The 53,897-nt window shown below is 57.3% G+C and carries 67 protein-coding genes and 1 pseudogene (1 of these 68 running past the window's edge); 52 read left to right on the top strand and 16 right to left on the bottom strand.

Features of this window, described 5'->3' with window-relative positions; translation table 11 throughout:
* A protein-coding gene (rpoC, locus tag GV827_RS11295) for a DNA-directed RNA polymerase subunit beta' (RefSeq protein WP_164353918.1) crosses the window boundary here: on the top strand, positions 1–2,561 show its 3' portion. The gene continues 1,684 nt to the left of window position 1, outside the view; only the last 2,561 of its 4,245 coding nucleotides appear in the window; the start codon falls outside the window, past its left edge; the stop codon is at positions 2,559–2,561.
* A 169-nt stretch (positions 2,562–2,730) separates the two neighbouring features.
* Here rpoC and GV827_RS11290 read toward each other — a convergent pair whose 3' ends face one another.
* The gene (locus tag GV827_RS11290; protein ID WP_164353917.1) at positions 2,731–3,519 is read right to left on the bottom strand and encodes a CAP domain-containing protein; all 789 of its coding nucleotides are present in this window, start codon (positions 3,517–3,519) and stop codon (positions 2,731–2,733) included.
* A 15-nt stretch (positions 3,520–3,534) separates the two neighbouring features.
* Between GV827_RS11290 and GV827_RS11285 the strand changes: the two genes are divergently transcribed.
* The 3 genes from GV827_RS11285 to GV827_RS11275 are packed head-to-tail and all read left to right on the top strand — an operon-like array spanning position 3,535 to position 5,547.
* The gene (locus tag GV827_RS11285) at positions 3,535–3,822 is read left to right on the top strand and encodes a hypothetical protein (protein ID WP_164353916.1); all 288 of its coding nucleotides are present in this window, start codon (positions 3,535–3,537) and stop codon (positions 3,820–3,822) included.
* A gap of 50 nt (positions 3,823–3,872) precedes the next feature.
* The gene (locus tag GV827_RS11280) at positions 3,873–4,679 is read left to right on the top strand and encodes a glycosyltransferase (protein WP_164353915.1); all 807 of its coding nucleotides are present in this window, start codon (positions 3,873–3,875) and stop codon (positions 4,677–4,679) included.
* Between the two features lies 1 nt (position 4,680).
* Positions 4,681–5,547, top strand: coding sequence for a DMT family transporter (locus GV827_RS11275; protein ID WP_164353914.1), 867 nt, complete (start codon positions 4,681–4,683; stop codon positions 5,545–5,547).
* On the opposite strand, the gene GV827_RS11270 is transcribed toward GV827_RS11275, so the two are convergent.
* Complete coding sequence (locus GV827_RS11270; protein ID WP_164353913.1) at positions 5,536–6,354, bottom strand: putative rhamnosyl transferase; 819 nt, start codon at positions 6,352–6,354, stop codon at positions 5,536–5,538. The genes GV827_RS11275 and GV827_RS11270 overlap by 12 nt on opposite strands.
* Before the next feature lie 329 nt (positions 6,355–6,683).
* Here GV827_RS11270 and rpsL point away from each other — a divergent pair, with 329 nt between their 5' ends.
* The 4 genes from rpsL to tuf all read left to right on the top strand — a co-directional run bounded on the left by rpsL (position 6,684) and on the right by tuf (position 11,098).
* Entirely contained in the window at positions 6,684–7,055 is a 372-nt protein-coding gene (rpsL, locus tag GV827_RS11265) for a 30S ribosomal protein S12 (protein ID WP_107845357.1), read from the top strand.
* Positions 7,056–7,144: 89 nt separating this feature from the next.
* Positions 7,145–7,615 (top strand): 30S ribosomal protein S7, encoded by a 471-nt coding sequence (gene rpsG, locus GV827_RS11260; protein ID WP_164353912.1) that lies wholly within the window; start codon positions 7,145–7,147, stop codon positions 7,613–7,615.
* 96 nt (positions 7,616–7,711) lie between these two features.
* Entirely contained in the window at positions 7,712–9,835 is a 2,124-nt protein-coding gene (gene fusA / locus GV827_RS11255; protein WP_164353911.1) for an elongation factor G, read from the top strand.
* A gap of 87 nt (positions 9,836–9,922) precedes the next feature.
* Positions 9,923–11,098: an elongation factor Tu gene (gene tuf, locus GV827_RS11250; protein WP_164353910.1), complete on the top strand. Its 1,176-nt coding sequence runs from the start codon at positions 9,923–9,925 to the stop codon at positions 11,096–11,098.
* A gap of 99 nt (positions 11,099–11,197) precedes the next feature.
* On the opposite strand, the gene GV827_RS11245 is transcribed toward tuf, so the two are convergent.
* Together GV827_RS11245 and GV827_RS11240 are read right to left on the bottom strand one after the other, a co-directional pair.
* A complete protein-coding gene (locus tag GV827_RS11245; protein WP_164353909.1) occupies positions 11,198–12,820 on the bottom strand; it encodes an SGNH/GDSL hydrolase family protein in 1,623 nt (540 codons plus the stop codon).
* 338 nt (positions 12,821–13,158) lie between these two features.
* Positions 13,159–14,040 (bottom strand): glycosyltransferase, encoded by an 882-nt coding sequence (locus tag GV827_RS11240; RefSeq protein ID WP_164353908.1) that lies wholly within the window; start codon positions 14,038–14,040, stop codon positions 13,159–13,161.
* Between the two features lie 317 nt (positions 14,041–14,357).
* On the opposite strand from GV827_RS11240, the gene rpsJ reads away from it, so the two are divergent.
* The 13 genes from rpsJ to rplP all read left to right on the top strand — a co-directional run bounded on the left by rpsJ (position 14,358) and on the right by rplP (position 21,210).
* A complete protein-coding gene (gene rpsJ, locus GV827_RS11235) occupies positions 14,358–14,675 on the top strand; it encodes a 30S ribosomal protein S10 (RefSeq protein WP_011567658.1) in 318 nt (105 codons plus the stop codon).
* 18 nt (positions 14,676–14,693) lie between these two features.
* Positions 14,694–15,566 (top strand): 50S ribosomal protein L3, encoded by an 873-nt coding sequence (gene rplC, locus GV827_RS11230; protein ID WP_164353907.1) that lies wholly within the window; start codon positions 14,694–14,696, stop codon positions 15,564–15,566.
* A complete protein-coding gene (gene rplD, locus GV827_RS11225) occupies positions 15,563–16,180 on the top strand; it encodes a 50S ribosomal protein L4 (RefSeq protein ID WP_164353906.1) in 618 nt (205 codons plus the stop codon). The genes rplC and rplD overlap by 4 nt, the downstream gene beginning before the upstream one ends.
* A complete protein-coding gene (locus tag GV827_RS11220) occupies positions 16,177–16,473 on the top strand; it encodes a 50S ribosomal protein L23 (protein ID WP_164353905.1) in 297 nt (98 codons plus the stop codon). The genes rplD and GV827_RS11220 overlap by 4 nt, the downstream gene beginning before the upstream one ends.
* Before the next feature lie 346 nt (positions 16,474–16,819).
* Positions 16,820–17,026, top strand: coding sequence for a cold-shock protein (locus GV827_RS11215; RefSeq protein WP_164353904.1), 207 nt, complete (start codon positions 16,820–16,822; stop codon positions 17,024–17,026).
* A gap of 153 nt (positions 17,027–17,179) precedes the next feature.
* Positions 17,180–17,332 carry a hypothetical protein gene (locus tag GV827_RS11210; RefSeq protein WP_164353903.1) on the top strand — a complete coding sequence of 51 codons (153 nt, stop codon included), beginning with the start codon at positions 17,180–17,182 and terminating at the stop codon, positions 17,330–17,332.
* 184 nt (positions 17,333–17,516) lie between these two features.
* Complete coding sequence (locus tag GV827_RS11205; RefSeq protein ID WP_164353902.1) at positions 17,517–17,990, top strand: hypothetical protein; 474 nt, start codon at positions 17,517–17,519, stop codon at positions 17,988–17,990.
* Positions 17,987–18,388, top strand: a complete 402-nt coding sequence (locus GV827_RS11200) for a hypothetical protein (RefSeq protein WP_164353901.1) — start codon at positions 17,987–17,989, stop codon at positions 18,386–18,388. The genes GV827_RS11205 and GV827_RS11200 overlap by 4 nt, the downstream gene beginning before the upstream one ends.
* Before the next feature lie 181 nt (positions 18,389–18,569).
* On the top strand, positions 18,570–19,412 hold the full coding sequence (rplB, locus tag GV827_RS11195; protein ID WP_164353900.1) for a 50S ribosomal protein L2: 843 nt from the start codon (positions 18,570–18,572) through the stop codon (positions 19,410–19,412).
* 3 nt (positions 19,413–19,415) lie between these two features.
* The gene (rpsS, locus tag GV827_RS11190) at positions 19,416–19,694 is read left to right on the top strand and encodes a 30S ribosomal protein S19 (protein ID WP_067296663.1); all 279 of its coding nucleotides are present in this window, start codon (positions 19,416–19,418) and stop codon (positions 19,692–19,694) included.
* Positions 19,695–19,697: 3 nt separating this feature from the next.
* On the top strand, positions 19,698–20,078 hold the full coding sequence (gene rplV, locus GV827_RS11185) for a 50S ribosomal protein L22 (RefSeq protein ID WP_164353899.1): 381 nt from the start codon (positions 19,698–19,700) through the stop codon (positions 20,076–20,078).
* Complete coding sequence (rpsC, locus tag GV827_RS11180; protein ID WP_164353898.1) at positions 20,078–20,785, top strand: 30S ribosomal protein S3; 708 nt, start codon at positions 20,078–20,080, stop codon at positions 20,783–20,785. Before rplV ends, rpsC begins: the two co-directional genes overlap by 1 nt.
* A gap of 11 nt (positions 20,786–20,796) precedes the next feature.
* A complete protein-coding gene (rplP, locus tag GV827_RS11175; RefSeq protein ID WP_164353897.1) occupies positions 20,797–21,210 on the top strand; it encodes a 50S ribosomal protein L16 in 414 nt (137 codons plus the stop codon).
* A gap of 235 nt (positions 21,211–21,445) precedes the next feature.
* On the opposite strand, the gene GV827_RS11170 is transcribed toward rplP, so the two are convergent.
* The 3 genes from GV827_RS11170 to GV827_RS11160 are packed head-to-tail and all read right to left on the bottom strand — an operon-like array spanning position 21,446 to position 23,244.
* Positions 21,446–22,051 carry a TetR/AcrR family transcriptional regulator gene (locus GV827_RS11170; RefSeq protein WP_164353896.1) on the bottom strand — a complete coding sequence of 202 codons (606 nt, stop codon included), beginning with the start codon at positions 22,049–22,051 and terminating at the stop codon, positions 21,446–21,448.
* A gap of 40 nt (positions 22,052–22,091) precedes the next feature.
* Positions 22,092–22,892: a DUF2145 domain-containing protein gene (locus GV827_RS11165; RefSeq protein WP_164353895.1), complete on the bottom strand. Its 801-nt coding sequence runs from the start codon at positions 22,890–22,892 to the stop codon at positions 22,092–22,094.
* A 22-nt stretch (positions 22,893–22,914) separates the two neighbouring features.
* Positions 22,915–23,244: a hypothetical protein gene (locus GV827_RS11160; protein WP_164353894.1), complete on the bottom strand. Its 330-nt coding sequence runs from the start codon at positions 23,242–23,244 to the stop codon at positions 22,915–22,917.
* Positions 23,245–23,551: 307 nt separating this feature from the next.
* Between GV827_RS11160 and GV827_RS23385 the strand changes: the two genes are divergently transcribed.
* Entirely contained in the window at positions 23,552–23,728 is a 177-nt protein-coding gene (locus tag GV827_RS23385; RefSeq protein ID WP_204325844.1) for a hypothetical protein, read from the top strand.
* A gap of 74 nt (positions 23,729–23,802) precedes the next feature.
* Here GV827_RS23385 and GV827_RS11155 read toward each other — a convergent pair whose 3' ends face one another.
* From GV827_RS11155 to GV827_RS11145, 3 genes are read right to left on the bottom strand one after another with little or no spacing between them, the layout of a single operon-like run.
* Positions 23,803–24,498, bottom strand: a complete 696-nt coding sequence (locus tag GV827_RS11155; RefSeq protein ID WP_164353893.1) for a DUF2848 domain-containing protein — start codon at positions 24,496–24,498, stop codon at positions 23,803–23,805.
* A 26-nt stretch (positions 24,499–24,524) separates the two neighbouring features.
* Entirely contained in the window at positions 24,525–25,145 is a 621-nt protein-coding gene (locus GV827_RS11150) for a 2OG-Fe(II) oxygenase family protein (RefSeq protein WP_164353892.1), read from the bottom strand.
* 48 nt (positions 25,146–25,193) lie between these two features.
* A complete protein-coding gene (locus tag GV827_RS11145; protein ID WP_164353891.1) occupies positions 25,194–25,604 on the bottom strand; it encodes a DUF6636 domain-containing protein in 411 nt (136 codons plus the stop codon).
* Positions 25,605–25,812: 208 nt separating this feature from the next.
* Here GV827_RS11145 and rpmC point away from each other — a divergent pair, with 208 nt between their 5' ends.
* The 29 genes from rpmC to GV827_RS11000 all read left to right on the top strand — a co-directional run bounded on the left by rpmC (position 25,813) and on the right by GV827_RS11000 (position 47,262).
* Complete coding sequence (gene rpmC, locus GV827_RS11140; protein WP_164353890.1) at positions 25,813–26,022, top strand: 50S ribosomal protein L29; 210 nt, start codon at positions 25,813–25,815, stop codon at positions 26,020–26,022.
* Between the two features lie 3 nt (positions 26,023–26,025).
* A complete protein-coding gene (gene rpsQ / locus GV827_RS11135) occupies positions 26,026–26,262 on the top strand; it encodes a 30S ribosomal protein S17 (protein WP_164353889.1) in 237 nt (78 codons plus the stop codon).
* 106 nt (positions 26,263–26,368) lie between these two features.
* Entirely contained in the window at positions 26,369–26,737 is a 369-nt protein-coding gene (gene rplN, locus GV827_RS11130) for a 50S ribosomal protein L14 (protein WP_039523372.1), read from the top strand.
* Positions 26,737–27,048 (top strand): 50S ribosomal protein L24, encoded by a 312-nt coding sequence (gene rplX, locus GV827_RS11125; protein ID WP_164353888.1) that lies wholly within the window; start codon positions 26,737–26,739, stop codon positions 27,046–27,048. The genes rplN and rplX overlap by 1 nt, the downstream gene beginning before the upstream one ends.
* A complete protein-coding gene (gene rplE, locus GV827_RS11120; RefSeq protein ID WP_164353887.1) occupies positions 27,041–27,604 on the top strand; it encodes a 50S ribosomal protein L5 in 564 nt (187 codons plus the stop codon). Before rplX ends, rplE begins: the two co-directional genes overlap by 8 nt.
* Positions 27,605–27,620: 16 nt before the next feature.
* Complete coding sequence (gene rpsN / locus GV827_RS11115; RefSeq protein WP_025048084.1) at positions 27,621–27,926, top strand: 30S ribosomal protein S14; 306 nt, start codon at positions 27,621–27,623, stop codon at positions 27,924–27,926.
* A gap of 12 nt (positions 27,927–27,938) precedes the next feature.
* Positions 27,939–28,331: a 30S ribosomal protein S8 gene (gene rpsH / locus GV827_RS11110; RefSeq protein WP_164353886.1), complete on the top strand. Its 393-nt coding sequence runs from the start codon at positions 27,939–27,941 to the stop codon at positions 28,329–28,331.
* A gap of 10 nt (positions 28,332–28,341) precedes the next feature.
* Positions 28,342–28,875 (top strand): 50S ribosomal protein L6, encoded by a 534-nt coding sequence (gene rplF / locus GV827_RS11105; RefSeq protein WP_164353885.1) that lies wholly within the window; start codon positions 28,342–28,344, stop codon positions 28,873–28,875.
* A 12-nt stretch (positions 28,876–28,887) separates the two neighbouring features.
* Entirely contained in the window at positions 28,888–29,247 is a 360-nt protein-coding gene (gene rplR, locus GV827_RS11100) for a 50S ribosomal protein L18 (RefSeq protein WP_164353884.1), read from the top strand.
* Between the two features lie 106 nt (positions 29,248–29,353).
* The gene (gene rpsE, locus GV827_RS11095; protein WP_164353883.1) at positions 29,354–29,923 is read left to right on the top strand and encodes a 30S ribosomal protein S5; all 570 of its coding nucleotides are present in this window, start codon (positions 29,354–29,356) and stop codon (positions 29,921–29,923) included.
* Between the two features lie 3 nt (positions 29,924–29,926).
* Positions 29,927–30,115: a 50S ribosomal protein L30 gene (gene rpmD / locus GV827_RS11090; protein ID WP_164353882.1), complete on the top strand. Its 189-nt coding sequence runs from the start codon at positions 29,927–29,929 to the stop codon at positions 30,113–30,115.
* A gap of 251 nt (positions 30,116–30,366) precedes the next feature.
* Complete coding sequence (locus GV827_RS11085) at positions 30,367–31,389, top strand: acyltransferase family protein (protein ID WP_164353881.1); 1,023 nt, start codon at positions 30,367–30,369, stop codon at positions 31,387–31,389.
* Between the two features lie 166 nt (positions 31,390–31,555).
* The gene (gene rplO / locus GV827_RS11080; protein ID WP_164353880.1) at positions 31,556–32,035 is read left to right on the top strand and encodes a 50S ribosomal protein L15; all 480 of its coding nucleotides are present in this window, start codon (positions 31,556–31,558) and stop codon (positions 32,033–32,035) included.
* Positions 32,036–32,158: 123 nt separating this feature from the next.
* The gene (secY, locus tag GV827_RS11075; RefSeq protein WP_164353879.1) at positions 32,159–33,529 is read left to right on the top strand and encodes a preprotein translocase subunit SecY; all 1,371 of its coding nucleotides are present in this window, start codon (positions 32,159–32,161) and stop codon (positions 33,527–33,529) included.
* Entirely contained in the window at positions 33,526–34,173 is a 648-nt protein-coding gene (locus GV827_RS11070; protein WP_164353878.1) for an adenylate kinase, read from the top strand. The genes secY and GV827_RS11070 overlap by 4 nt, the downstream gene beginning before the upstream one ends.
* A 264-nt stretch (positions 34,174–34,437) precedes the next feature.
* Entirely contained in the window at positions 34,438–34,806 is a 369-nt protein-coding gene (rpsM, locus tag GV827_RS11065; RefSeq protein WP_164353877.1) for a 30S ribosomal protein S13, read from the top strand.
* A 15-nt stretch (positions 34,807–34,821) separates the two neighbouring features.
* The gene (rpsK, locus tag GV827_RS11060; RefSeq protein ID WP_164353876.1) at positions 34,822–35,211 is read left to right on the top strand and encodes a 30S ribosomal protein S11; all 390 of its coding nucleotides are present in this window, start codon (positions 34,822–34,824) and stop codon (positions 35,209–35,211) included.
* A gap of 116 nt (positions 35,212–35,327) precedes the next feature.
* Complete coding sequence (locus tag GV827_RS11055) at positions 35,328–36,344, top strand: DNA-directed RNA polymerase subunit alpha (RefSeq protein WP_164353875.1); 1,017 nt, start codon at positions 35,328–35,330, stop codon at positions 36,342–36,344.
* A 132-nt stretch (positions 36,345–36,476) separates the two neighbouring features.
* Complete coding sequence (gene rplQ, locus GV827_RS11050) at positions 36,477–36,893, top strand: 50S ribosomal protein L17 (RefSeq protein WP_164353874.1); 417 nt, start codon at positions 36,477–36,479, stop codon at positions 36,891–36,893.
* A 135-nt stretch (positions 36,894–37,028) separates the two neighbouring features.
* Positions 37,029–38,405, top strand: a complete 1,377-nt coding sequence (locus GV827_RS11045; RefSeq protein ID WP_164353873.1) for a trypsin-like peptidase domain-containing protein — start codon at positions 37,029–37,031, stop codon at positions 38,403–38,405.
* 3 nt (positions 38,406–38,408) lie between these two features.
* On the top strand, positions 38,409–39,725 hold the full coding sequence (locus tag GV827_RS11040) for a replication-associated recombination protein A (RefSeq protein ID WP_164353872.1): 1,317 nt from the start codon (positions 38,409–38,411) through the stop codon (positions 39,723–39,725).
* Between the two features lie 48 nt (positions 39,726–39,773).
* Positions 39,774–40,154 carry a fluoride efflux transporter CrcB gene (gene crcB / locus GV827_RS11035; RefSeq protein WP_164353871.1) on the top strand — a complete coding sequence of 127 codons (381 nt, stop codon included), beginning with the start codon at positions 39,774–39,776 and terminating at the stop codon, positions 40,152–40,154.
* On the top strand, positions 40,151–41,197 hold the full coding sequence (locus tag GV827_RS11030; protein ID WP_164353870.1) for an RluA family pseudouridine synthase: 1,047 nt from the start codon (positions 40,151–40,153) through the stop codon (positions 41,195–41,197). Before crcB ends, GV827_RS11030 begins: the two co-directional genes overlap by 4 nt.
* Complete coding sequence (locus tag GV827_RS11025) at positions 41,194–41,877, top strand: HAD-IA family hydrolase (RefSeq protein WP_164353869.1); 684 nt, start codon at positions 41,194–41,196, stop codon at positions 41,875–41,877. Before GV827_RS11030 ends, GV827_RS11025 begins: the two co-directional genes overlap by 4 nt.
* Complete coding sequence (locus GV827_RS11020) at positions 41,874–42,590, top strand: ATP12 family chaperone protein (protein WP_164353868.1); 717 nt, start codon at positions 41,874–41,876, stop codon at positions 42,588–42,590. Before GV827_RS11025 ends, GV827_RS11020 begins: the two co-directional genes overlap by 4 nt.
* A gap of 205 nt (positions 42,591–42,795) precedes the next feature.
* On the top strand, positions 42,796–43,812 hold the full coding sequence (locus tag GV827_RS11015) for an amino acid ABC transporter substrate-binding protein (protein WP_164353867.1): 1,017 nt from the start codon (positions 42,796–42,798) through the stop codon (positions 43,810–43,812).
* Between the two features lie 128 nt (positions 43,813–43,940).
* Complete coding sequence (locus GV827_RS11010) at positions 43,941–45,179, top strand: amino acid ABC transporter permease (protein ID WP_164353866.1); 1,239 nt, start codon at positions 43,941–43,943, stop codon at positions 45,177–45,179.
* A gap of 1 nt (position 45,180) precedes the next feature.
* The gene (locus GV827_RS11005) at positions 45,181–46,479 is read left to right on the top strand and encodes an amino acid ABC transporter permease (protein ID WP_164353865.1); all 1,299 of its coding nucleotides are present in this window, start codon (positions 45,181–45,183) and stop codon (positions 46,477–46,479) included.
* A gap of 15 nt (positions 46,480–46,494) precedes the next feature.
* The gene (locus tag GV827_RS11000; protein ID WP_164353864.1) at positions 46,495–47,262 is read left to right on the top strand and encodes an amino acid ABC transporter ATP-binding protein; all 768 of its coding nucleotides are present in this window, start codon (positions 46,495–46,497) and stop codon (positions 47,260–47,262) included.
* A gap of 60 nt (positions 47,263–47,322) precedes the next feature.
* Here GV827_RS11000 and GV827_RS10995 read toward each other — a convergent pair whose 3' ends face one another.
* From GV827_RS10995 to yidC, 6 genes are read right to left on the bottom strand one after another with little or no spacing between them, the layout of a single operon-like run.
* Complete coding sequence (locus GV827_RS10995) at positions 47,323–47,811, bottom strand: SixA phosphatase family protein (RefSeq protein ID WP_164353863.1); 489 nt, start codon at positions 47,809–47,811, stop codon at positions 47,323–47,325.
* A 1-nt stretch (position 47,812) separates the two neighbouring features.
* On the bottom strand, positions 47,813–48,466 hold the full coding sequence (locus GV827_RS10990; protein ID WP_164353862.1) for a ferredoxin: 654 nt from the start codon (positions 48,464–48,466) through the stop codon (positions 47,813–47,815).
* On the bottom strand, positions 48,463–49,326 hold the full coding sequence (gene argB, locus GV827_RS10985; protein ID WP_204325843.1) for an acetylglutamate kinase: 864 nt from the start codon (positions 49,324–49,326) through the stop codon (positions 48,463–48,465). Before argB ends, GV827_RS10990 begins: the two co-directional genes overlap by 4 nt.
* 12 nt (positions 49,327–49,338) lie before the next feature.
* Positions 49,339–49,992: a ribosome biogenesis GTP-binding protein YihA/YsxC gene (gene yihA / locus GV827_RS10980; RefSeq protein ID WP_164353860.1), complete on the bottom strand. Its 654-nt coding sequence runs from the start codon at positions 49,990–49,992 to the stop codon at positions 49,339–49,341.
* Entirely contained in the window at positions 49,989–50,741 is a 753-nt protein-coding gene (locus tag GV827_RS10975; protein ID WP_164353859.1) for an MOSC domain-containing protein, read from the bottom strand. The genes yihA and GV827_RS10975 overlap by 4 nt, the downstream gene beginning before the upstream one ends.
* Positions 50,741–52,597: a membrane protein insertase YidC gene (gene yidC / locus GV827_RS10970; RefSeq protein WP_164353858.1), complete on the bottom strand. Its 1,857-nt coding sequence runs from the start codon at positions 52,595–52,597 to the stop codon at positions 50,741–50,743. The genes GV827_RS10975 and yidC overlap by 1 nt, the downstream gene beginning before the upstream one ends.
* 308 nt (positions 52,598–52,905) lie before the next feature.
* On the opposite strand from yidC, the pseudogene GV827_RS10965 reads away from it, so the two are divergent.
* Positions 52,906–53,897 (top strand): annotated as a pseudogene (locus tag GV827_RS10965) (IS256 family transposase); the annotation flags it as partial.

Below are 53,897 nucleotides of genomic sequence, written 5' to 3'. Positions count from 1 at the left end.
GCAACGAAGTGATGCAGCGCTTTGAAACGACACCCGGTCGGGTGCGTTTGGGTGCGCTGTTGCCATTGAATGCCAAGGCGCCGTTCAGCCTCGTCAACCGTCTGCTGCGCAAGAAAGAAGTGCAGCAGGTGATCGACACGGTCTACCGTTACTGCGGTCAGAAGGAATCTGTGATCTTCTGTGACCAGATCATGACCATGGGTTTCCGCGAGGCGTTCAAGGCCGGTATTTCCTTCGGCAAGGACGACATGCTGATCCCTGACAGCAAGTGGGGCCTCGTTGATGAGACCCGCGAGCAGGTCAAGGATTTCGAACAGCAGTACATGGACGGCCTGATCACCCAAGGTGAGAAGTACAACAAGGTGGTTGATGCTTGGTCGAAGTGTAACGACAAGGTGACAGACGCCATGATGGGCTCCATCTCGGCTGAGCGTCATGATGAGAACGGTGCCGAAATGGAACCGAACTCGGTCTACATGATGGCGCACTCCGGTGCGCGTGGCTCGGTTACGCAGATGAAGCAGCTGGGCGGTATGCGCGGCCTGATGGCCAAGCCGAACGGCGACATCATCGAGACGCCGATCATCTCGAACTTCAAGGAAGGTCTGACCGTTCTTGAATACTTCAACTCCACTCACGGCGCCCGTAAGGGTCTGTCTGATACCGCTCTGAAAACAGCGAACTCCGGTTACCTGACGCGTCGTCTGGTGGACGTGGCACAGGATTGCATCGTGCGCATGCACGATTGCGGTACCGAAGCTGCGATCACCGCAGAAGCGGCAGTCAATGACGGTGAAGTTGTCTCCTCTCTGGCCGAGCGTCTGCTGGGCCGGGTTGCTGCGGACGATATCCTCAAGCCGGGCACTGATGAGGTGCTGGCGGCAGCGGGAACCATCATCGACGAGCGTATGGCGGATGCCATCGACGATTCGGGTGTGCTTTCTGCACGTATCCGTTCGCCTCTGACCTGTGAGGCCGAAGAAGGCGTTTGCGCCATGTGCTACGGTCGTGACCTGGCGCGCGGTACACTGGTGAACCAGGGCGAAGCCGTGGGGATCATCGCGGCTCAGTCCATCGGTGAACCCGGTACACAGCTGACAATGCGGACGTTCCACATCGGCGGCGTTGCCCAGGGTGGCCAGCAGTCGTTCCTCGAAGCATCTCAGGAAGGCACGATCGCCTTCGAGAACGCGCAGACCCTTGAGAATGCCGCAGGGCAGATCATGGTGATGGGCCGGAACATGAAGATGATGATCATGGGCGACGACGGTGTAGAACGCGCCAGCCACAAGATCGGGTATGGTACAACACTGTTTGTTAAAGAGGGCGACAAGGTGGCCCGCGGCGACAAGCTGTTCGAGTGGGATCCCTACACACTGCCGATCATCGCGGAGAAAGCCGGTACAACCAAATTTGTCGATCTGGTCAGCGGCATCGCCGTGCGCGACGAGACCGACGATGCGACCGGCATGACCCAGAAGATCGTGATCGACTGGCGTGCGGCACCCAAGGGGAACGAGCTGAAACCAGAGGTTATCCTTGTGGGTGAAGATGGCGAGCCTGTGCGCAACGATGCGGGCAACCCGATCACCTATGCGATGTCGGTTGATGCGGTTCTGTCCGTCGAGGACGGCACCGAGATCAAGGCCGGCGACGTCATCGCGCGTATCCCGCGCGAAGGTGCCAAGACCAAGGACATCACCGGTGGTCTGCCACGTGTGGCCGAACTCTTTGAGGCGCGTCGCCCCAAGGACCACGCCATCATCGCGGAAATCGACGGTTACGTTCGCTTTGGCAAGGACTACAAGAACAAGCGTCGCATCGCGATCGAGTCCTCTGACGATGCGGATCACAAGGTTGAGTACATGGTGCCCAAGGGCAAGCACATCCCGGTTGCGGAAGGTGATTTTGTCCAGAAGGGTGATTACATCATGGACGGTAATCCGGCACCGCACGACATCCTGTCCATCATGGGTGTTGAGGCGCTGGCCGATTACATGATCGACGAAGTGCAGGACGTCTACCGCTTGCAGGGTGTGAAGATCAACGACAAGCACATCGAAGTGATCGTGCGCCAGATGCTGCAAAAGTGGGAGATCCAGGAATCTGGCGACACCACGCTGCTGAAGGGTGAACACGTCGACAAGCAGGAATTTGATATCGCCAATGAAAAGGCGCTGTCGAAGGGCGGCCGCCCGGCCAAGGGCGAACCGATCCTGCTTGGCATCACCAAGGCTTCCTTGCAGACACGCAGCTTCATCTCTGCCGCGTCCTTCCAGGAGACCACGCGGGTTCTGACCGAGGCGTCTGTCCAAGGTAAGAAGGACAAGCTGGTCGGTCTGAAAGAGAACGTCATCGTGGGCCGTCTGATCCCAGCCGGAACCGGTGGTGCGACCATGCAGATGCGCAAGATCGCTCAGGACCGTGACAACGTCGTGATTGAGGCGCGCCGCGAGGAAGCAGAGGCGGCGGCGGCGCTTGCAGCACCTTCGATGGAAGATGATGTTGTCGGTGGCGATGTGTTCTACACACCAACCTTTGACGAGGAAAGCCGCGACTGAGACGTGCTGAGCCTTGATTGATCGAAGCCCCCGCAGCGGTAACATGCTGCGGGGGCTTTTTTTCGCCAGATGAACTGTCCGAAGTGGGGGCAGATCCCAACATCGTGACGTTGATCTGTTGTGCACCCGATTCTGCCGTCAGCTGTGATGGAACGGGCCGATGTCGCGGTCAGAAGCCCCAGAAATCCCATCCTGCATCCGCAAACAACGACTGGATTGCATCAAGGAGGGGTTGGAACTGATCGCCGGTCTCTTCGAATGCAGACTGAGGAGCGGCTGGCTCCCACTGCAATTCCCATTCGATAAAGGCCGAACACAGGGGCATGTCACCCGATTGATCCACGTTGACGAGCGGCGGCTCTGGCTGTTGCGGCGTGGACTGTTGGTCAACCAGTGATGCTGGATCGGGAACCGGAGCCGGATCGATTGGTGTTTCCGGCTCGGGGATCGATACGATGGATGGGGTGACCGGCGTTTCAACAACAGGCGGTGTGGTCCCCGTATCAGGTGCCAGTTCTCCTTCTGTATAGGCAAAGTTTTGCGTTATCATCACCGCCTCAAACCCTTCGAAATTGCCAACCTCGATACCGATGCCAAGCGCTTCGAAATACGAGCTGAGGATGTTTGCTCGGTGGCCCGGACTGTTCATCAGCCCTTGATGCAGGGCCGTAACATCATCCAAAATGCCTGGCTCTCCGCGTGCACTCTGCCAAGCGATGTTTTCACCCCATCCCGAACTGCCGGAAAAGTCGAAATCAGCGGCGCTCATCCGGTCACCTGCGGATGACCCGCCAGCGCCTTTGTGTGCAAAGGTAGATGTATCGAGCATCCAACTGCTGTGGTCCTCGCTGGAATCGTTCGGACGGGTATCAAGAATAACCGCATCCAACCCGACTGCGGCGCGTTCCGCATTGATCAGATCAAGCATGAATCGCTCTGCTTCATTCGCCTGTGACATTGTCAGTCTCCATTTGTGACAAGAGGCGTATGGTTAAGAACGCGGCTGTTTCTTGGTCAACGCGTGCTTGGCGGGGCGATCCGAACTGGCTATTTCGTGCTGGAAATTGCCTCTGGCTTCGGCGTCGTGCCGCTGCAAAATCCGGGCAGGCATATTGCGGCCTATGCCCCCGTGCCAGCCAAGCCGACAAAGGCTCACGGGATGAAGAAAGTGAACACCGCGGGATGCGTTCTGGTCGTTTCGATGTCGGGCCGGACTGGATTTGGGTCCGGGATGGGGTCACGACATCCAAGGCCTCTTTAGGTACCTCGTAAATTGCCCTACCGTTGCCCCAAAGAGCAGGGCGCGCAGACGTGACACCAAAAGTGCAGATCAAAGGATTGATGCGGTTTTCCTATCTTTCGGAAAACGGGTTTGCCAAATCTGTGGACGATCTGGATGCGCGGCGTGCGGTCCTTTACGACCCTGCGCGGCTTGAGCGTCGGTTCAAGTTGTTCGAGCGGTTGGCATTTCACACGATGGCATTGCAGGACGACACTGATTTTTCCTGTGCGGTGCTGATCGGTGAATGCTTTCCCGACGCGTGGCGCATGCGGTTGGAAGATATCATCAGGGATTTCCCCCCGATGCAGATCGTGGCGTTACCGCCGATGGTGCATATTCAGGCGGTCAAAGCCGCGTATAGCGCTTTACCGGATGTGCCGGAGGCCACCCACATTGCCACTTTTCGCCAAGATGACGATGACGGGATGCACCGCCAGACGACAGCGCGGATCAGGGCGGTTGCGGATAATCTGTTGCAGGTACGGGTCGACAAGAAGCCTTTTGTCATCGCCTTCAACCGCGGCCTCTACCTCGACCCAAAGGCGACCTCGCCGATATCGGAGTGGTACGAACGCGCGCCGCTGGGGATTGGTTTGGCCATGGTGACGCCCAAAGGGGATCACGCCACGGTATTTCGGCGTAACCACCGAAACCTTGTTGAGTATTATGATTGCTATACCGAGGTGGACCGCCCGATGTGGATCCGCTCTGTGCATGAGGATAACGATTCATCCGCTACTCCACAGGGCAGGGCAGGGCCGTTGAGGCCGAAAGGCGTGAGGCGAGTCTTGTGGGACGGCTTTGGGTTAACCCCTGAAATGCTGGAAAACCTGTAGCATGTCGATAAACCTAGCCGGTGCATTGCTGATGATGGCCTCAATGGCCTGTTTCACGCTGAATGATACGATGCTCAAGCTGACAGCGGGGGCGGTTCCGTTGTTCCAGTTGCTGTTCATCCGCAGCACAATAACCTTCGGGTTGATCCTTGCCACACGAGGACGGTTGGGCGCGTTGCATTTCGATATCGCGCGGAAGGACTGGATGATCATCGCAGTACGTGCCGGGACCGAAATTTTACTGGCCTATTTCTTTCTAACAGCGCTTTTCAACATGCCGCTGGCGAACCTGACCGCCATTTTGCAAGTCGTGCCTTTGGCGGTGACGCTCGCCTCTGCCGTGGTTCTGCGCGAAACGGTGGGATGGCGGCGGATGCTGGCGATTGCGGTTGGGTTCTGCGGCGTTTTGCTGATCGTGAAACCCGGTGCAGAGGGGTTTAACGTCTGGTCGCTCTATGGTGTGATCGCCATGCTGCTGGTGACGGTACGCGATCTGGTGACGCGCAAGCTCTCGCCGACGGTGCCATCCATGACGGTAACCCTTGTGACTGCGGGCGCGGTGGCCGTGGCCATGGGGTTGGCGTCGCTTGGGGTGACATGGGTGGCGATTGATCTTCTGACGGCGGCGCTGATCGTTGGATCGGCGGTCTTTATCATGGGCGGATATTTCTTCTCCATCCAGGTGATGCGCTCAGGCGACGTATCGTTCACGGCACCCTTCCGCTATACGGGGCTTATATGGGCCTTGCTGGCGGGATGGTTTGTATTCGGAGAATGGCCCGGAGTGATGACACTGATCGGCGCGGCGATTGTCGTGGCGACGGGGACTTTCAGTTTTTACCGCGAACGGCAGCTGTCAGGAGGCTGACAGCTTTGCAAATGCTGCGGCAACGGCGTCAGCGTCGATGTTGTACGTCGTTTTGAAGTGGGCCTTGCCGGTCGGATCAAGCGGCGTAAGCTTGGGCGTGCGGATACCTGGTTTCTGTCTTGAGTCGTTGTAATCGTTGTGGCCCCGGATCAGCATGTCTTCACCAGCGATGGTCACGGTCGGCATTTTCTGTCCGACCTTCATGTGGGCAAAATTCATAACTGACAGGCGTAGGTCCGGCTTGAACATCAATGCAAGTCCGGCGGTGGTATAGGGCGCATTGGTTGCCGCGACTTCAAGGCCACGCGCCGACGGTCGTGCGATGTAGCCTTGGTTGAAATCGATGGCAATATGGCGGTGCTTGGCGGCCAAGGGCAGGACGTCGATCGCCGTCTCTCTGAGGCGCTTGATATAGGTGGTTGCGACGGCGTCGTCGTCATCCATACGAAATTGCAGGCAGGCTTCTCCGTCATAACGTCGAACTTCGTTGATGGCGTCCTGCATAACTTTACGATGAGGGCCAGGTGGATAGGCCTTGATGACTGCTTGCGGCATGTTCTCCACTGCGGCTTCCAGCCGGTCGCGATAGACAGCAGGCAGGCTGTCCCCGACGACGATCAGCAGGGTGAAATCATCATCTGTCTGTGCCTTGAGGGGCGGCAGCAGCATCGTCTCAAACGTGGCAAAGCGTTCTGCCATGCGGGCAGGGGCGTAAAGGTATGCCATCCGTTCTTGCAGGCTGGCGTGTTCGACTTGAAATCCGCCGTCGCCGGGGTAGGAAAAGCGGCAGATGCCGATAGTTTGCATAGACGTTGCGGCCTTGGGTTACTAGATATCTACCATCGCAGCCCCGGCCGTTCCACGCAACCGGGCTGGCGGTGTTGACACCTTACCGCGACTCCCCTATATGCCCGCTATCTCGACAGCAGGGCTTGCTCTGCCATTCGAAATCATAACTTAAGTGGTCAAGACCCGGTCTAATGCTGACCCGGTCCTCTGTAGCCCCACCGCCATGTTCACCTCGGTACGGGAACGTTGCGGTGTTTTCGCTTTGTCAAAAGACAGGCGCAGAATTTTAAACCGCATGGGGTGACCCTCGTGCACCTGATGTGAGACTTAGAACGGGGTAATCCTGAATGCCAACGATCCAACAGCTGATCCGCAAGCCGCGGCAGCCAAAGCGCAAAACATCGAAATCCATGCACCTGCAGGAATGCCCGCAGAAGCGTGGCGTTTGTACACGCGTGTACACAACAACGCCCAAGAAACCGAACTCCGCGATGCGGAAAGTTGCGAAGGTGCGCCTGACCAACGGTTTCGAGGTGATCTCTTACATTCCCGGTGAAAGCCACAACCTGCAGGAACACTCCGTTGTTCTGATCCGTGGCGGTCGTGTAAAAGACCTTCCCGGTGTGCGTTATCACATCCTGCGCGGTGTTCTGGATACCCAGGGTGTCAAGGACCGTAAGCAGCGCCGTTCCAAGTACGGTGCCAAGCGTCCTAAGTAATCCGCATGGTGGGCGTTACGCCCACCTTACCATCCGCCACGTAAGGTGAGGCTCTGCCTCACCCCCGCACGCAAGAGGAAGACAACGACATGTCACGCCGCCACGCCGCTGAAAAACGCGAAGTTCTGCCAGACGCCAAGTACGGTGATCTGGTTCTGACTAAATTCATGAACAACCTGATGATTGACGGGAAGAAATCCGTCGCCGAGCGTATCGTCTACAACGCGATGACCCGCGTTGAAGAGAAGATCAAACGCGCCCCTATCGAGGTGTTCCACGAAGCACTCGACAACATCAAACCATCGGTCGAGGTTCGCTCGCGCCGTGTGGGTGGTGCTACCTATCAGGTGCCTGTTGAAGTGCGCCCCGAGCGCCGCGAAGCTCTGGCCATCCGCTGGTTGATCAAAGCATCCCGTTCGCGCAACGAGAACACGATGGAAGAGCGCCTTGCAGGTGAGCTTTTGGACGCCGTTCAGTCCCGCGGCACAGCCGTGAAAAAGCGCGAAGACACGCACAAGATGGCCGACGCCAACAAGGCATTCAGCCACTACCGCTGGTAACATTCGGTCGGGGCAACCCCGGCTTTCAAGATCGGGGCTCGGATCCGCCGGGCCCCTGACCCTTTTCAAAGCAAAACCTCTGAGGAAGCTTTACAAATGGCACGCGATTATCCGCTTCAACGCTACCGCAACTTCGGCATCATGGCTCACATCGATGCCGGCAAGACCACATGTTCCGAGCGCATCCTGTACTACACAGGCAAATCCCACAACATCGGTGAGGTGCACGACGGTGCGGCCACCATGGACTGGATGGAGCAGGAACAAGAGCGCGGCATCACCATCACGTCCGCTGCGACCACAACTTTCTGGCAGCGTCAGGAAGAGCCAACAGCAGATGCCACATCCGACACCAAGTACCGGATGAACATCATCGACACCCCCGGCCACGTGGACTTCACCATCGAGGTTGAGCGTTCCTTGGCCGTTCTGGATGGCGCGGTTGCCGTTCTGGACGCTAACGCCGGTGTTGAGCCACAGACCGAAACAGTCTGGCGTCAGGCCGACCGTTACAAGGTTCCGCGCATCGTGTTCGTCAACAAGATGGACAAGATTGGCGCCGACTTCTTTAACTGCGTCAAGATGATCAAGGACCGCACAGGTGCGATTCCTGCGCCGATTCAGATCCCAATCGGTGCCGAGAACGAGCTTGAAGGCATGATCGACCTGGTGACCATGAAAGAATGGGTTTGGGCCGGTGAAGACCTTGGTGCGTCCTGGGAACAGCGCGACATCCGCGACAGCCTGAAGGACCTGGCAGACGAATGGCGTGCCACGCTGATCGAGACTGCAGTCGAGATGGACGATGACGCAATGGAAGCCTACCTTGAAGGCGGAGAGCCTGATGTGGAGACGCTGCGCAAGCTGATCCGCAAGGGCACGCTGGCCATCAAGTTTATCCCGGTTCTCTGCGGATCCGCGTTCAAGAACAAAGGCGTTCAGCCATTGCTCAACGCTGTGATCGACTATCTGCCCAGCCCGCTGGACGTTGTCGACTACATGGGCTTCAAGCCGGGCGACGAGACAGAAACACGTAACATCCCGCGTCGTGCGGACGATGATATGGCGTTCTCTGGCCTTGCGTTCAAAATCATGAACGACCCCTTCGTTGGCTCGCTGACATTCACGCGCGTCTACTCCGGTGTGCTGAACAAGGGTGACACGCTCCTGAACTCCACCAAGGGCAAGAAAGAGCGCGTCGGTCGTATGATGATGATGCACTCCAACGACCGTGAGGAGATCACCGAAGCCTTCGCTGGTGACATCATCGCGCTGGCGGGTCTGAAAGACACCACAACCGGTGACACGCTCTGTGCTGTCAACGATCCAGTGGTTCTCGAAACCATGACCTTCCCCGATCCGGTGATCGAGATCGCGGTAGAGCCCAAGACCAAAGCCGACCAGGAAAAGATGTCCGCAGGTCTGGCCCGTCTGGCCGCCGAAGACCCCTCATTCCGCGTGGAAACTGACCTCGAATCCGGTCAGACCATCATGAAGGGCATGGGCGAACTACACCTCGACATCCTCGTCGATCGCCTGAAGCGCGAGTTCAAGGTCGAGGCGAACATCGGTGCGCCGCAGGTGGCTTACCGTGAGACAATCTCTCGCGAGGCCGAGATCACCTACACCCACAAGAAACAGTCCGGCGGTTCCGGTCAGTTTGCTGAAGTGAAGATGATCCTGATGCCAACCGAGCCAGGTGAAGGGTATTCCTTCGAGAGCCGCATCGTTGGTGGTGCTGTTCCGAAGGAATACATCCCGGGTGTTGAAAAGGGTATCAATTCGGTCATGGACTCCGGTCCGCTGGCTGGCTTCCCTGTCATCGACTTCAAGGTTGCACTGATTGACGGTAAGTTCCACGACGTGGACTCTTCTGTTCTGGCGTTCGAGATTGCGGCCCGTATGGGTATGCGCGAAGGCATGAAGAAGGCCGGTGCGAAACTGCTTGAGCCGATCATGCGCGTCGAGGTTGTGACACCGGAAGAGTATACCGGTGGCATCATCGGTGACCTGACATCCCGTCGCGGTCAGGTGCAGGGTCAGGACACACGCGGTAACGCGATTGCCATCGACGCCTTCGTGCCGCTGGCAAACATGTTCGGCTACATCAACACGTTGCGGTCGATGTCTTCGGGTCGTGCGAACTTCACCATGCAGTTCGACCACTACGAAGGTGTGCCACAGAACATCTCGGACGAGATCCAGGCCAAATTCGCATGATTTAGGGGTGGGCGATGCGCCCACCTTACCACCCCGTAAGGTGGAGCATTGCTTCACCCCACACACTAAACTGAAGGAGCCAACACCATGGCAAAGGAAAAGTTTGAACGTACGAAACCGCACGTCAACATCGGCACGATTGGCCACGTTGACCACGGCAAGACGACACTGACGGCAGCGATCACGAAGTACTTCGGTGACTTCCAGGCGTATGACCAGATTGACGGCGCGCCCGAAGAGAAAGCCCGTGGCATCACGATCTCGACCGCGCACGTGGAATACGAGACCGACGCACGTCACTATGCGCACGTCGACTGCCCCGGCCACGCCGACTACGTCAAGAACATGATCACCGGTGCCGCCCAGATGGACGGCGCGATCCTGGTGGTGAACGCGGCCGACGGCCCGATGCCCCAGACCCGCGAGCACATCCTGTTGGGCCGCCAGGTTGGTATTCCCTACATGGTTGTCTTCATGAACAAGGTTGACCAGGTCGACGACGAAGAGCTGCTGGAGCTGGTGGAAATGGAAATCCGCGAGCTGCTGTCCTCTTACGAGTACCCGGGCGACGACATTCCGATCATCGCGGGCTCCGCGCTGGCGGCGATGGAAGGCCGTGATCCAGAGATCGGCGAGAACAAGATCCGTGAACTGATGGCGGCCGTGGATGAGTACATCCCGACACCTGCACGTGCGGTGGACCAGCCGTTCCTGATGCCGGTGGAAGACGTGTTCTCGATCTCCGGCCGTGGTACGGTTGTGACCGGGCGTGTCGAGCGTGGCGTGATCAACGTCGGCGACGAGATCGAGATCGTGGGCATCCGCGACACCAAGAAGACGACCTGCACAGGTGTGGAAATGTTCCGCAAGCTGCTGGACCGTGGTGAAGCGGGCGACAACATCGGCGCCCTGCTGCGCGGTGTGGACCGTGACGGTGTCGAGCGTGGCCAGGTGCTGTGCAAGCCCGGTTCGGTGAACCCGCACACGAAGTTCGAGGCCGAGGCCTACATCCTGACCAAGGAAGAGGGTGGCCGTCACACGCCGTTCTTTGCGAACTACCGTCCACAGTTCTACTTCCGGACGACAGACGTCACCGGCACTGTTCAGCTGCCCGAGGGCACCGAGATGGTGATGCCTGGCGACAACCTGAAGTTCGACGTTGAGCTGATCGCACCGATCGCGATGGAGCAGGGCCTGCGCTTTGCTATTCGCGAAGGTGGCCGCACCGTTGGCGCGGGCGTGGTTTCCAAGATCACGGACTAAGCCCAGTGAGGCGGGCGATACGCCCGCCGACAGAACAAACACAAAAGGCCGCAGCGCGATGCTGCGGCCTTTTTCGGTTTGCAGTCCTTTGAAGGCAGGTCAGACCAAACCGAAAAGGTCCGCCGTTGCCACGTGAACACCAGCCGCGCCGAAATCGTAGGTTTCCAGCTCATCACTTGTGATGGTAAGGATGGCTTCAAACCCAAAGACCTCGACGTTGTTCACGCTGAGAAAGGCATCAAGATCCGATATCTCGGTATCCGAAACGACAAGCAGCGTATCTGTGCCTGTCCCGCCAAAGAACACGTCGCTGTCGGACCCATCGCTGCCGCCAAGGGTGCTTGGTGCCAGGTAAAGTGCGATGTCATCGCCAGCGCCGCCAAACACCACATCATTGCCCAATCCATCCGTCAGAACATCGTCACCCATGCCACCGTTCACGAAGTCATTGCCGTGGTTGCCAGCGATCACATCATTTCCGTCACCGCCCAGCATGACATCGTTGCCTGAGCCGCCCGACAGAATGTCATCCCCGCTTTCGCCGAACAGCACGTAGTTCCCGGTGCCGCCAAAGGCGACATCGTGCCCGTCGCCCGCAAAGACGACATCATTGTCGGCCCCGGCAAACACCATGTCATCGCCGTCATCGGCGCGCACACGATCCCGACCCTCTTGGGCAAAGATTGTTTCGCCTGCTGCCGTGCCGCCGGTGATCCCACCGTTGTCATCTCCCTCGATTTGCGTGTTGCCGAGGGTCATTGCCTGAAAGGCACCAAAGGTTTCGCGCAGTTCTGCGGTGAAATGGACAGGATTGATAAAGCCGATCTGATCAATTGGGACATCGTCAATCAGCAGTGTGTTTGTGGGGGCGCTGCTGGGCAAAGCGTTTTCGAGCGTCAGGAACCCGAAGGTTTCCTGATCGGCCTGAACCTCTTGGGCGAGGCCAAAGAAATCAATGAATTCGACGTTTGTACCGCTTGCCCGAAGGGTTTCGGCAAGGGCCTTGATGCCCTGGTTCGCCTGCGCGGAAACACCATCGAAGAGATCGGCGGTTGCCGGGCCAAAGAAATCAATCAGCCCGTTGGCATTGGGAAAGAAACTGCCACCCGGCAAGGTATTGAGGATAATCGTACCCATGCCTGTCCGGGCCAAGGCCTGGGTCTGTGTGGACAATTGCTCCACGATAGCGGCGACGCCGGTCGCGATGACATCCTGATCAATCACACCAGTCGCTGTGGAGGCACCGCCAAGAGCGCCAAGGTCATTTAGCCCGATAAAGACCGAAGCGGCAGCGGTAGAGAGGAATGCCAGTTTTTCGGCTTCACTGCCCGGCAGGCCCGCAATGGCGGATTGCAGTGCCGCCAGCTGATCTGCATAGGTGTTTGAGGCAGTGCGGCCAAAGACCGAAAGGTCTGTGGCTGTTGCGCCACCAACGGCCAGATTGGAGCCGCTCAGATCATCATAAAGGGTGCTTGTATCGCTTGGGATGCCAAGCAGCCCTGCCGTGATATCGGCGTAGACATCACCGTTCGTGAAGCGACCGTTGTAAAAGATTCCACGTTCGGTGAAATCAACCGGATTCCCTTCGAGATCGACACCTGTGATTTCGGATGGCGGAATGGCGCCAGCCGTCAAGGCAGAGACGGCACCGTTGTCACTCAGGCTATCGCCAAAAACGAAAAGTGCGCTGTAGGTCGGTTGCGTTGCTGAATTGTTTTCCATGTATCCTCCCGAATTGATGTTCGGCACAGCGGTGTCCCGCCACGCGGGGATCACGTACTGATGGCTTTGGCCATTCTTGTCTGAAACTGCCCCCGGTGTTTGAAAGAGTTGCAGGCCCGAGGTGTAACGAAGGGCGAATTATTCAAAATGAATTTGGTCAAACGCAAAAGATAGCCGAGAAAACATGCTCTGTCTGAACCGTCGAAATCCTGTCGGACGTTTCGTTGTCAGTGCTATATTCGCCATGGATACTCACACCTTCGGGATCCGTGGCGCAGCTTCACCTTGTTTGCCTAACCCCGATCCTGCTGAGGGTTTTGGGACCCGTTGGAGTGACATCAGGTCCCCGTCCGAAGACCCGCTGCGCCATCGCCTGCGAATTTCTCATAGTTTTCCAACCAGATGTTTTGCATTTCGCGGCTATCGAATGCAAAACGACGCTGTAGGAACCGCCGCTTGTTTCTCGGATTGAATCGAAATGTCTTGGTCCGCCGGGCAAAACTGTCGAGGTGACTGTCGTTGTCGTGATGCGCGCCGCGGATGTACATCGGCGTTTCGCGAAAGGTCAGCGTAGGCATGGAATGCCAGATCCTCAGATGGGGAAATTCAAATAGCGATTGCGCTTCTTTGTTGGCCTGAAAAACCACAAGACCCGGCGCCCAGTGCCGGGCGGAAACCGGGCGAAACTCGACCCCTTCCGGCGACGTCTCCATAATGAAACCCCGGGTATAATCCAGACCCGCAATGCCTTCGGTTTCATAGAACGGATGCAGGTTCGAAAAGATGCGGCGGCTTTCTTCGATGAAATCCACAGCGACCGCATCATCGTCGTCGATCCGGTATTGCGCCAGGATGTCATGGCGCTTTTCCTGATGTTCGGGGATCAGTTCCATGAACATCTCGCGCATGTTCTGACCTTCGGGGGCAAATACCGCACTGGCTTGCGGGACCGTGCCGAGAAGTTTTTCAAGACGGCTGCGCCATGGGGCGGGTAGCTGGTCACCCATAACGAAGAGATGCTTGAAAGTCGGGTCGGTTTGTTCCCGAAGACACGGCAGGACCAGATGTTCCAGCAGGAACAGCCGATGTTCCATCCGTTCAGGGGCATAGAGCTTGGCGCGCAGCACATCGAGATCCTCGCTGGACTTGCGATAGCCATCGGGTGTGCCAGGATAGGACCACCGGGTAATGCCCAGAAACTGGACTGTCGGATCTGCCATGATTGCTCGATTTTTTTTGATTTAGTAAGGGTTACATATCCTTGGACTCCATTAAATCAACCTTAACGATAGTAAAAGGCCCAGTATTTCGGCGCACGGGCCAGATTGCGCTCAGGCACTGATTATCGGATTGGTCCGCCCGCGCGCACAAACCTGCAAATCCCCCTTGCCACGCATTCCGACTCCCCCTATACGACCCCTATCTAACCGGGGTGCGCTTTTGCGTGCCCCGTTTGAGTTGACACAAAGGCGCGAAGAGGGTGTGCGATGAGCGTATATCCTCCAATCCGCTGAAGCCCTGACAAGGGATGATACATATGGCACAAAGCCAAAATATCCGCATCCGGCTCAAGGCGTTTGACTACCGTGTGCTGGACACTTCCACACAAGAGATCGTCAACACCGCCAAGCGTACCGGCGCATCCGTTCGCGGCCCGATTCCGCTGCCGAACAAGATTGAAAAATTCACCGTTCTGCGTGGGCCACACGTTGACAAGAAATCCCGTGACCAGTTCGAGATCCGCACGCACAAGCGTCTGCTGGATATCGTTGATCCAACCCCCCAGACCGTGGACGCGCTGATGAAGCTCGACCTGGCCGCTGGTGTGGACGTTGAGATCAAGCTGCAGTCATAAGCGTAGGAGGGTTTCTTTATGTTGCGCTCAGGCGTTATTGCAAAAAAGGTCGGGATGACCCGCCTTTTCATGGAAGACGGAAAGCAGATTCCTGTGACCGTTCTCCAACTCGACAAACTTCAGGTGGTTGCACAGCGTACCGCTGAGAAGGACGGCTACACGGCTGTTCAGCTTGGTGCCGGCTCTGCGAAAGCGAAGCGGACCTCCAAAGCCATGCGCGGCCACTTTGCCGCTGCCAAGGTTGAACCCAAGCGCAAGGTCGCAGAATTCCGCGTTGACGCGGATGCGATGCTGCCCGTGGGTGAAGAGATCATCGCGGATCACTATTTCGCAGGTCAGTACGTTGACGTTGCAGGCACATCCATCGGTAAAGGTTTTGCCGGTGCGATGAAGCGCCACAACTTTGGCGGTCTGCGGGCCTCGCACGGTGTTTCCATCTCTCACCGTTCGCACGGTTCGACAGGTCAGTGTCAGGATCCCGGCAAGGTTTTCAAAGGCAAGAAAATGGCCGGTCACATGGGTGCTGCCCGCGTGACAACGCAGAACCTTGAAGTGGTCAAGACAGACACCGCACGTGGTCTGATCATGGTCAAAGGCGCTGTTCCAGGCTCCAAGGGTGGCTGGGTCACCGTCAAGGACGCGGTGAAAAAGCCGTTCCCTGAGAATGCGATCCTGCCTGCCGCTCTGAAATCCGCCGCTGAAGAAGCCGCCAAAGCCGCTGAAGAAGCAGCAGCCGCCGCAGCAGCCGAGGCCGAGGCCGAATCAGCACGTCTGGCAGAAGAGCAGGCCGCAGCCGAAGCCGAAGCGCTGAAGGCAGCAGAAGCCGAAATCGCAGAAGAGGGTGCAACGCCCGAAGCTGACGATGCAGACAAGAAAGAAGGTGACGCATGAAACTCGATGTCATCAAACTCGACGGCGGCAAGGCCGGTTCGGTAGATCTGGACGAGGCTCTGTTCGGCCTTGAGCCGCGCGCCGACATCCTGCACCGCGTCGTGCGCTGGCAGCGTAACAACGCGCAGGCCGGTACACACAAGGTCAAGACACGGTCCGAAGTCAGCTACTCCACCAAGAAGATCTATCGTCAGAAGGGCACCGGCGGCGCACGCCACGGCGCACGTTCTGCTCCGATCTTCCGTGGGGGTGGTGTGTACAAGGGTCCGGTTGTGCGCTCTCATGGTCACGAGCTGACCAAGAAGTTCCGCAAGCTGGGTCTGCGCCACGCGCTGTCCGCCAAGGCGAAAGCCGGTCAGCTGGTGGTGATTGACGAGGCGACGTCCGAAGGCAAGACCGCCGCACTGGCCAAGCAGATCAATGCGTTGGGCTGGAAGCGCGCGCTTGTGATCGACGGCGCATCGGTGAATGAGAACTTCGCCCAAGCCGCACGCAACATAGAAGGTCTGGATATCCTGCCGACAATGGGTGCAAACGTATATGACATCCTCAAGCGTGACACCCTGGTGATCACGAAGGCGGGCGTCGAAGCATTGGAGGCCCGTTTGAAATGAGCGCCAAGCACACACACTACGACGTGATCCGCAAGCCGATCATCACCGAGAAAGCGACCATGGCATCAGAAGCCAACGCGGTTGTTTTCGAAGTGGCGATGGAGAGCAACAAGCCGATGATCAAGGAGGCCGTCGAGGCGCTCTTTGGGGTCAAGGTGAAGGCCGTGAATACGACCATCACCAAAGGCAAGGTCAAGCGTTTCCGCGGCCAGTTGGGCAAGCGGAAGGACGTGAAGAAGGCCTACGTGACGCTTGAAGAAGGCAACACGATCGACGTCTCAACCGGGCTGTAAGTTCGGTTCGTTATGAGTTTGGAAAGGCCCCCGATGTTCGGGGGCCTTTTCGCGTTTTGACCCATTATTTATTGATCACACGCCCTGTACCGGGCGCAAACTGCGCAGGCATAGGTGCGACCCTTGGCGCGGATGGGGCTGTGACGTCCGAAACGGGGGTATATCATGGCTTATGCTGCGGCGCGGCAGAATAGTGCTTGCTATGGTCTGGGAAAAGGCGCATAGGTAGCACGCGACGTTTTTACACTATCGGCATTTCTGCTCCTTACGGCTCAGTCTTACGATCTTTCACTGACTTAGCCGACTTGCCGCATTCTGCGGGCAGGATTTATCTAGGAGTACGACGATGGCCAATGGCACCGTCAAATGGTTCAACACAACAAAAGGTTTCGGGTTTATCGCCCCTGACGGCGGCAGCAAGGACGTGTTCGTACACATCTCTGCCGTTGAGCAAGCGGGCCTGACCGGCCTGAGCGATGACCAGAAAGTCACGTTCGAGATCGAGCCCGGCCGCGACGGCCGCGAGAGCGCAACGAACCTCGCGCTGGCATAAGCTGGCGATCCCCTTCGGGGGATGAAGAATTGGACGGGCGTGGCCGAGAGGCTGCGCCCGTTTTTTGTTTGGGGGATTGAAGTGTTTTTGCCGTCGAGGGTAGGGCGGGGTTTGACCCCGCCTTTGGTGTGATTGGGTGACGGAGATATCGGAATGGTGGAACGGATTGTAATGACGGTAGAGGAGGCTCAGGCGGGTTTTGAGCGATTGGTGGATGCGGTGTTGCGTGGGGTGGAGGTTGTGATTGTGCGGGAGGATGGGTTTCGGGTGGAGTTGGTTGCCGTTGATCCGGGCGAGATCGGTTGAATGGAACGTGGGGGTAGGGTGCGCAGTGAATGTGCACCCTACGGTTTGCTTCGCACGCAGCGTTTGATACGGTCTGGGGTAAGCAATTTCCGTGAGGCTCGAGCAAATTATATGAAATTAATCTTAACTATACTCGGAGCTTTCCCGATTCTAGTTGCACTAGCTGCATTTTTTGCGGCCCGACTTGCTTTTCGGTGATAATGGAATAGACGCAACTCTTTCCTGGAATGTTGTTGGAGCGCTTTTTGGGTATCTCGGATTCTTATTTTCAGTCTTTGCGGTTATGGAGGTGAGAAGTCTGTCTAATCGCTACTTTGCGAAGCAGAGATTACCAGAGTTCAAGAAACAGCTTGAAAAAATCACGAAAAGCATGACTTCGCTTTCTAGCTCTAAATTGGGCGATCTTCGCACTGAGCGATTCATGAGTGAAACTGCGGTGGTGATAAGACAGATCACCAAGACTAAGGTTTCCGGTTTCTCAGAAGTTACCAAAAAGGCAGAGACCTTTCATTCTGAAGTTCAAGCTAAGCTCCGAGATGAGAGTAGTTCTGATGAAATTGCAAACGATCTGATCCCATATTGGAACCTCTTCAGCGCACTCAACGAATTGGCGGATGAGATTGACGCTTACGATAAAGGAGCGCAAGCAAGTCTATGAGCTATAGTCCAGATGATTGGCGGAAGGCCATCACAAGCTTAATAAAGAAAACATCAAAGAATGAGATTACCTGGGAATTGAGTGATCTCTTTAAGGCAGACGCTTGGACTGAAGTAGACAGGTCTTATCAATGCCCAATCAAAGATAAAAAGTACGTTGTGTCCGAAACACGTGGCAGACACTATGTTGACGACGACGAATTCTATTGGACCAATGGAAATGACTTTAGCATCTTCAGTTCGGAGAATTTCGAAGAAGTGCGGTTGGCTTCTGCGCCGTCTGACATGCACGTTATCGGGAGCTTGTTTTCTGCTGCTGAAGCGAACTACATATTTAACAAGAACGTCCTCGGAGATTTGTTGGAGTGGGATTGGCCAAGTGTTTTTGCAACCCCTTGACCCCATCCCCCACACACCCTAAACGCACCGCTAGGCACAGCCCCGGATTCGTCCGGGGCTTGTCTGTTGTCGCTCCGGTGCGCATGAATGCGCACCCTACGGCACACCACCTGGGGACCTTCGGGGCCCTTCATACCATAGCCACCACAGCGTGGCGTAAGCAAAACGGAAGACAGACAACATGGCACTCAAGTCGTACAAACCGACGACGCCGGGCCAGCGTGGGCTGGTACTGATCGACCGTTCGGAGCTTTGGAAAGGTCGCCCTGTCAAGGCCCTCACTGAGGGACTTACCAAGCACGGCGGACGGAACAACACCGGACGGATCACGATGCGTCGCAAAGGCGGTGGGGCAAAGCGCCTCTACCGTATCGTTGATTTCAAGCGCAACAAGCTGGACATGTCCGCTGTTGTGGCGCGGATCGAATATGACCCGAACCGGACAGCATTCATTGCCCTGATCCAGTACGAAGATGGCGAGCAGGCCTATATCCTGGCCCCTCAGCGTCTTGCAGTTGGCGACAAGGTGATTGCCTCCCAGAAGGCAGACATCAAGCCCGGTAACGCAATGCCTTTCAGCGGCATGCCCATCGGTACAATCATCCACAACATCGAGATGAAGCCCGGCAAGGGTGGTCAGATCGCACGTGCCGCCGGTACATACGCCCAGTTCGTGGGCCGTGACGGTGGCTACGCTCAGATCCGTCTGAGCAGCGGCGAACTGCGTCTGGTGCGTCAGGAATGCATGGCTACCGTTGGTGCCGTGTCCAACCCCGACAACTCAAACCAGAACTACGGTAAAGCGGGCCGCATGCGTCACAAGGGCATCCGCCCGTCTGTGCGTGGTGTCGTGATGAACCCGATCGACCACCCGCACGGTGGTGGTGAAGGCCGTACATCCGGTGGTCGTCACCCGGTGACGCCATGGGGCAAGCCGACAAAGGGTGCAAAAACCCGGAACAAGAAAAAAGCGTCAAGCAGTCTGATCATCAGATCGCGCCACGCCAAGAAGAAGGGGCGTTAATCTATGTCTCGTTCAGTATGGAAAGGTCCTTTTGTTGACTCTTATGTCCTCAAAAAGGCCGAAGCGTCCCGCGAGAGTGGCCGTAACGAAGTGATCAAGATCTGGTCGCGTCGCAGCACGATCCTCCCGCAGTTTGTTGGCCTGACATTCGGTGTCTACAACGGTCACAAGCATATCCCTGTTAACGTCAGCGAAGACATGATCGGTCAGAAGTTTGGTGAATATTCGCCAACGCGGACCTACTACGGTCATGCCGCGGACAAAAAAGCGAAGCGGAAATAAGCCATGAGCAAGGATAAGAATCCCCGCCGCGTGGCAGACAACGAAGCACGTGCCAAGCTGCGCATGCTGAAGACGTCGCCGCAGAAACTGAACCTCGTCGCCGGTCTGATCCGTGGCAAGAAGGTGGATAGCGCACTGACCGCGCTGACCTTCTCCAAGAAGCGGATCGCGCAGGACGTGAAGAAATGCCTTCAGTCGGCGATTGCCAATGCCGAGAACAACCACAACCTTGATGTGGATGAGCTGGTCGTCGCCGAAGCCTATGTCGGTAAGAACCTGACCATGAAGCGTGGTCGTCCACGTGCCCGTGGCCGGTTTGGCAAGATCATGAAGCCATTTGCCGAAGTCACCATCGTCGTGCGTCAAGTTGAGGAGCAAGCATAATGGGTAACAAAGTAAACCCGATCGGCATGCGCCTGCAGGTTAACCGCACTTGGGACAGCCGCTGGTACGCCGACACGAAGGACTATGGTGATCTTCTGCTCGAAGACCTCGCCATCCGCGGCTTCATCAAGGAAGAGTGCAAGCAGGCCGGTGTGGCCCGTGTGATCATCGAACGGCCGCACAAGAAGTGCCGCGTGACGATCCACACAGCCCGCCCCGGTGTCATCATCGGCAAGAAAGGGGCAGACATCGAAGGTCTGCGTCAGAAGATCGCCAAGATGACGTCCTCGGAGCTGCACCTCAACATCGTTGAGGTCCGCAAGCCCGAGCTGGATGCGGCACTGGTTGGTGAGAGCATTGCACAGCAGCTGGAGCGCCGGGTGTCTTTCCGCCGCGCCATGAAGCGTGCGGTTCAGAACGCCATGCGCATGGGTGCCCTGGGCATCCGCGTGAACCTTGCCGGCCGTCTGGGCGGTGCAGAGATCGCGCGTACCGAATGGTATCGTGAGGGCCGCGTGCCACTGCACACCCTGCGTGCTGACATTGATTATGCACACGTTGAAGCGCAGACTGCTTACGGCATAATCGGCATCAAGACGTGGATCTTCAAAGGAGAGATCATGGAACATGATCCCTCTGCCCATGATCGCAAGTTACAGGAACTTCAAGACGGCCCGGCCCCTCGTGGTGCTGGCGGTCGCCGGTAAGGAGTAGATAAATGCTACAGCCAAAACGGACGAAATTCCGCAAGCAGTTCAAAGGCTCGATCAAGGGTCTGGCGAAGGGCGGGTCTGACCTGAACTTCGGCACCTACGGCCTGAAGGCGCTGCAGCCCGAACGTGTAACCGCACGCCAGATCGAAGCCGCACGTCGTGCCATGACGCGTCACATGAAGCGTCAGGGCCGTGTGTGGATCCGCATCTTCCCGGATGTGCCTGTAACCTCCAAGCCTGTCGAAGTTCGGATGGGTAAAGGTAAAGGTTCCGTGGATTTCTGGGCGGCCAAGGTGAAGCCCGGCCGCGTTATGTTCGAGATCGACGGCGTGAACGAGGATATCGCGCGTGAAGCGCTGCGTCTTGCAGCGATGAAGCTGCCGATCAAGACACGCGTCGTGGTCCGCGAGGACTGGTGACGGTCGCGCATTAGCGCGATCAGCCGTAGGCAGGGAATTTGCTTGCAAATGCCCGTTCCGGCCCCGGTGAAATAAAGAGCCCCCGCTGAGTGATCAGCGGGGGTTTTGCGTTTTTGGTTAATGTCTGGTCTGAGCCCAGAGCTGACGGGATCCGCGGCAAAGGGCAATATTTCCACCAGCTTTTGCTGCTCGGCTTTGTTGATTCCGCTGGATAATTTGGCCCGCCGCAGATGGCTTAACCGATTGGGAAACTTTTGAGACCTGTATCTACCAACTCAGCTATGTAGGTCCGCGCGACCTCGGGATTGAGTGCTATGATCGTCGGTCGGCATGCGAGGGTCACAAGGCCATGAACGGATGCCCACAATAACAGGAATATCTGTCGATGCTGGTCTGACTTCGGGTCACCACCGCCAGCCTCGACAAGCATTTCCAGAAGGCCGAGCTGGAATTCCTGCGCCTTGTCATCGGGTGGATTGTTCGAGTTATACTCGAACAGCAGCCACCAACGCTGCGGCTCCGCGATGGCAAAATCGAGATATGCCTCGCCCAATGTAATCAGGCGGGTTCGTTCGTCCAGCGCGGGCTGCTCGATCGCCGCATGCAATGTGCGTGACAGCATCAACGCCGATTTTTCGATGACAGCCCGTAGAACCGCATCGAGATCGCCAAAGGCATTGTACAGCGAGCCGACAGACACGCTGATGTCGCCGGCGAGCCGACGCGCGTTGAGCGCATCGACCCCCTCTTCTAGGACGATGCGCTCTGCAACCGGTACGGCCGTTTCGCGAATGTTGGCGAGGTTGCGGTCCCGTCGGGACAGTGGTTTCTCTTTTGTCATTTTCGGATCAATGAGGTTGTCTTGATGGCGCGCCCAATCTCTAGAAGCTGATAGCCCTTGCAGGGTCAATCCTGTAAATGACCTTTGCAAGTTTGTTTGTCTCCATAAAGCGCGCAATGGCCCCAAATGTCGCGGTTGCGATCTTTTCGTCATGATCCGCAGTTGTCAGCGCTTGCGAGACTGCAGGAGCCAGCAATCGTTTGAAACCACCGATGCGGATAACTTGTGGCTGGAAATGCGCCGCCATGTTCGCCTTGATCTGGTTGACATTTTTCGTGTCGTAAAGGCTTGCAAAGAGAACATCCAGCGTGTGCTCTGTGCAGTTTTGAAACTGGTTCGTGTTTGGGTTGGCAAGCACGGAGTAGCTTGCATTATGCAAGGCCGCATAGGTTGGGCTGGCGATCACTTTCAAAAGCTTTTTCTGTAGCCTGACGTCTGGGATGATGACGCCCGCATCCAGCTTGTGCGCGCCGGAAAAGAAATCCGCCGGGCTGTCCTGCACGAGGTGGCTGCGCGTTTGGTTGTCGTTCTTCTGGTAGAGGTTGTAGACCCGATATCCGCGACCGGTTCTGCCATCAGCGTGCTTGATGTGCGAGTACACCCAAAAGCTGACATGCGTATAGTTGACGCCGGAGGGCAGTTGCCGCGGGTCGCGCCCAACCCGTGAAACGATGGCGACATGTGCACCGCGCGCCGCAAGGTCCTGTTGAACCCGGTTGGCGAATGCTGCGACCTCGGCCGCAGGAAGCTTCGCTTTGCCAGCCTCGCTGCTACCAGCAAACGAAACGGAGGGTAACAGGGTAATCCACACGAACAACACGAAGGAAAATAGACGTTTCATAGCGTTCTCCTTGGAATGCAGATCAATCGAGGGTGGGGACAGGATCTGGCGTTATGCCCTGCTGCAAGACCGGTTGGCCGGTCCCGACGCGGGACAGGTCATTGCCAAGCGCGACGCGGCCAACGCCGACATCTGCAATCGCCGCGCCGGAAATCGCGAGACCGGCTCCAAATACAACAATGGGGACCGCAACGACTGCGGCCGTGCCGGTGGCAAGGGCTGCAGAGCCGTGACTTGCTGCTTGACTGCTATGACCGGCAGCTTTCGCAGAATGCTGTCCGCTTTGGCCTGCAAACGAGAGGACAGCACATACGATGGCAATCAAAGACAGACCAGTGAGGCAAATAGTCATGGTTTATCATCCTTTCGTGAACAATGTTCACAATTCGTAGTGAGTAAACTTCTTTTGCGCAAGTCATTTTGTAAACAATGTTCACAATTTTCCCAAAAGCCTTGGGGATCAAAATTGACGGACCTGAAGTGATTAGTCTTTTCTTGAAGCGTGTCACGTATCGGATAAAAGAAAAACAAGGAGTTCCTCACTCCATTGTCTGCTTCGTCCCGCTATCCGGTCATTCCAGTCCATATCCCTGGCTATATAGCGCATCCTTCCCTACGATAGCTTCACGCCCCGACCCCCAGCCCTGAAGGAAACAACCATGAAGCAGGTTCCCAAGCCGACCACGGATGACGCGTTGATCCAGGAGTTTCTTGATAACGGTGGCAGTATCAGCAAGGGCAAGACCAAGCCGATGCCTGACAGTATGGGGATCAGCAACAATGTCTGGGGCAACAAGCTGACCAAAGAAGAAAAGGCGGCGAAGAAGGCGAAGTAGCTTTTTGACGCTCTGCGTTCGGGCAGCGATCACTCTGATGGAATGACTGCAGTATGCAGGCTTGGGTCAGGCGCTCAGCCCACGTTCTCAAGCACCTCGACATCATACCCATGCGCCAACCGCGCACCTGTCTGCGGATCTGTCAGTGAAAAGCTGAACCGGGCGGCCGCCCGCACCCCGCCAATCGCGGTTAGAGTGCCGCCCATCATCACGTCGCCGGGACCAAAGCTTGTCCCGGTCTCCGCCTCGAATGCCGCGATGAGGTGCAAGGGGGCGAGCATGGCGGCGACGGTGCCTTGTTGGTAGACGACTTCGGCATCGTCGATCACCGCGCGGCTTTCTACCTTCAGCGTGTCCCAGTTGTCCGACAGACTGTCCAGAGGCCAGAGACGCTTGCAAATGGGCTTGTCGCACATCTGTTTGGAGACGGTGATGTTGTAGGCCTCTACGTCCCGGTCGGTGTGATCTGATCCGACGCCGACCCAGATCGCGCCGTCGATGTTGAAAAGCACGAACTCCACCTCGCCCGAAGAGCCGGGGCCGGGGGTTTGGAGGAGGTCAGTAGTCGTCAGGCGAGTGACCGAATTGCGGTAGAAGACCGGGGTGGATGTGGGGCGCTTGATGCCGATGGCTTCAAGCTCGGCCATGTGATGTTCCATCGCCACCTTGTCGCGGCCGGTCCAGCCGGCGACGATGAAGCGTTGCGGGGTGAAGGTGAGGCGGGTCTCCTCCCTGCCATCGTCGAGGATCAGGTCGAGGGTGTGAGGCATCGCGAAAATCCTTGTGAGAGCTGTGGTCAGGTCCAAGCGTAGTTGAAGCTGACAGACAGGCGGTCGTCTTCGGACATGTTCATCGGCACCTCGTGGCGCAGCCAGCTTTCCCATAACAGGACATCGCCCACCTTGGGCGCAACATAGGCGAACTGGCGCAGCTCCTCGGGGGCGTCCTTGGTCCGGCCGGGTGCTGCCATCATCATCGGCAGGCGTGGGTCTTCGAACTTGATCGAGGCGGAGCCGTCGGGCAGAGCCACGTAGGTGGTGCCGGAGATGACCGAGTGGGGATGGATATGTCCGGTGTGGATGCCGCCTTCGGGCAGGATGTTGATCCAGATGTCCTCGAGCTTCAGTTCCTTGCCATCAAGGTCAAAGGCGAGGTCACGGGCGAAGGCGGCGACATGCGCGTCCAGCAGCTTGATCAGGTCCGCGAATATCGGGGAACGCCATCCGAGGTCGGTTAGCGACGCGTATGAGGTGTAGCCGGGATAGCCGTTTTCCTCTGACCATTGCTGGCCAGCCTCGTCGTCTTCGGCGATGGCATAGCAGGAGGCTTCAAGTTCATCTGGATCGATGCTGCCGCCGATGTCTGACAGGGCTGCGTGATAGAGCGGGGTGACGAAGAGTTTTTTGATCTTTGGCATGTTTCCGCTTTAGCGCAGACGCGTGCAGGACGCGAGATGGAAATGTGCTCAAAAGACCCGTTGAACGGCGCGGGAGAGAAAGAAGCCGTGTCCGTCTTCGTTCCGGCACTCGAGCCCGCGGGTTGAGGAATGGCAGGCAAAACCGCCAAAGGTGCCGGTGACGCCGTAATCTGCCACGCTTTGTCCGCCCGATGGCCTGTCTCCTGCCGGGGTGCAGCTCGCCTCGACATATCCCCGGTCCAGCATCTTGACGGTGATGCCGCGATGAAGCGGGCAGGTCTGAAGCTGGGGGACGGCAGCGGGTTTGCTGCGATCGAATATGGTACAGGAGATGTCAGAGCCGTTGAAGTCTTCGCCGACCCAGCATTCGATGTTTCCAGACGGCGTCGCGAAGGACCAGACATCGGCGCTGGCGGTAGAGCTTAGAAAGCACAGTGCGGTGAGAAGGCGCAAGAGCATGGCGGGTTCCGTGGTGATCTGTAAAAAACACATTGTACCCCATATTTTGTGGTACGTCTGCGTGCTGTCAGGGCTTTTGCAGGCTTATCGCCCAAGGGGGTTGCACCACATAGCAAACCCTCCTATACGGCGCACTTCGAACCCACTCCACCAGAATCACGGGTCACCCCTTTGGGGCTCGCTGGTGATGTTGAAAAGGATAGCGTCAATGAACGCCAAAGAACTGCATGACAAGACGCCGGACCAGCTCCGCGACGAACTTGTGACCCTGAAAAAAGAAGCCTTCAACCTGCGTTTCCAGCAGGCCACAGGTCAGCTTGAGAACCCTGCGCGTCTGCGCAGCGTGAAGCGTGACGTGGCCCGTGTGCACACAGTGTTGAACCAAAAAGCTGCCGCAGCAGCATCCGAAGGAGCCTGATCCATGCCAAAGCGTATTCTGACAGGCACCGTCACATCGGACGCCAATGCACAGACCGTTACCGTTTCCGTAGAGCGCCGCTTTACGCATCCGGTTCTCAAGAAGACCATCCGTAAGTCCAAGAAATACCGGGCGCACGATGAGAACAACGCATTCAAGGTTGGGGATTCTGTCCGCATTATCGAATGTGCACCAAAGTCCAAGACCAAGCGTTGGGAAGTGCTGACGGCGGAAGCCTAAAGTACTTCACCCCGTCCGCCGCAAGGCAGGCGGGGCTTCGCATGACTATTAATCGAAACCCTGGGGATCAGGCACGCATCGCCCCCCAAAGGTCGGGAGAAACCAAATGATCCAGATGCAGACCAACCTGGATGTTGCTGACAACAGCGGCGCACGCCGTGTTCAGTGCATCAAGGTACTGGGTGGTTCCAAGCGTAAGTACGCGTCCGTTGGCGACATCATCGTCGTCTCGGTCAAGGAAGCCATCCCGCGCGGTCGTGTGAAAAAGGGCGACGTCCGCAAGGCCGTTGTCGTTCGCACGGCAAAAGAAGTTCGTCGCGAAGATGGCACCGCCATCCGCTTTGATCGAAACGCCGCAGTTATCCTGAACAACAACAATGAGCCCATCGGTACACGTATCTTTGGACCAGTTGTGCGCGAACTGCGCGGCAAGAACTTCATGAAGATTATCTCGCTTGCGCCGGAGGTGCTGTAATGGCTGCTAAACTTCGCAAAGGTGACAAGGTCATCGTTCTGGCCGGCAAGGACAAAGGCAAGACAGGCAGCATCACGTCTGTTGATCCAAAGTCCGGCAAGGCCATCGTGGAAGGCATCAATATTGCCATCCGCGCCACCCGTCAGTCCCAGGAAAGCCAGGGCGGTCGTATCCCCAAGGCGATGCCGATTGACCTGAGCAACCTCGCTATCGTGGATGCCAACGGCAAAGCGACACGCGTGGGTTTCAAGATGGAAGGCGACAAGAAAGTCCGCTTTGCCAAAACCACGGGGGACGTGATCGATGCTTGATACTGCTAAATACACACCCCGCCTTCTGACTGTCTATCGCGACGAAGTACGCGCCAAGATGAAAGAAGAGTTCGGTTACAAGAACGACATGATGATCCCACGTCTTGACAAGATCGTGTTGAACATCGGTTGTGGTGCCGAAGCCGTGCGTGACAGCAAGAAAGCCAAATCCGCTCAGGAAGACCTGACCGCGATTGCAGGCCAGAAAGCAATGACCACCGTGGCCAAGAAATCCATCGCGGGCTTCCGCGTACGTGAAGACATGCCGCTGGGTGCGAAAGTGACCCTGCGCGGTGAGCGTATGTATGAATTCCTCGACCGTCTGATCACGATTGCAATGCCTCGTATCCGCGACTTCCGCGGCATTTCAGGCAAGTCTTTCGATGGCCGTGGCAACTATGCCATGGGCCTGAAAGAGCACATCGTGTTCCCCGAGATCGACTTTGATAAGGTTGATGAGACCTGGGGAATGGACATCGTGATCGCAACCACGGCGAATACCGACGCTGAAGCCAAGGCGCTGTTGAAAGCTTTCAACATGCCTTTCAACAGCTGATCGGGAGGAAAGAGATATGGCTAAGAAATCCATGATCGCACGCGAGAAGAAGCGTGAAGCACTGGTCAAAAAATACGCCGCAAAGCGTGCCGCTCTGAAAGAGATCGTCTCTGATGAGAGCAAGCCGATGGAAGAGCGTTTCCGCGCCTCCCTGAAGCTGGCGAAACTGCCTCGCAACTCCAGCGCTGTGCGTCTGCACAACCGCTGCCAGCTGACAGGCCGTCCGCACGCTTATTATCGTAAACTCAAAATCTCGCGTATCGCGCTGCGTGATCTCGGCTCTGCCGGTCAGATCCCCGGCATGGTCAAGTCGAGCTGGTAAGGAGGGCAAGCAATGAACGATCCTATCGCAGATATGCTGACCCGTATCCGGAACAGCCAGATGCGCGGCAAATCCACCGTCGTAACACCAGCGTCAAAGCTGCGTGCATGGGTGCTGGATGTGCTGGCTGACGAAGGCTACATCCGTGGCTATGAAAAGATGACGGGCGCCGATGGCCACCCCGCCATCGAGATCAGCCTCAAGTACTACGAGGGCGAACCTGTCATTCGCGAGCTGAAGCGGGTCTCAAAGCCCGGTCGTCGCGTTTACATGGGCGCACAGGACATCCCACAGGTTCGTCAGGGCCTTGGTGTGTCGATTGTCTCCACCCCCAAGGGTGTGATGTCGGATGCTGCTGCACGCAACGCCAATGTTGGCGGTGAAGTGCTCTGCACCGTATTCTAAGGAGAATCTGATGTCTCGTATTGGTAAAAAACCGGTCGAACTGCCCAGCGGTGTCACCGCGAGCGTGTCCGGCCAGACCATCGAAGTGAAGGGCCCCAAGGGGATCCGCAGCTTCAAGGCGACAGACGACGTTGATCTCAAAGTTGAGGACAACGTGATTACTGTCACGCCCCGCGGCAAGTCCAAGCGCGCCCGCCAGCAGTGGGGCATGTCCCGCACAATGGTCGGCAACCTTGTCACCGGCGTCACTGAGGGTTTCAAGAAAGAACTTGAAATTCAGGGTGTTGGTTATCGTGCCCAGATGCAGGGCAACACATTGAAGCTGAACCTCGGCCTGTCCCATGACGTGGATTACACCGCACCTGAAGGTGTGACTGTAACGGCGCCAAAGCAGACCGAAGTTGTTGTGGAAGGCATTGACGAACAGCTTGTTGGTCAGGTCGCAGCGAACATCCGTGCATGGCGCAAGCCCGAGCCCTACAAGGGCAAAGGCATCCGCTATAAAGGTGAATTCGTCTTCCGCAAAGAAGGCAAGAAGAAGTAAGGACGCAAGGACATGGCAAACAGCAAAAGACAACTGTTCATCAAACGCCGCCTGCGCGTTCGGAACAAACTTCGCCGCACCAACGCAGGCCGCATGCGCCTGAGCGTGCACCGTTCAAACAAGAACATAAGCGCCCAGCTGATCGACGATGTGAACGGCAAGACAGTGGCCTCCGCCTCCTCGCTTGAGAAGGGTCTGGGTATGGTCGGCAAGAACAACATCGAAGCGGCGACCAAGGTCGGCACAGCGATTGCCGAGCGTGCCAAGAAGGCCGGTGTGGAGACAGCTTACTTTGACCGGGGCGGTTTCCTGTTCCACGGCAAGGTTAAGGCACTTGCAGATGCGGCCCGCGAGGGCGGTCTGAAGATCTAAGACTTGTAGGCGGCTCTTATGGGGCCGCCTCGATGATCCGGGAGCCAGAGCGGCTGACTGGGATCGAGAAAACCGGGCGCTTGCCCACCATATGAAGGAAGTTCTCATGGCAGAACGTGAAAACCGTCGCGGCCCGCGCCGCGATCGTGACGAAACACCGGAATTTGCCGACCGTCTGGTCGCCATCAACCGCGTGTCCAAAACAGTTAAGGGTGGTAAGCGTTTTGGCTTTGCCGCGCTTGTCGTTGTTGGTGACCAGAAAGGTCGCGTCGGCTTTGGCAAGGGTAAAGCGAAAGAAGTGCCCGAGGCGATCCGGAAGGCCACCGAGCAGGCCAAGCGCCAGATGATCCGCGTCCAGCTGCGCGAAGGCCGCACACTGCACCACGACATGGAAGGCCGTCACGGTGCCGGTAAGGTCGTTATGCGCACAGCACCAGAAGGTACCGGTATCATTGCTGGTGGTCCAATGCGTGCCGTGTTCGAAATGCTGGGTGTGAAGGACGTGGTTTCCAAGTCCATCGGCTCGCAGAACCCATATAACATGATCCGCGCCACGATGGACGGGCTGAAGAAAGAATCTTCCCCACGTTCCGTTGCACAGCGTCGTGGCAAGAAGGTTGCGGACATCCTGCCCAAGACAGATGCACCCGCTGCACCTGCGACCGAGGAGGCCTAAACCATGGCTAAGACAATTGTTATCAAGCAGATCGGTTCTCCGATCCGCCGCCCTGCGAAACAGCGTGCAACGCTGATCGGCTTGGGGCTGAACAAAATGCATCGTGTGCGTGAGTTGGAAGATACGCCGTCCGTGCGCGGCATGATTAATTCGATCTCGCACATGGTGGAGATCGTGGAGGAGAAGGGCTGATCAGGCCCTCATTGTCAGAACGCGACAATGTACTTCAAGAATTAGCGCCCTGCCGGTAACGGTGGGGCGTTCTTGCTTTCGCAGAATGGCCTTACTCTGGTTCAGGCTGGTCAACTGCCCAATTCTCGCCTTATTTGGGCCACACCTGTTAATTATGATTAGGTATGTAGATCCCCTGTTATGTTTTCGCGGGAATAATACTTGAAGTGACTTGGTAAGAACGTTTGGTTTTCATTAGTTCACATATTGGCGTGAGTTGCACAGGTAAAAGCATTGCGGGCAGTTCCGGTAGGCTACATGCCATTGATACGGCGAAGGGTGTCGGCATCATCCTTGTTGTCTTCGGTCACGCCTGGCGCGGGGGTTATGATGCAGGGCTCCTGCCTGATGAGGTGCTTTTTCGCACAGTCGACAGCCTGATCTACACGTGGCACATGCCGCTTTTCTTCTTACTATCTGGTCTGCTCTATCTGAATGTTCTTCAAAAAGTGGCGGCAGGACCCTTTTTTGCCAGCCGCTTTCGCCGTCTGCTTTGGCCGCTCGCCATTTGGACCTGGCTGTTTTTCGGAATCAAGCTTCTGGCGGGGAGCGCTGCCAATCACCCCGTGAGCCTTGCTGATTTCCCTCTGATCCCGTTGCCGCCCTATGAGCATCTGTGGTTCCTTTGGGCGCTGTTTTTGGCGCAGGTGATTGTATTGGTCGCTTTCATGGCGGTCAGAGAAGTGTTGAACATAGCGCAGATGCGGTTGTGCCTTGGGATTACGGCCGTGATGCTGACGCTCTTGATCCCTTTTTTCTATGTGCCTTCGCCACTATTCGGGGCGGCGATCGAACATTTTCCCTATTTTATCGCAGGCATGGCCCTTGGGGGCGTCGCGCATAAAAGACCGCCATTGTGGCTTGCCTTGGCGGCCGCGGTGCTATTTGCGCTGCTGATCTACAATACCCCGTACGCATGGGGTTCACTCTTGGTCTCGCTGCTGCTGACTGTTTTGGCGTGCTTCGTCACTTTTCGGCTTGATCCGAACACCGAAGATGCGTCCGTGCCAATTACACTTTTGCGCATTCTGGGATTGTATTCCCTACCAATCTTTCTTGCTCATACGATCTTTTCGGCGGCATTCCGTATCGCGCTACGGTCTTCTGGCGTCGAGATGTTGAGCGTGCATCTGCTGGTGGCGACACTGGTGGGGCTGATCGGCCCTATCCTGTTGGTCTGGGTCAGCCATAGACTGCACATTGGCAAGATTCTGGGGTTCTGTACCCGCGTCTGAGCCCCTTGTTGTGGCAGTGTTGTAGGGTACGGAACGCGGCCCTTGATCCCGGACTTAGCATCCCCTATACGCGCCCAGTGGCCCCGATTCCGGCCGCCCTAACTGTAAACGCCGCGTTTGCGCACTCCCGTCGCTGGGGCGCATTTCCGGCAAAAGGAGAAGCGACATGAAACTGCATGAACTGTCTGACAATCCAGGCGCCACCAAGAAACGCAAGCGCGTTGGTCGTGGTCCCGGTTCCGGCACCGGTAAAATGGGTGGCCGTGGCATCAAAGGTCAGAAATCCCGCTCAGGTGTGGCGATCAACGGCTACGAAGGTGGCCAGATGCCACTTTACCAGCGTCTGCCAAAGCGTGGCTTCAATAAGCCAAACCGCAAGTCTTTCGCTGTTGTGAACCTGGGCCTGATCCAGAAATTCGTCGATGCCAAGAAACTGGACCCGAAAAAGCCGATCGATGGTGCCGCTTTGGTTGCCTCAGGTCTGGTCCGTCGTGAACTGGACGGCATTCGTGTGCTGGCCAAGGGCGACATCTCTGCCAAGGTAGATCTTCACGTCGCAGGCGCTTCCAAATCCGCAATCGAAGCGGTCGAGAAGGCAGGCGGCAGCGTGACCGTTGCAGCGAAAGCTGAGGCGGCGGCAGAGTAAACCTGCCTTAAGGCTTGTGAGCGGGCTGTGACCCGCTTACATAGTCTTTCGAGTTTTCCCAAACGCCGCCCTGCTGGAAAACAGCCCGGGCGGCGTTTGCATAACAACAAAAGAGACCCGAAAATGGTATCAGCCGTCGAAAATATGGCCGCCAACACAAGCTGGTCCGCACTGGGCAAGGCCACGGACCTGCGCAATCGCATCCTGTTCACGCTTGGTCTGTTGATCGTCTACCGCCTTGGTACTTTCATTCCTGTACCCGGCATCGACGGTCAGGCGCTGCGCGACTTTATGGACAGCGCGGGCCAGGGTATCGGCGGCATGGTCTCGATGTTCACCGGTGGTGCGCTGGGGCGGATGGGCATCTTCGCGCTTGGCATCATGCCTTATATCTCGGCCTCGATCATCGTGCAGCTTCTTGGGTCCATGTACGGCCCTTGGGAGCAGCTGAAGAAAGAGGGTGAGCAGGGGCGCAAGAAGCTGAACCAATACACCCGCTACGGCACGGTTGCCCTTGCAACGTTGCAGTCTTATGGCCTTGCGGTATCGCTTGAAGCAGGCGACATCGCGGCTGATCCGGGCATGTATTTCCGCATCGCCTGCATGATCACCTTGGTCGGCGGCACGATGTTCCTGATGTGGCTGGGTGAGCAGATCACCGCACGCGGCATCGGCAATGGTATTTCCCTGATCATCTTCGTGGGCATTATCGCCGAAGTACCCGCCGCGATTGCGCAGTTCTTTGCCTCTGGCCGGTCCGGCGCGATCAGCCCTGCGGTGATCGTGGGTGTGCTGGTGATGGTGGTGGTAACGATCATGTTTGTTGTCTTCATGGAACGGGCACTGCGCAAGATCCACATCCAGTATCCGCGCCGTCAGGTGGGGATGAAGATGTATGACGGGGGGTCAAGCCACCTGCCGGTCAAGGTCAATCCATCGGGCGTTATTCCGGCGATCTTTGCATCGTCGCTGCTGTTGCTGCCGATCACGATCAGCACGTTTTCGGGTAATTCCACCGGTCCGGTTATGTCAGTTCTGCTGGCGAACTTTGGCCCCGGTCAGCCGCTTTATCTGTTGTTCTTCATCGCGATGATCGTTTTCTTCGCGTATTTTTACACCTTCAACGTAAGCTTCAAACCAGAAGAAGTCGCCGACAATCTCAAAAGCCAGAATGGTTTTGTTCCTGGCATCCGTCCGGGAAAGAAGACGGCGGAGTATCTTGAATACGTGGTAAACCGCGTTCTGGTGCTGGGGTCTGGTTATCTGGCGCTGGTCTGTGTGTTCCCGGAAATCCTGCGCGGTCAATTCGCGATTCCGTTCTACTTCGGCGGTACAAGCGTTCTGATCGTTGTATCCGTGACCATGGACACGATCCAACAGGTGCAAAGCCACCTTCTGGCACACCAATACGAAGGCCTGCTTGAAAAGTCCCAGCTGCGCGGCAAGGGCAAAGGCAAAACTACCCGCAAGAAACGGAGCCCCGTACGTCGATGAACATTATTCTTCTTGGGCCTCCGGGCGCTGGCAAAGGCACGCAAGCGCGCCACCTCGTAGAAACCCGGAACATGGTGCAATTGTCCACCGGCGATATGCTGCGTGAGGCGAAAGATTCTGGCACCGAGATGGGCAAGATGGTCGCCGGTGTGATGGCACGTGGTGAATTGGTTACGGATGAGATTGTGATCGGCCTGATCCGCGAGAAGCTGGAAGGTGATAACAAGGGCGGTTTCATTTTTGACGGCTTTCCACGCACACTTGAGCAGGCCGATGCGCTTGGCCAGTTGATGGCGGATGAGGGTCAAACGCTTGATGCCGTGATTGAGATGCGTGTCGATGACGAAGCTTTGGTTGACCGGATCACAGCGCGTTCGACCTGCGGTGCGTGCGGTGAGGTTTACAATGACAACACCCAGCCTGTTCCGGCGGACAAGACGTGCACAAACTGCGGTGCGGAAAATCAGTTCACCCGCCGTGCGGATGACAATGAAGAAAGCCTCAAGACCCGGCTCATGGCCTATTACAAACAAACCTCGCCGCTAATTGGCTATTACTATGCCAAAGAGATGCTTTCGCGGGTCAACGGTCTTGGTGCGATTGATGAAGTGCGTGGCGAAATCGCAGCCATTCTGGATGCCTGATACGGCGCGGTTCGGTCACACAGTCAGCCTTGAATTCATTGGACAACCAGAGCCCTGGCAATCAAGCGATGCGCTTGGGTTGACGCCTCGCTAAAAACCCCATAGTCAGCGCTATCTCGATTGAGAATCAATTCGCAATGCGGGTCGCTCCTGCTGCGCGAGATCACCTGATCAGCCTTAGCCCGGTGGCCATCAACGCCTCGGGCTTGTGTTGTGAAAAAAGGGTCTGGCATCACGGACCCGCAACGAAAAGGAAATGCACACGTGGCACGTATTGCCGGCGTAAACATCCCGACTGCAAAGCGGGTTCCAATCGCCCTCACATATATCACCGGTATCGGCAACTCTTCCGCGCAGTCCATATGCGAGGCTGTTGGCATCGACGCATCCCGTCGTATCAACGAACTGTCCGACGCCGAAGTTCTGAAAATCCGCGAGCATATCGACGAAAACTATACCGTCGAAGGTGACCTGCGTCGTGATACGCAGATGAACATCAAGCGTCTGATGGACCTTGGTTGCTACCGTGGCCTGCGTCACCGCCGCAACCTGCCTGTTCGCGGGCAGCGCACACACACAAACGCACGCACCCGCAAAGGCCCCGCAAAGGCCATTGCCGGTAAGAAGAAATAAGGGAGGGCTGAACAAATGGCACGCGATGCACGCAAGACCAAGCGTAAGGTCTCCAAGAATATCGCCGCAGGTGTGGCGCACGTAAACTCAAGCTTTAACAACACCAAGATCCTGATCTCGGATGTGCAGGGCAACGCGATCGCATGGTCGTCTGCCGGCACCATGGGTTTCAAAGGCTCGCGGAAATCCACACCCTATGCGGCCCAGATGGCTGCAGAGGATGCGGGCCGCAAGGCGCAGGAACACGGTGTGAAGACGCTGGAAGTCGAAGTGCAGGGTCCCGGTTCCGGCCGTGAATCTGCGCTGCGCGCTCTGGCGGCTGCTGGCTTTAACATCACGTCCATCCGCGACGTGACGCCAATGGCTCACAACGGCTGCCGCCCCCCAAAGCGCCGCCGCGTTTAAGCGACATTATTAAGACCGGGGTCTGCGTGTTTTCATGCAGGCCCCATACCGCTTTTTTGAAACCTCGAGCGTAACCGCCGAACGGACATGCGGCTGTTACAAGGATGGAGGGACACATGATCCACAAGAATTGGGCTGAACTGATTAAACCTCAGCAGCTGGACGTAAAGCCGGGCAATGACCCTGCACGTCAGGCGACTGTGATAGCCGAACCGCTTGAGCGCGGTTTTGGTCTGACCATGGGCAACGCGCTGCGCCGTGTGCTGATGTCTTCGCTGCAAGGTGCCGCGATCACATCCGTGCAGATCGACAACGTGCTGCACGAGTTTTCTTCTGTTGCCGGTGTACGCGAAGATGTCACCGACATCATTCTGAACCTCAAGGGCGTGTCGATCCGCATGGAAGTCGAAGGGCCCAAGCGCCTGTCGATTTCCGCAAAAGGTCCGGGCGTTGTGACTGCTGGCGATATCTCCGAGAGCGCGGGCATCGAGATCCTGAACCGCGACCACGTGATCTGCCACCTCGACGATGGGGCGGACGTGTACATGGAACTGACGGTGAATACCGGCAAGGGCTATGTGTCTGCTGACAAGAACAAGCCAGAGGATGCGCCGATCGGCCTGATCCCGATCGACGCGATCTATTCTCCGGTCAAGAAAGTCAGCTATGACGTGCAGCCGACCCGCGAAGGTCAGGTGCTGGACTATGACAAGCTGACCATGAAGGTCGAGACAGACGGATCGATCACGCCGGATGACGCCGTGGCCTTCGCCGCACGTATCCTGCAGGACCAGCTGGGCATCTTCGTGAACTTCGATGAGCCTGAGTCCGCATCGCGCGCCGATGAGGATGACGGTCTGGAATTCAACCCGCTGCTGCTGAAGAAAGTGGACGAGCTGGAGCTTTCTGTGCGTTCGGCAAACTGCCTGAAGAACGACAACATCGTCTACATCGGCGATCTGATCCAGAAGACCGAAGCAGAGATGCTGCGCACGCCGAACTTTGGCCGCAAGTCCCTGAACGAGATCAAGGAAGTGCTGTCGGGTATGGGTCTGCACCTTGGCATGGACGTCGAGGACTGGCCACCGGACAACATCGAAGATCTTGCCAAAAAGTTCGAAGACAACTTTTAAGAACGCGTAAGGCGGGGGTCACCCCGCCCTACATCACGACCGGGCAATCCTGCCCCAAGGAGAGTTTGGTGACACGCATCGCCAGCCAGACAAAGCAAAACAGCCCGTAGAGGGCACATTAGGAGAAGAAATATGCGTCACGCACGTGGATACCGCCGCCTGAACCGCACACATGAGCACCGCAAGGCGCTCTGGGCCAACATGGCGGGCTCGCTCATTGAACATGAGCAGATTAAGACAACATTGCCCAAGGCAAAAGAACTGCGTCCGATCATCGAAAAGATGATCACACTTGCCAAACGCGGCGACCTGCACGCACGCCGTCAGGCGGCAGCAAAGCTGAAGCAGGACGCTTATGTGGCCAAGCTGTTTGACGTGCTGGGCCCACGCTACAAGGACCGCCAGGGCGGATATGTCCGCGTTCTGAAGGCGGGTTTCCGCTATGGCGACATGGCACCTATGGCGATCATCGAATTCGTGGACCGCGACCGCGACGCCAAAGGTGCGGCTGACAAGGCCCGTCTGGAAGCGGAAGAAGCCGCAGAATAAGATTTTTCGCATTTTGCGAGTTGAAAGCCCTGCCATTTGGCGGGGCTTTTTGTTGTGGCGTCTTGTTTGAATTATAATGGAAAGATGAAGCGGGGGAGTTGCGCATCAAAGGGTCGGGGCGCATATGATCGGGTGATGCGACGTCTTTTTTTCCTGCTATGTCTTCTTGCCCTGCCGCTTCATGCCCAGCAGGTACCGACTTCGGTTGCGCAGATGCAGCTCAGCTTTGCGCCGCTGGTGCGTGAGGCTGCGCCCGCGGTGGTGAACATATACGCCAAGATCATGTCAGAGCCGCGGCGCACGCCCCTGCAGCGCGATCCGTTTTTCGAGCGTTTCTTTCGCGATCCGTTCGCGGAGAGGCCCCGGGTTCAGAACTCGCTTGGCTCGGGTGTGATCCTGTCCGAGGATGGGATCGTGGTGTCGAATTACCATGTGGTCGGCATGGCCACGGAAATCCGCGTGGTCCTGAACGACCGGCGGGAGTTCAGCGCACGGGTGCTTCTGGGGGACGAGGAGGCTGATCTGGCGATTTTGAAGATCGAGGCGGATGAGGCGCTGCCGTTCTTGGAATTGCGCGAAAGCGAGACGGTCGAGGTGGGCGAGCTGGCGCTGGCTATCGGGAATCCCTTTGGCGTGGGTCAGACTGTCAGCAGCGGGATCGTTTCGGGGCTGGCGCGGTCCCGGACAGGGGGCAACCATTCCGGTCTCGGCTATTTCATCCAGACCGATGCACCGATCAATCCGGGCAATTCCGGGGGCGCGCTGATTGATATGGCGGGGCGGTTGATTGGCATTAATACGTCGATCCTGACCCGCTCTGGGGGGTCGAACGGGATCGGCTTTGCCATTCCTGCCGATCTTGTCCGTGCTTTCGTGGATCAGGCCCGTGCGGGGCTGACGGTGTTTGGCCGCCCATGGGCCGGGATCAGCGGGCAACCGGTTGATGCGGACATGGCGGGGCCGCTCGGGCTGGATCGACCCGGCGGGATCATCGTGTCGGGTCTGCACACAGCTAGTCCCTTTCGTACAGCGGGGCTGGAGGTGGGCGACGTGATCACGCAAGTGGATGGTCAGCCGGTGAACACCCCGGCCGAGATGGTTTACCGCATGTCGGTCGCGGGGCTCGGCAAGGCAGCGGTGGTCACGTATTTGCGCCGTGGGGAGGTTCGGCAAAATGATGTCGCCCTGATCGCGGCGCCGGATGAACCATCGCGCGATGAAACGGTGCTGGGGAATCGCAGCTTGTTGCCCGGTCTGACCCTTGTGCGCGTCAATCCGGCAGTGATTTCCGAACTGAACCTGCTGCTGGAAACAGAAGGCGTTGCTGTGATCGACACCGGCCGGTTTGCCGCAAGGGTCGGGTTGCGCAACGGCGATGTGATCGTCGCTGTCAACGGGATCGAGATTGCGCATCCCGACGAGGTCGCGACCATTTTGGACGGTCAACTGCGCACAATAGAGATGGTGGTGCAGCGCGGCAGTCAGCGCACCTTCGTGCGGTTCAGGGTTTGACCGGTGGCTGATCTTTTTGACAACGGTGCCGCGCGCGTGTCCGAAACCAGCCATCGCCCGCTCGCGGACCGCTTGCGGCCCAAGGCATTGGTTGACGTGATTGGGCAGCAAAAGGTGCTGGGCCCCGACGCCCCACTGACAACGATGCTTTCGTCTGGCACGCTGTCGTCGCTTATTCTCTGGGGGCCACCCGGGGTCGGCAAGACCACAATCGCGCGATTGCTGGCCGATGAAACGGACCTGCATTTCGTACAGATCAGCGCGATTTTCTCTGGCGTGCCGGAACTGCGCAAGGTGTTCGAGGCGGCCAGGATCAGGCGGCAAAACGGGCAGGGAACGTTGCTGTTCGTCGACGAAATTCATCGGTTCAACAAGGCGCAGCAGGACGGGTTCCTGCCGCACATGGAGGATGGGACCATTCTTCTTGTCGGGGCCACGACTGAAAACCCCAGTTTTGAATTGAATGCTGCGGTCATGAGCCGCGCGCAGGTCATGGTTCTGGAGCGTTTGTCGCTTGCCGAGCTGGAATTGCTGGCGCAACGCGCGGAAAAGGAACTGGGCAAAGCGCTGCCGTTGGATGGGCTGGCGCGCGAGGCACTGCTTGAGATGGCGGATGGCGATGGGCGGGCTCTTTTGAACCTGATCGAGCAGGTTTCAGCATGGAAGGTCGAAGGCAAGCTCGACACCGCCGCGCTTGGTTCGCGCCTGACGCGGCGCGCAGCCCAATACGACAAGAGTGGTGATGCGCATTACAACCTGATCTCGGCATTGCACAAATCGGTGCGTGGATCGGACCCGGATGCGGCACTCTACTGGTTTGCCCGGATGCTGGAGGGCGGGGAAGACCCGCGGTATCTGGCGCGGCGGATCACGCGGATGGCGGTCGAGGACATCGGTCTGGCCGATCCGCAGGCGCAGGCCGTCTGTCTGCAATCATGGGAAACCTACGAGAGGCTTGGATCGCCCGAGGGCGAACTGGCGCTGGCGCAGGCGGTGACCTATCTGGCCCTGGCGCCGAAATCGAATGCGGCCTACGTCGCGTACAAAGGGGCCCGGAAGGCGGCCAAGGAAACCGGATCAGAGCCACCACCCAAGCATATTCTGAACGCCCCAACAAAAATGATGAAAGAGCAAGGCTATGGCGAAGGCTACGCCTATGACCATGATGCCGAAGACGGGTTTTCGGGGCAGAACTACTTTCCTGAAACGATGAAGCGACCGGTGCTCTACGCACCGGTTGAGCGCGGCTTTGAACGTGAATTGAAGAAGCGTCTCGATTATTTCAGCAAACTCCGGACACGGCGCGATGATCAGGGCTGATCTGCTGGTCAACTTGACAATCCGGCTCCAAACCGTGACAGAACGGCAATGTTTTCAACCGTCCTTCTTGTTGCCTTAGGTGGTGCCATAGGTGCCGCGCTCCGCTTCCTTTCCGGGGTTGCGATGCTGCGTCTGACTGGTCCGCAGGACTTCCCATTGGCAATCATCACGGTCAACGTCTTGGGTTCGTTCCTGATGGGCGTGTTCGTTGTTGCTGCGGCGCATAAGGGGCTCACGCATCTCAGTCCCTTCGTGATGACGGGTATTCTTGGTGGGTTTACGACCTTTTCAGCCTTTTCTCTTGAGACCATCACGCTGATGGAGCGGGGCGATTACGGTGCCGCAGGGCTTTATGTGGCCGTGTCGGTTATTTTGTCGATTGGTGCGCTGATGCTGGGCCTGCTGATGGCACGGAGTGTGTTCGCATGAGTAAAGTACAGACGCTTACAGTAGCGGAAGGTGACGGGGATCAGCGGCTGGATCGCTGGTTCAAGCGCATGTTCCCCCAAATCCCGCAGGGGCGCATTGAGAAGATGTGTCGCAAGGGTGAAATCCGGGTGGATGGCGGACGGGTCAAAGGATCAACCCGGCTGGAAGTGGGGCAGCAGGTGCGCATTCCGCCGCTGCCGGATACCGCTCCACCGCCGCCGCCCAAGCGCACGCATATCTCTGATGCTGATGCCAAGATGATCCGTTCCTGTGTCATTTACAAAGATGATCACGTGATCGCACTGAACAAGCCGCCCGGTCTGGCCGTACAGGGTGGATCAGGGCAGTCGGACCGTCATGTGGACGCCTTGTCTGAGGCACTGATGTTCGACCTTGAGGAGAAGCCGCGCCTTGTGCATCGGTTGGACAAGGACACGTCAGGTGTTCTGTTGCTGGCGCGGACACGCGCGGCTGCCAAGGCGCTGACGGCGGCAATGCGGCACCGGGAAACGCGCAAAATTTACTGGGCACTCGTCGCAGGCGTGCCGACCCCGTATCTGGGAGAGATCAAATACGGTCTAGTCAAGGCTGGCGGTCACGGCAAAGGCGGCGAGGGCGAGAAGATGATCGCCGTCCATCCGCGCGATATTGATGACACGCCCGGAGCCAAGCGCGCGCATACGCTTTATGCGACGCTTTACCGTGTGGCATCACGCGCCGCATGGGTCGCGATGGAGCCTGTGACGGGCCGCACGCACCAGTTGCGCGCGCATATGGCCGAGATCGGGCATCCGATCATCGGGGACGGCAAATATGGTGGGTCCGGTCAAGAAAACCTTGGCGATGGATGGGGCGCGCAACTGGGTGGGATCATCTCTAAAAAACTCCACTTGCACGCACGTATGATGCGGTTTGAGCATCCTGAGACGCGCAAGATCATCACCGTGACTGCGGAACTGCCTGAGCATATGGCACTGAGCTGGGAAACCTTTGGCTGGACCGAAGATCTGGCGGAGGAAGACCCCTTCGAGGCGCTGCAATGAGCGCACCGCTGAAGTTGGTGATCTTCGACGTCGACGGCACCTTGGTGGACAGTCAGGGGGATATCGTGGCTGCTATGGCCGCCGCGTTTGCTTCAGTGGACAGGCCAATGCTTCCGCGCAAGGACGTGCTGAGCGTCGTCGGCCTGTCTTTGGACGTGATTTTCCCAATCCTTCAGCCCAACTTGCCTGCCTCAGCGCATCGTCAAATGGTTGAAGCTTACAAGAACGCGTACATGGAATTGCGGGCCAAAGCAGGTGTGGCGCAATCCTCGCCGTTATATCCCGGTGCCCTTGAGACATTGCAGGCGCTGCATGCCGTACCGGAGGTTTTGCTTGGTGTGGCGACTGGCAAGTCGCGCCGTGGCCTCGACAAATTGATTGAAGGACATGGATTGGAAGGCATGTTCCTGACCCAGCAGGTGGCTGACCATCACCCGTCCAAACCGCATCCTTCGATGATCCTGCAAGCGATGGCGGACGTTGGGGTCGCGGCGCAGGACACGGTGATGATCGGTGATACCAGCTTTGACATGGAGATGGCTGCAGCCGCGGGTGTGCACGGCATCGGGGTCAGCTGGGGCTATCACGATCGGGACAGACTACATCAAGCCAAGCAGATTGTTGACGATTACAGCGGTTTGCAAAGCACTTTGGATAAGAATTGGAGCGTATCCGCATGAGCGAGTGGAAGGCCAAACGGTTCTGGAAAGAAGCGGCCGTGGAAGATGCCGACGGCGGCTTCACGGTCAAACTTGATGGCCGCCCGGTCAAAACGCCGGCCAAGCGGGCGCTGATCCTGCCAACGCGTCCGATGGCCGAGGTTGTTGCAGCCGAATGGGACGCGCAGGAAGACGAAATCAAACCGCACCTGATGCCCGCGACAAGGACCGCGAATGCAGCCATCGACAAGGTTGCAACCCAGCACGCGGAAGTCGCCGACATGCTCGCGGCATACGGAGATAGCGATCTGTTGTGTTACCGTGCGGACAGGCCCGAAGGATTGGTTGCGCGGCAGGCTGAACAATGGGATCCGATGCTTGAATGGGGTGCTGAAGAATTTGGCGTTCGGTTGGAGCCACGGACCGGCGTGATACATGCCCCACAACATCCGGATGCGTTGAAGAAACTGAGCGCGCAGACACACGCATTGTCAGCCTTTGAACTAGCGGCTTTTCACGACCTTGTGAGCCTTTCCGGATCACTGATCCTCGGCTTTGCTGCAGCCGCAAAGGCACGGCCACTGGACGAGCTCTGGGACATTTCCCGGCTGGATGAAATCTGGCAGGCCGAGCAGTGGGGCAGGGACGAAGAGGCAGAGGCTATGGTCGCAATCAAAAAGACCAGCTTTCTGCATGCAGGACATATGTTCACCCTTTGTTGCGCTGACCACTAGGCCGGATGCTCAACGGGCAGGCTTTCGTGAGGAACTGACCCTGTTAATGCGGGTTTTTTGAGCAAGCTACCCTTGACCTTCAAACAGGAATCCGCCCAAACTATCGGCCACTGACCGAGGACACTCGGAAGGTATCGCCTCCGGTGCTAATTGGTGCCGGTTCAACCGCCCAAAAAATGTGGCGGATTATCAGGAAGAGGTAACAATGAAAAAATCTGTACTTTTCGGCGCACTGACAGTCGCCGGTCTGGCTGCAGGCGCTGCGGCGGCTGGCACGCTGGACGACGTAAAGGCACGTGGCAAGCTGAACTGCGGTGTGACAACCGGTCTGGTTGGCTTTGCTGCACCCGACGCAAATGGTGAGTGGAAAGGCTTTGACGTTTCAGTATGCCGTGCGGTTGCCGCAGCGGTGCTGGGCGACGCAACAGCCGTCGAGTTTGTTCCAACGACCGGTAAGACACGCTTCACAGCGCTCGCTTCCGGCGAGATCGACATGCTGGCGCGTAACACCACATGGACATTCTCCCGCGATGTCGACCTTAAGTTCGACTTTGTTGGCGTGAACTACTACGACGGTCAGGGCTTCATGGTTCCAAAGAACCTTGGCGTCTCCTCCGCGAAAGATCTTGATGGCGCGACCGTCTGCATTCAGACCGGTACAACAACCGAGCTGAACCTTGCGGACTTCTTCCGTTCCAACAACATCAACTACGAGCCTGTGCCAATCGAAACAAACGCCGAAGCGCAGCAGCAGTATCTTGCTGGCGCATGTGACGTTTACACCACGGACGCTTCCGGTCTGGCGGCGACACGTGCAACTTTCGAGAACCCAGGCGACCACGTACTGCTGCCCGAGATCGTGTCCAAAGAGCCTCTGGGCCCGCTGGTCCGTCACGGCGATAACGAGTGGGGCGATGTCGTTCGCTGGACTCTGAACGCGCTGATCACAGCCGAAGAGCTGGGCGTGTCCTCTGCCAACGTGGCCGAGATGGCGTCTTCCACGAATAACCCCGAAGTTGCGCGTTTGCTCGGTACCGAAGGTACCCTTGGTGAGATGCTGGGCCTGGACGCTGATTGGGCCAAGCGCGCAATCGAAACACAGGGCAACTACGGTGAAATCTTTGCCACTAACATCGGCGAAGAGACACCCATCGGTCTGGCCCGCGGCCTGAACGCACAGTGGACAGACGGCGGCCTGCTTTACAGCCCACCGTTCCGCTAAGAACCAAAAGGCCAGGGGGCGCGGATCACTCCGCGCCCCCTGCGCATAAGACGACCAACGAATTCACCTGGCACGGGCGTCACAAGGCGCTGATAAAAATCAACGGCTGGGCAACGGGGAACAATTTGATGTCAACAACCACCGACCCTCAAGGGGGCTCGTTCCGGCTATCCATGCTGTTGAACGATACGCGCTATCGGTCACTGACCTTACAAGCCATCGCTGCAATTCTACTGGCCGTCTCAATCGGATACATCATCTCCAATCTGCTGGCCAACCTGAGGGCGCAAGACCTGAACATTTCGTTCGAGTTTCTGACCTCTCCGGCGGGGTATGATATCAACCAGACATTGATCGACTACAACAGTCAGTCCTCAAATATCAGGGCGGCGGTTGTCGGTATCCTCAACACATTGCTGGTGGCCTTTTTGGCCTGCATCACGGCGACTGTCTTCGGTGTTCTTGCTGGCGTATTACGGCTGTCAAACAACTGGCTTGTGCGCAAGCTGATGGCCTTTTACGTCGAGATCTTCCGTAACATCCCGGTGCTGATCTGGATCATCATTATCTTTACCATCATGACAGCGGTGATGCCCAGCCCGCGCGCATTCAGGGGCGACGATCCAGCCTCGACGATGCTGCTTGATCTGTTCGCCTTCACCAATCGTGGTGTTTATATTCCGGGGCCGTACTTTGCCCGCGGGATCGGTGGCGCAGATGGCAGCGTGATCAATTGGTTGCTGGTGATCGCAACTTTGTTGGGATCGCTGTTCGCCACGCGAATGGTCACCGCACGGGCCAACGCCACGCAGGCTGCTACGGGTGTCCGTCCAAAGACGCTTTGGACAAACCTTGCAATTTGGTTTGTACCGATCTTAGCACTTTTGTTCATTTTGGGCCTTAAGTGGGAGATCCCAGAACTCAAGGGGTTCAACTTTGGCGGTGGTATCAAGGTCGGTGGTCCGCTAATTGCGCTGTGGTTCGCGCTGTCGATTTACACGGGTGCTTTCATTGCCGAGAACGTACGTGCGGGTATTCAGGCGGTGTCCAAGGGACAGACCGAAGCGGCATCCGCCCTTGGCCTGCGTCCCAACCGCGTGATGAGCCTGGTGGTTCTGCCGCAGGCGCTGCGCGTGATCATCCCACCGCTGATTTCGCAGTATCTCAACATCACCAAGAACTCGTCCCTTGCGATTGCAGTCGGCTATGCGGACATCACGGCGACGCTGGGCGGCATCACGTTGAACCAGACAGGTCGCGCGATTGAATGCGTCCTTTTGCTGATGTTGTTCTACCTCGTGATCAGCTTGCTGATCTCTGCGTTCATGAACGTCTACAACAACGCCATGAAGCTGAAGGAGCGCTGATATGTCCGATACACACGCACAAACCGTCTCCTTTGTTCGCGAAACAGCGATCCCGCCATCACCGGCACCGTCTAATGCGGCGGGCCCGGTCAAGTGGATGCGCGACAACCTGTTCGCGACGATCCCCAACGGGATCCTGACACTGGCGGCGATCTTTTTTATCTACCTGATACTGTCCGCAACCGTCCCCTGGATTCTAAATGGCGTCTGGAATGCCAGCAGTCTGTCTGAGTGTCGGGAGATTTTGGATGGAACGAAGGGCGCTTGCTTTGCTGTTCTGACGGAACGCTGGCCCCAGTTGATCTTTGGCTTCAAGTATCCTTCCGAGGAATACTGGCGCCCCACTCTGGCGTTTCTGCTGATGTTCGCGGCACTTGCGCCGGTGCTGTTCTTTGACTTGCCGCGCAAGATGTTGGTGATCACCGGGCTGTTCCCTTTTGTCGCCTACTGGCTGATCTGGGGCGGGACCATCTGGACACCGATCTTTGCGCTTTTGGGGTTTGTTGTTGGTTATCTTGTTTACTCGCGCTTCGTGACCCGCAGCTTTGCCTTCGGTTTCTTTGGCGGCGTGGCGGCAGCGATTGTTGTTTGGGCCATCTCCAGCTCCATCTTGCCTTCGCTTGCACCAGAGGAAACGTTTTTGCCTGCTGTCCCGTCCCGTGATCTGGGCGGGTACATGCTGAACATGATGCTGGGTGTGACCTGTGTGTCGCTCTCTGTACCTTTGGGCATCGCACTGGCGTTGGGGCGGCAGTCTTCGATGCCGCTGATCAAATGGATTTGCGTGATCTTCATCGAATTCATTCGCGGCGTGCCGCTGATCACACTGCTGTTCGTGGCAAGCGTGATGCTGGCGTATTTCTTCCCGCCTGAGGCAACTGTGGACCTGTTCCTGCGCGTGGTTATCATGATCACCATGTTCTCGGCGGCCTATATCGCCGAGGTGATCCGCGGTGGCCTGGCTGCCTTGCCAAAGGGTCAGTACGAGGCGGCGGATTCATTGGGCCTTGATTACGCTCAGGCGATGCGCCTGATCATCCTGCCGCAGGCGCTCAAGATTTCCATTCCGGGGATCGTGAACGTGGCGGTGGGTCTGTTCAAGGATACTACGCTGGTTTCGGTCATCTCGATGTTCGATATCATCGGCATGATCCGCGGGCCGATCCTCGCCTCTACCGAATGGAACGGTCTCTATTGGGAACTCTTCCTCTTTGCTTGCGTCGTGTTCTTCGTCGTTTGCTACAGCATCTCACAATACTCGCAGTGGCTGGAACGCCGCCTTGCGACAGATCATCGTTAAGAAAGGGCTAGAAACATGGCCGATACTGCACAGATGAAAGTATCCGACGAAGTCGCGATCTCTATTCAGAGCATGAACAAGTGGTACGGGTCTTTCCACGTGCTGCGCGACATTGACCTGACGGTCTATCGCGGTGAGCGGATCGTGATCTGCGGGCCTTCGGGGTCCGGTAAATCAACGCTCATTCGCTGCATCAACGCTCTGGAAGAGCATCAGAAAGGCTCAATCGAAGTGGATGGCACGCTGCTGTCCTCGGATCTCAAGAACATCGACAGGATCCGGTCCGAGGTAGGCATGTGCTTTCAGCACTTCAACCTGTTCCCGCATCTGAGCATTCTTGAGAATCTGACGTTGGCTCCGATCTGGGTGCGCAAAACGCCCAAGAAAGAAGCCGAAGAAGTAGCGATGCACTACCTTGAAAAGGTGAAGATTCCGGATCAGGCGCACAAGTATCCTGGTCAGCTGTCCGGTGGCCAGCAACAGCGTGTGGCGATTGCTCGGTCGCTGTGCATGAAGCCGCGCATCATGTTGTTCGACGAGCCGACATCGGCGCTGGACCCCGAGATGATCAAAGAGGTTCTGGATACGATGATCGAGCTCGCCGAAGAAGGCATGACCATGCTTTGTGTGACCCACGAGATGGGCTTTGCCCGGCAGGTGGCAAACCGGGTCATCTTTATGGATGAAGGTCAGATCGTTGAGCAGAACGAGCCTGAAGAGTTCTTTAATAACCCACAGTCGCCTCGGACGCAGTTGTTCCTCAGCCAGATTTTGGGCCACTGAGAATTCGGGTGATCAAGACATTCACCTGACAAAAGGTGCTGACTTACAGCACCTTTCACATCACAAGTCGCGCGGCACTACAAAGTGTCGCGCGATTGCTTTTCCCCAGTCCGCATCTTTCCAGTCGTCGATGTCGAAATCGGCCACCAGCGTCGCACCGGTTGGATACTGTTGGAACTGAGGGTGATCTGGGGGGGACGCCAAGATCTGAGATGCCGCAATACCTGATCCGGGATTGTGCCCAAGCGTCAGGATCGTGTCCCCTGATGCATTGCGCATCGCCTTCAGGATTTCGTCGTGCGTTGCCAAGTACAGGGCGCGAGTGAAGATCACATCGATGTCTTGTGGCAAATCCAGACGCACGAAAGTCTCATGTGTACGCATGGACGATGAACTGAGCACCTGATCCGGCAGCAGGTCGTGAGCCCGCAGCCAGTCACCAAGCGCCGCCGCCGCTTTGCGGCCTCGCGGATTGAGGGGCCGGTTATGGTCATTGCCGCCCCCGGACCAGTCGGATTTCGCATGACGCATAAGGATCAGACGTTTCATATCAGGCTCCTTTGAACTGGCGCATGTGATAGGCGGATTGCGCGGGCATGCGGCCAAAGCACTGTGAAACCGGGCATACGCGGCGCACGTTGCAGCCTAGTGTCATGTTTTCGGTCCCTGCTGGCGTGCCAAGGAAATCCTTGCACATCGGCACGTCATAGCCTTCGACGGTCAAAGCTGATGATAAACACCCGGTGGTGCAAGGTTTGCTGGTGCAGTGGATGCAGGGACTGGATGGTGCATGGGGCAGCACGATCTCTTCCCGGACGGCCAGTGCGCCTCGAAAAGATACGAACAGGCCGGCGGTGTCATGGACCAGCAACTGCACGGGAGAGCTGTGAATGCGCCCGGTGCGCAGTGCCCAGCTGTAGCAGGGTTTGAACGGCGGACCACCGAAGGGATAAAGTGCCTCTGCGCCCAGTTCTCCCGCCCATTCACCGATCACACGGGTCGAGCATCGGTCCATCGGGTCATCATCGCCGTCCAGCCATTCGGGGCTTTGCATGAAGGCAGGCCAAAAATGCGGTTCATCCGGGCCAAGCATCAGCAGGGTGCGGCAGCCTTGCGGCACATCATCCTGTTGAGTCGGGTGAAATCCACCGAGCAGGGTCAGATGGCGTGCCTTCACGGCCATCTCTAACCCTTCGTAGGTCATCCGCGCCGGATGATGCTGCCTGCACCATGTTCGGTGAAAAGCTCAAGCAGACATGCGTTGGGTGCGCGGCCGTCAAGGATGACAGCAGCGCGCACGCCGCCGGATAGCGCATCCAGCGCCGTCTGTACCTTGGGGATCATGCCCCCTGCGATGGTACCATCGGAAATCATGTCATTGATCTGGGTGGCCGTCAGTTCGGTGAGTACGTCACCATCGGCATTCTTGACGCCTGCCACATCGGTCAAAAGCAAAAGACGGTCCGCCTGCAAAGCCGCCGCGATGGCGCCAGCGGCGGTGTCCCCGTTGATATTGAACGTCTCTCCCTGGGTTCCCATGCCAAGCGGTGCGATCACCGGGATGATACCCTTTTCAGCAAAATCGCGCAGCACACGTGGATCGACTTTGACGGGCTTGCCCACCAGACCCAAAGCCGGGTCTTCGGTCTCGCACATGATCAGCTTGCTGTCCTTGCCCGACAGGCCCACGGCGCGTCCGCCCTGTTCGCTGATTGCCTGAACGATGCGTGCGTTGACCAAGCCGCTTAACACCATTTCGACCACTTCCATGGTCGCCGCATCAGTCACTCGCTTGCCGTTCACAAACTCGGATTTGATATCGAGCCGTTTCAACATGTCGTTGATCATCGGTCCGCCGCCATGGACGACCACAGGGTTCACCCCGACCTGCCGCATCAGTGCGACGTCACGGGCGAATTCCTCCATCGCCTCGTCACTGCCCATGGCGTGCCCGCCCAACTTGATAACGACAGTAGCGTCTGCATAGCGTTGCAGGTACGGCAGCGCCTGTGACAGGGTCTGCGCGGTGGCGATCCAATCGCGGTTCATGTCTTGTTTTCTCATGGCTTCGGTTTGTTATTCGAGCGTCGCGATGATGGCACGAAGTGTGGGGATGCCCCAGCCCTTTTCTGAAGAGGTCACGACAATCTCCGGGTAGGCGGCCGGATGTTTGGAAAGGGCGGCACGCACTTGATCCAGGATTCTGGCGCGTTCCTTTTCCTTGACCTTATCGGCCTTGGTCAGGACCACCTGAAAGGTAACCGCTGCGCTGTCGAGCAGACTCAGAATTTCATCGTCCACCTTTTTGACGCCGTGTCGCGCGTCAATCAAAACAAAGGCGCGGCGCAGAGTCTGACGACCACTGAGGTATTTTTTCAGAAGGCGCTGCCACTTTTCAACAACAGCCACGGGCGCATTGGCATAGCCATAGCCGGGGAGGTCCACGAGGTAGTGGCTTTCACCTGCGGTGAAAAAGTTGATCTCTTGTGTCCGGCCGGGTGTGTTTGACGCGCGCGCCAAAGCCTTCATTCCGGTCAGTGCATTGATCAGACTGGATTTGCCAACGTTCGAGCGTCCGGCAAAGCAGACTTCCATACGGTCAGGGTCGGGCAGACCTGACATGGCAACGACGCCTTTTACAAATTCAGTCTCGCCCGCAAAAAGAAGACGTCCCTGTTCGAGGGCTTGCGGATCAGGCTCTTCGGCGATGGGAAATGGAAGGGTCGTCATTGCAGCACTGCCTTGTCGCCTATACGGATTTCCCCACCGTTGACGACTTCGGCATAGATGCCAAAGTCCTGATGGCCAAAGTCGCTTTCAAGCGTACCCAGCGTGTCCGCGTCACGCTGTCCCGTGCGCGGGTTCGCGGATGTATGCGCGCAGCGCTCAATCGGTTCGCGAAGGCGCAGGGTCGCCTCTCCGATCTGGATATCGCGTCCCAGCCAGCCGAATTCTTCCCACTCGGCGGCGCCATCAATCCAGATATTGCCGCGCCAGCGCTCCAGCTCCAATGGGCCTGAAATTGCCTGCTCGATCGCGCGATGCGAAGCGACGTTCATAAGTGACACCGACGGATAGTCCGAGTCAGTCATGCCGCGCGTACCTGCCGTTACGATGCCAGTCGGGCACGCGCGATTTTCCGGACACAGTGGTGCGACCCAGTTGAGGAATTCTGCCACGTCTTCTGGATCATCGGGGCAGAAAGTCAGCTCTTCCAGGTCCTGATGGGTCAATGTCACGCGACGCTCAACCTCATCCAACTTGGCCCAAATACCGGCCAATGCAGGGGTCCGTGTCCCGATCATGAAATTGTGGCATGCGACCCACGCGGTCTCTGCCGCATCTGCTTTGCTGGCCTCATGCGTCACGGCCCACGTTCGGTCCCAGGGAATGGTCTGCCCTGTCACCAGCGTGACAGCGTCAAGACATTCGCGCCCGTGGCTCTTGATCGGATGCCGATAGAGCGCGGTGACCTGCATTACTTCCCGCCCTTTTTCGCAGGTGCTTTGCTGTCTGTCGCGGTCTCTTTCGATTTCCGTTTGAAGCTCGATTTGATGTTGCCCAACAGGTCAGGTTTGTAGCCTTGGCTGCGCATGATCAGATACTGTTGGGTGAAGGTGATTGTGTTGTTTGCAATCCAGTATACCACGAGCCCGGAGGCAAAACCGCCAAGCATGAACATAAACACCCATGGCATCCACGCAAAGATCATCTGCTGCGTGGGGTCGGTGGGTGCCGGGTTCAGCTTTTGCTGCAGCCACATGGAGATACCCAGCAGAAGGGGAAGAATACCGATAAAGATCAGCGCCATGAAGCTGGCGGGCTCCGGTGCGTCCCAGGGCAGGAGACCGTAGAAGTTGAAGATCGAGGTGGGGTCAGGGGCCGAAAGATCCTGAAACACGCCGAACCACGGTGCATGGCGCAGTTCGATGGTGACAAAGATCACCTTGTAGAGCGAGAAGAATATCGGGATCTGCAGAAGGATCGGCAAACAACCTGCGGCGGGGTTCACCTTTTCCTTCTTGTAAAGTTCCATCATGCCCTGCTGCATCTTCTGGCGGTCATCGCCAGCCGCCTCTTTCAGCTTTTCCATCTGCGGCTGAAGCTCTTTCATCTTGGCCATAGAGACGTAGGACTTGTACGCGAGCGGGAAAAGTACGGCCTTGATGATCAGGGTCAGGCCGATGATCGCCCAGCCCATGTTGCCGATCAGCTTGTTCAGTTCGTGCAGCAGCCAGAAAATTGGCTTGGTCAGGAAAAAGAACCAGCCCCAGTCAATGCTGTCGATGAATTTCGCGACACCGGCGGATTCGTACTCGCGCAGGATGGCCCACTCTTTCGCCCCTGCGAAAAGTTGCGTTGTCACCTCCGTTGATGCGCCGGCGGCAACGGTCTGCGTGGGCAGGCGCGTGACGGCGCGGTAGATGTCGGTGCGCGCATCATAAGTCAGGGCTTGATCGAAGGTTTGCCCGGCACTCGGGATCAGGATGGCCTGCCAGAAATGGTCGGTGAAGCCGATCCAGCCTTCGGTTACACCTGTCTGAACAATCGCCTGACGCCCCCAGGCTGCATTCACTTCAGCCTCTGCGATATCGTCCCAATCGGTTTCGGCCAGTTCGCCATCTGCGATGGCAACCGCGCCTTCGTGAAGGATGAAGAAATTTTCAAGATCATCGGGCTGCGTGTGCTGGACGATCATACCGTAAGGCGCAAGCGTCACAGGGGCTTCGCCCTCGTTCGTGACCGTTTGCGTGAGCGAGAACATATAGTCCTTGTCGACCGAGATTGTGCGGCCAAAGACTTGGCCTGTACCATTGTCCCAAGTCAGGGTGATGGGACTGTCCACGCCAAGCGTTTCGCCCGAGGCAAGCGTCCAATTCGTGTCGGGACCGGGTACGGCATCTGCGTCAATGCCGCTGCCTGCTGCCCAGCCTTGCAAAGCGTAGTATGCGTCAACCGTGTCTTGGGGCGACAACATGGTTACGATGGGCGCGCCATCATCCACCGTGGTGCGGTAATCCTTGAGTTTCAGATCATCGATGCGGCCACCAACAAGAGAGATGGACCCGGTAAGGCGAGGTGTTTCAATCTGCACACGAGGGGCATTTTCAAGGCTTGCGGCAGCAGTCTGTGTTTCGGTGCCAATTGCAGCCGGTGCGGCGCCCGTTGCTGGCGCGGCTGGCACTGTTGCATCAGCGGGATCACCGGTACTGGTCTGGAGCGTTCCATCCAATGGGGCTTCTGTTTCTGGAGGGGGAAACAGGACAAACCAAACCAGGATCACAACAAAGCTGAGTGCTGTCGCAAGTATTAGATTTTTGTTCTGTTCGTCCATAGGGACCGCCACCTGAATGTCTGTAGAAAACTAGGGTGGTTCAACAGAGTGCAGCCCTAAAGGTCAAGCGGATTCGGGTGTTTTGCGACGCTTGGCGCAGGTGAAGCCCAGTTTGCGTTTGATTTGTATTGCGGAACGCCGACCGTGCAAGCGTTTGAAGTAAGAACAGGTGGGGTGAGCCTGTGGACGTGCTTTGGGTGAGATCTTGCAGGAGAGACTTTGTTTTGTAGGGGGGTGAGCGAGAGTGTCCGATCTTCTGTGTATGAGTAATTTGGCCGATGCTTCACCAACGAAGGAGCATGACGACAATGACGATTTCCAAGGAACTTTTAGACGAGCTGCTTAACGGCGTTAAGAACGCGGATGATTTGCTGGGCGATCAGGGCTTGATGAAGGAGCTCAAGGTTCGCCTGATGGAGCGGATGTTGGGCGCGGAACTGACCGAACATCTCGGCTATGAGTCGGACACCCAACCCGCGAGCCAGCAGAGTAACCGTCGCAATGGCACGTCGCGCAAGACGCTGAAGGGCAATGATGGGGCGCTGCCGATTGATGTCCCCCGCGACCGTGAGGGCAGTTTTGAGCCTGAGCTGATCAAGAAGGGACAGACCCGCATTGACGGCATGGATGACAAGATCATTGGCCTCTATGCAGCCGGATTATCGACCCGCGACATCCGGGCCCACCTTGAGGAGGTCTACGGCCTGAAGGTGTCAGCCGATCTTATCAGCCGTGTCACGGATGCCGTTCTGGAGGAGGTGTCGGACTGGCAAAACCGCGCCTTGGAACCGATGTATCCGATCGTTTTTCTTGATGCGCTTCGGGTCAAAATCCGCGACGCGAAAGCCGTCAGGTCAAAAACAAGGCCGTTTATGTGGCCCTGGGGGTCACTCCTGAGGGCGAACGTGAGGTTCTGGGGCTATGGGTTGCCAACAACGAAGGGGCCAAATTCTGGCTCTCTGTGATGAACAACCTGCGCAATCGCGGAGTTGAGGACATCCTCATCGCTGTGGTTGACGGCCTCAAGGGCTTGCCTGATGCCATCAATGCAGCCTTCCCTGATACGACCGTCCAGACCTGCATGGTGCACCTTGTGCGCCATTCCCTGAACTTCTGTGGTTGGAAAGACCGCAAGAATGTCGCCAAAGATCTGAAGCGGGTTTATCAGGCCATGGATGATGTCGAGGCCGAGAAGGCACTGGCTGATTTCGAGGCGGAATGGGGCCAGAAATACCCCTCAATCGCCCCAAGCTGGCGGCGCGCATGGCAGGAGGTCATACCGTTCTTCGCCTTCCCGCCA

The sequence above is a fragment of the Sulfitobacter sediminilitoris genome (genome assembly GCF_010667575.1).
Lineage (GTDB): Bacteria > Pseudomonadota > Alphaproteobacteria > Rhodobacterales > Rhodobacteraceae > Sulfitobacter > Sulfitobacter sediminilitoris.
Note: the sequence above shows the minus strand (reverse complement) of the source record. Positions and strands in the feature narration are given on the sequence as shown.

What these genes read in the sequence shown, in the direction of transcription:
- GV827_RS11290 (WP_164353917.1), bottom strand. Translation starts at nt 3,519, where the DNA reads ATGTCACAGGCGAATGAAGCAGAGCGATTCATGCTTGATCTGATCAAT.
- GV827_RS11275 (WP_164353914.1), top strand. Translation starts at nt 4,681, where the DNA reads ATGTCGATAAACCTAGCCGGTGCATTGCTGATGATGGCCTCAATGGCC.
- GV827_RS11270 (WP_164353913.1), bottom strand. Translation starts at nt 6,354, where the DNA reads ATGCAAACTATCGGCATCTGCCGCTTTTCCTACCCCGGCGACGGCGGA.
- rpsL (WP_107845357.1), top strand. Translation starts at nt 6,684, where the DNA reads ATGCCAACGATCCAACAGCTGATCCGCAAGCCGCGGCAGCCAAAGCGC.
- rpsG (WP_164353912.1), top strand. Translation starts at nt 7,145, where the DNA reads ATGTCACGCCGCCACGCCGCTGAAAAACGCGAAGTTCTGCCAGACGCC.
- fusA (WP_164353911.1), top strand. Translation starts at nt 7,712, where the DNA reads ATGGCACGCGATTATCCGCTTCAACGCTACCGCAACTTCGGCATCATG.
- tuf (WP_164353910.1), top strand. Translation starts at nt 9,923, where the DNA reads ATGGCAAAGGAAAAGTTTGAACGTACGAAACCGCACGTCAACATCGGC.
- GV827_RS11245 (WP_164353909.1), bottom strand. Translation starts at nt 12,820, where the DNA reads ATGGAAAACAATTCAGCAACGCAACCGACCTACAGCGCACTTTTCGTT.
- GV827_RS11240 (WP_164353908.1), bottom strand. Translation starts at nt 14,040, where the DNA reads ATGGCAGATCCGACAGTCCAGTTTCTGGGCATTACCCGGTGGTCCTAT.
- rpsJ (WP_011567658.1), top strand. Translation starts at nt 14,358, where the DNA reads ATGGCACAAAGCCAAAATATCCGCATCCGGCTCAAGGCGTTTGACTAC.
- rplC (WP_164353907.1), top strand. Translation starts at nt 14,694, where the DNA reads ATGTTGCGCTCAGGCGTTATTGCAAAAAAGGTCGGGATGACCCGCCTT.
- rplD (WP_164353906.1), top strand. Translation starts at nt 15,563, where the DNA reads ATGAAACTCGATGTCATCAAACTCGACGGCGGCAAGGCCGGTTCGGTA.
- GV827_RS11220 (WP_164353905.1), top strand. Translation starts at nt 16,177, where the DNA reads ATGAGCGCCAAGCACACACACTACGACGTGATCCGCAAGCCGATCATC.
- GV827_RS11215 (WP_164353904.1), top strand. Translation starts at nt 16,820, where the DNA reads ATGGCCAATGGCACCGTCAAATGGTTCAACACAACAAAAGGTTTCGGG.
- GV827_RS11210 (WP_164353903.1), top strand. Translation starts at nt 17,180, where the DNA reads ATGGTGGAACGGATTGTAATGACGGTAGAGGAGGCTCAGGCGGGTTTT.
- GV827_RS11200 (WP_164353901.1), top strand. Translation starts at nt 17,987, where the DNA reads ATGAGCTATAGTCCAGATGATTGGCGGAAGGCCATCACAAGCTTAATA.
- rplB (WP_164353900.1), top strand. Translation starts at nt 18,570, where the DNA reads ATGGCACTCAAGTCGTACAAACCGACGACGCCGGGCCAGCGTGGGCTG.
- rpsS (WP_067296663.1), top strand. Translation starts at nt 19,416, where the DNA reads ATGTCTCGTTCAGTATGGAAAGGTCCTTTTGTTGACTCTTATGTCCTC.
- rplV (WP_164353899.1), top strand. Translation starts at nt 19,698, where the DNA reads ATGAGCAAGGATAAGAATCCCCGCCGCGTGGCAGACAACGAAGCACGT.
- rpsC (WP_164353898.1), top strand. Translation starts at nt 20,078, where the DNA reads ATGGGTAACAAAGTAAACCCGATCGGCATGCGCCTGCAGGTTAACCGC.
- rplP (WP_164353897.1), top strand. Translation starts at nt 20,797, where the DNA reads ATGCTACAGCCAAAACGGACGAAATTCCGCAAGCAGTTCAAAGGCTCG.
- GV827_RS11170 (WP_164353896.1), bottom strand. Translation starts at nt 22,051, where the DNA reads ATGACAAAAGAGAAACCACTGTCCCGACGGGACCGCAACCTCGCCAAC.
- GV827_RS11165 (WP_164353895.1), bottom strand. Translation starts at nt 22,892, where the DNA reads ATGAAACGTCTATTTTCCTTCGTGTTGTTCGTGTGGATTACCCTGTTA.
- GV827_RS11160 (WP_164353894.1), bottom strand. Translation starts at nt 23,244, where the DNA reads ATGACTATTTGCCTCACTGGTCTGTCTTTGATTGCCATCGTATGTGCT.
- GV827_RS23385 (WP_204325844.1), top strand. Translation starts at nt 23,552, where the DNA reads ATGAAGCAGGTTCCCAAGCCGACCACGGATGACGCGTTGATCCAGGAG.
- GV827_RS11155 (WP_164353893.1), bottom strand. Translation starts at nt 24,498, where the DNA reads ATGCCTCACACCCTCGACCTGATCCTCGACGATGGCAGGGAGGAGACC.
- GV827_RS11150 (WP_164353892.1), bottom strand. Translation starts at nt 25,145, where the DNA reads ATGCCAAAGATCAAAAAACTCTTCGTCACCCCGCTCTATCACGCAGCC.
- GV827_RS11145 (WP_164353891.1), bottom strand. Translation starts at nt 25,604, where the DNA reads ATGCTCTTGCGCCTTCTCACCGCACTGTGCTTTCTAAGCTCTACCGCC.
- rpmC (WP_164353890.1), top strand. Translation starts at nt 25,813, where the DNA reads ATGAACGCCAAAGAACTGCATGACAAGACGCCGGACCAGCTCCGCGAC.
- rpsQ (WP_164353889.1), top strand. Translation starts at nt 26,026, where the DNA reads ATGCCAAAGCGTATTCTGACAGGCACCGTCACATCGGACGCCAATGCA.
- rplN (WP_039523372.1), top strand. Translation starts at nt 26,369, where the DNA reads ATGATCCAGATGCAGACCAACCTGGATGTTGCTGACAACAGCGGCGCA.
- rplX (WP_164353888.1), top strand. Translation starts at nt 26,737, where the DNA reads ATGGCTGCTAAACTTCGCAAAGGTGACAAGGTCATCGTTCTGGCCGGC.
- rplE (WP_164353887.1), top strand. Translation starts at nt 27,041, where the DNA reads ATGCTTGATACTGCTAAATACACACCCCGCCTTCTGACTGTCTATCGC.
- rpsN (WP_025048084.1), top strand. Translation starts at nt 27,621, where the DNA reads ATGGCTAAGAAATCCATGATCGCACGCGAGAAGAAGCGTGAAGCACTG.
- rpsH (WP_164353886.1), top strand. Translation starts at nt 27,939, where the DNA reads ATGAACGATCCTATCGCAGATATGCTGACCCGTATCCGGAACAGCCAG.
- rplF (WP_164353885.1), top strand. Translation starts at nt 28,342, where the DNA reads ATGTCTCGTATTGGTAAAAAACCGGTCGAACTGCCCAGCGGTGTCACC.
- rplR (WP_164353884.1), top strand. Translation starts at nt 28,888, where the DNA reads ATGGCAAACAGCAAAAGACAACTGTTCATCAAACGCCGCCTGCGCGTT.
- rpsE (WP_164353883.1), top strand. Translation starts at nt 29,354, where the DNA reads ATGGCAGAACGTGAAAACCGTCGCGGCCCGCGCCGCGATCGTGACGAA.
- rpmD (WP_164353882.1), top strand. Translation starts at nt 29,927, where the DNA reads ATGGCTAAGACAATTGTTATCAAGCAGATCGGTTCTCCGATCCGCCGC.
- rplO (WP_164353880.1), top strand. Translation starts at nt 31,556, where the DNA reads ATGAAACTGCATGAACTGTCTGACAATCCAGGCGCCACCAAGAAACGC.
- secY (WP_164353879.1), top strand. Translation starts at nt 32,159, where the DNA reads ATGGTATCAGCCGTCGAAAATATGGCCGCCAACACAAGCTGGTCCGCA.
- GV827_RS11070 (WP_164353878.1), top strand. Translation starts at nt 33,526, where the DNA reads ATGAACATTATTCTTCTTGGGCCTCCGGGCGCTGGCAAAGGCACGCAA.
- rpsK (WP_164353876.1), top strand. Translation starts at nt 34,822, where the DNA reads ATGGCACGCGATGCACGCAAGACCAAGCGTAAGGTCTCCAAGAATATC.
- GV827_RS11055 (WP_164353875.1), top strand. Translation starts at nt 35,328, where the DNA reads ATGATCCACAAGAATTGGGCTGAACTGATTAAACCTCAGCAGCTGGAC.
- rplQ (WP_164353874.1), top strand. Translation starts at nt 36,477, where the DNA reads ATGCGTCACGCACGTGGATACCGCCGCCTGAACCGCACACATGAGCAC.
- GV827_RS11045 (WP_164353873.1), top strand. Translation starts at nt 37,029, where the DNA reads ATGCGACGTCTTTTTTTCCTGCTATGTCTTCTTGCCCTGCCGCTTCAT.
- crcB (WP_164353871.1), top strand. Translation starts at nt 39,774, where the DNA reads ATGTTTTCAACCGTCCTTCTTGTTGCCTTAGGTGGTGCCATAGGTGCC.
- GV827_RS11030 (WP_164353870.1), top strand. Translation starts at nt 40,151, where the DNA reads ATGAGTAAAGTACAGACGCTTACAGTAGCGGAAGGTGACGGGGATCAG.
- GV827_RS11025 (WP_164353869.1), top strand. Translation starts at nt 41,194, where the DNA reads ATGAGCGCACCGCTGAAGTTGGTGATCTTCGACGTCGACGGCACCTTG.
- GV827_RS11020 (WP_164353868.1), top strand. Translation starts at nt 41,874, where the DNA reads ATGAGCGAGTGGAAGGCCAAACGGTTCTGGAAAGAAGCGGCCGTGGAA.
- GV827_RS11015 (WP_164353867.1), top strand. Translation starts at nt 42,796, where the DNA reads ATGAAAAAATCTGTACTTTTCGGCGCACTGACAGTCGCCGGTCTGGCT.
- GV827_RS11010 (WP_164353866.1), top strand. Translation starts at nt 43,941, where the DNA reads ATGTCAACAACCACCGACCCTCAAGGGGGCTCGTTCCGGCTATCCATG.
- GV827_RS11005 (WP_164353865.1), top strand. Translation starts at nt 45,181, where the DNA reads ATGTCCGATACACACGCACAAACCGTCTCCTTTGTTCGCGAAACAGCG.
- GV827_RS11000 (WP_164353864.1), top strand. Translation starts at nt 46,495, where the DNA reads ATGGCCGATACTGCACAGATGAAAGTATCCGACGAAGTCGCGATCTCT.
- GV827_RS10995 (WP_164353863.1), bottom strand. Translation starts at nt 47,811, where the DNA reads ATGAAACGTCTGATCCTTATGCGTCATGCGAAATCCGACTGGTCCGGG.
- GV827_RS10990 (WP_164353862.1), bottom strand. Translation starts at nt 48,466, where the DNA reads ATGACCTACGAAGGGTTAGAGATGGCCGTGAAGGCACGCCATCTGACC.
- argB (WP_204325843.1), bottom strand. Translation starts at nt 49,326, where the DNA reads ATGAGAAAACAAGACATGAACCGCGATTGGATCGCCACCGCGCAGACC.
- yihA (WP_164353860.1), bottom strand. Translation starts at nt 49,992, where the DNA reads ATGACGACCCTTCCATTTCCCATCGCCGAAGAGCCTGATCCGCAAGCC.
- GV827_RS10975 (WP_164353859.1), bottom strand. Translation starts at nt 50,741, where the DNA reads ATGCAGGTCACCGCGCTCTATCGGCATCCGATCAAGAGCCACGGGCGC.
- yidC (WP_164353858.1), bottom strand. Translation starts at nt 52,597, where the DNA reads ATGGACGAACAGAACAAAAATCTAATACTTGCGACAGCACTCAGCTTT.